This is a genomic window from Pseudomonas sp. NPDC008258, from assembly GCF_042956345.1.
Taxonomy (GTDB): domain Bacteria; phylum Pseudomonadota; class Gammaproteobacteria; order Pseudomonadales; family Pseudomonadaceae; genus Aquipseudomonas.
Window position 1 is genome coordinate 1 of the sequence record NZ_JBIBGE010000040.1, and the last position, 55,469, is coordinate 55,469.

At 62.8% G+C, this 55,469-nt stretch carries 49 protein-coding genes; 24 read left to right on the plus strand and 25 right to left on the minus strand.

Features of this window, described 5'->3' with window-relative positions:
- Nucleotides 1–207 precede the first annotated feature (207 nt).
- On the plus strand, nucleotides 208–1,134 hold the full coding sequence (locus tag ACFY9W_RS25105) for a LysR substrate-binding domain-containing protein (RefSeq protein ID WP_391136249.1): 927 nt from the start codon (nucleotides 208–210) through the stop codon (nucleotides 1,132–1,134).
- 105 nt (nucleotides 1,135–1,239) lie between these two features.
- Entirely contained in the window at nucleotides 1,240–2,313 is a 1,074-nt protein-coding gene (locus ACFY9W_RS25110; protein WP_391136252.1) for an alcohol dehydrogenase catalytic domain-containing protein, read from the plus strand.
- Nucleotides 2,314–2,345: 32 nt separating this feature from the next.
- Here the strand turns inward: ACFY9W_RS25110 and ACFY9W_RS25115 are convergent, their stop codons facing one another.
- Entirely contained in the window at nucleotides 2,346–2,858 is a 513-nt protein-coding gene (locus ACFY9W_RS25115; protein WP_391136255.1) for an SRPBCC domain-containing protein, read from the minus strand.
- Between the two features lie 102 nt (nucleotides 2,859–2,960).
- Here ACFY9W_RS25115 and ACFY9W_RS25120 point away from each other — a divergent pair, with 102 nt between their 5' ends.
- Nucleotides 2,961–3,854: a LysR substrate-binding domain-containing protein gene (locus ACFY9W_RS25120; protein WP_391136258.1), complete on the plus strand. Its 894-nt coding sequence runs from the start codon at nucleotides 2,961–2,963 to the stop codon at nucleotides 3,852–3,854.
- Here ACFY9W_RS25120 and ACFY9W_RS25125 read toward each other — a convergent pair.
- The 6 genes from ACFY9W_RS25125 to lysA form a co-directional block, all read right to left on the minus strand.
- Complete coding sequence (locus ACFY9W_RS25125; protein ID WP_391136261.1) at nucleotides 3,797–4,237, minus strand: NUDIX domain-containing protein; 441 nt, start codon at nucleotides 4,235–4,237, stop codon at nucleotides 3,797–3,799. The two genes, ACFY9W_RS25120 and ACFY9W_RS25125, sit on opposite strands and share 58 nt — an antisense overlap.
- Nucleotides 4,238–4,447: 210 nt before the next feature.
- A complete protein-coding gene (locus ACFY9W_RS25130) occupies nucleotides 4,448–4,951 on the minus strand; it encodes an HIT family protein (protein ID WP_391136264.1) in 504 nt (167 codons plus the stop codon).
- Between the two features lie 107 nt (nucleotides 4,952–5,058).
- Nucleotides 5,059–7,545, minus strand: coding sequence for a TonB-dependent siderophore receptor (locus tag ACFY9W_RS25135; RefSeq protein ID WP_391136267.1), 2,487 nt, complete (start codon nucleotides 7,543–7,545; stop codon nucleotides 5,059–5,061).
- A 112-nt stretch (nucleotides 7,546–7,657) separates the two neighbouring features.
- Nucleotides 7,658–8,593 carry a FecR domain-containing protein gene (locus tag ACFY9W_RS25140; RefSeq protein WP_391136270.1) on the minus strand — a complete coding sequence of 312 codons (936 nt, stop codon included), beginning with the start codon at nucleotides 8,591–8,593 and terminating at the stop codon, nucleotides 7,658–7,660.
- A gap of 5 nt (nucleotides 8,594–8,598) precedes the next feature.
- Entirely contained in the window at nucleotides 8,599–9,099 is a 501-nt protein-coding gene (locus ACFY9W_RS25145; protein ID WP_391136273.1) for a sigma-70 family RNA polymerase sigma factor, read from the minus strand.
- A 186-nt stretch (nucleotides 9,100–9,285) separates the two neighbouring features.
- Nucleotides 9,286–10,518 (minus strand): diaminopimelate decarboxylase, encoded by a 1,233-nt coding sequence (gene lysA, locus ACFY9W_RS25150; RefSeq protein WP_391136275.1) that lies wholly within the window; start codon nucleotides 10,516–10,518, stop codon nucleotides 9,286–9,288.
- Nucleotides 10,519–10,642: 124 nt separating this feature from the next.
- Between lysA and ACFY9W_RS25155 the strand changes: the two genes are divergently transcribed.
- Nucleotides 10,643–11,548 carry a LysR family transcriptional regulator gene (locus ACFY9W_RS25155; RefSeq protein WP_391136278.1) on the plus strand — a complete coding sequence of 302 codons (906 nt, stop codon included), beginning with the start codon at nucleotides 10,643–10,645 and terminating at the stop codon, nucleotides 11,546–11,548.
- Nucleotides 11,549–11,713: 165 nt separating this feature from the next.
- Here ACFY9W_RS25155 and ACFY9W_RS25160 read toward each other — a convergent pair whose 3' ends face one another.
- Nucleotides 11,714–12,067: a hypothetical protein gene (locus tag ACFY9W_RS25160; protein WP_391136281.1), complete on the minus strand. Its 354-nt coding sequence runs from the start codon at nucleotides 12,065–12,067 to the stop codon at nucleotides 11,714–11,716.
- A gap of 78 nt (nucleotides 12,068–12,145) precedes the next feature.
- Here ACFY9W_RS25160 and ACFY9W_RS25165 point away from each other — a divergent pair, with 78 nt between their 5' ends.
- Nucleotides 12,146–12,280, plus strand: coding sequence for a hypothetical protein (locus ACFY9W_RS25165; protein ID WP_391136284.1), 135 nt, complete (start codon nucleotides 12,146–12,148; stop codon nucleotides 12,278–12,280).
- A 61-nt stretch (nucleotides 12,281–12,341) separates the two neighbouring features.
- Nucleotides 12,342–17,207, plus strand: coding sequence for an NAD-glutamate dehydrogenase domain-containing protein (locus ACFY9W_RS25170; protein ID WP_391136287.1), 4,866 nt, complete (start codon nucleotides 12,342–12,344; stop codon nucleotides 17,205–17,207).
- 165 nt (nucleotides 17,208–17,372) lie between these two features.
- On the opposite strand, the gene ACFY9W_RS25175 is transcribed toward ACFY9W_RS25170, so the two are convergent.
- A complete protein-coding gene (locus ACFY9W_RS25175) occupies nucleotides 17,373–18,191 on the minus strand; it encodes a pyruvate, phosphate dikinase/phosphoenolpyruvate synthase regulator (protein ID WP_391136290.1) in 819 nt (272 codons plus the stop codon).
- Between the two features lie 192 nt (nucleotides 18,192–18,383).
- Here ACFY9W_RS25175 and ppsA point away from each other — a divergent pair, with 192 nt between their 5' ends.
- From ppsA to ACFY9W_RS25215, 8 genes are all read left to right on the plus strand, one after another.
- Entirely contained in the window at nucleotides 18,384–20,759 is a 2,376-nt protein-coding gene (gene ppsA, locus ACFY9W_RS25180) for a phosphoenolpyruvate synthase (protein ID WP_391136293.1), read from the plus strand.
- 102 nt (nucleotides 20,760–20,861) lie between these two features.
- Nucleotides 20,862–21,854, plus strand: a complete 993-nt coding sequence (locus ACFY9W_RS25185) for an alpha/beta fold hydrolase (RefSeq protein WP_391136296.1) — start codon at nucleotides 20,862–20,864, stop codon at nucleotides 21,852–21,854.
- A gap of 219 nt (nucleotides 21,855–22,073) precedes the next feature.
- Nucleotides 22,074–22,565, plus strand: a complete 492-nt coding sequence (gene rraA / locus ACFY9W_RS25190; protein WP_003248652.1) for a ribonuclease E activity regulator RraA — start codon at nucleotides 22,074–22,076, stop codon at nucleotides 22,563–22,565.
- Nucleotides 22,566–22,592: 27 nt separating this feature from the next.
- Entirely contained in the window at nucleotides 22,593–23,588 is a 996-nt protein-coding gene (locus tag ACFY9W_RS25195) for a CorA family divalent cation transporter (RefSeq protein ID WP_391136299.1), read from the plus strand.
- Nucleotides 23,589–23,792: 204 nt separating this feature from the next.
- The gene (locus tag ACFY9W_RS25200; RefSeq protein WP_051098885.1) at nucleotides 23,793–24,065 is read left to right on the plus strand and encodes a hypothetical protein; all 273 of its coding nucleotides are present in this window, start codon (nucleotides 23,793–23,795) and stop codon (nucleotides 24,063–24,065) included.
- 2 nt (nucleotides 24,066–24,067) lie between these two features.
- Nucleotides 24,068–24,892: a mechanosensitive ion channel domain-containing protein gene (locus tag ACFY9W_RS25205; protein ID WP_391136304.1), complete on the plus strand. Its 825-nt coding sequence runs from the start codon at nucleotides 24,068–24,070 to the stop codon at nucleotides 24,890–24,892.
- Nucleotides 24,893–25,005: 113 nt separating this feature from the next.
- Nucleotides 25,006–25,572 carry an RNA polymerase sigma factor SigX gene (sigX, locus tag ACFY9W_RS25210; protein WP_346643868.1) on the plus strand — a complete coding sequence of 189 codons (567 nt, stop codon included), beginning with the start codon at nucleotides 25,006–25,008 and terminating at the stop codon, nucleotides 25,570–25,572.
- Nucleotides 25,573–25,683: 111 nt separating this feature from the next.
- The gene (locus ACFY9W_RS25215; protein WP_391136308.1) at nucleotides 25,684–26,718 is read left to right on the plus strand and encodes an OmpA family protein; all 1,035 of its coding nucleotides are present in this window, start codon (nucleotides 25,684–25,686) and stop codon (nucleotides 26,716–26,718) included.
- Between the two features lie 82 nt (nucleotides 26,719–26,800).
- Here the strand turns inward: ACFY9W_RS25215 and cobA are convergent, their stop codons facing one another.
- The 5 genes from cobA to ACFY9W_RS25240 form a co-directional block, all read right to left on the minus strand.
- On the minus strand, nucleotides 26,801–27,541 hold the full coding sequence (gene cobA, locus ACFY9W_RS25220) for a uroporphyrinogen-III C-methyltransferase (protein WP_391136311.1): 741 nt from the start codon (nucleotides 27,539–27,541) through the stop codon (nucleotides 26,801–26,803).
- Nucleotides 27,542–27,568: 27 nt separating this feature from the next.
- Nucleotides 27,569–29,239 carry a protein kinase gene (locus ACFY9W_RS25225; protein ID WP_391136314.1) on the minus strand — a complete coding sequence of 557 codons (1,671 nt, stop codon included), beginning with the start codon at nucleotides 29,237–29,239 and terminating at the stop codon, nucleotides 27,569–27,571.
- A 9-nt stretch (nucleotides 29,240–29,248) separates the two neighbouring features.
- Nucleotides 29,249–30,460, minus strand: coding sequence for a NarK family nitrate/nitrite MFS transporter (locus ACFY9W_RS25230; protein ID WP_391136317.1), 1,212 nt, complete (start codon nucleotides 30,458–30,460; stop codon nucleotides 29,249–29,251).
- A gap of 380 nt (nucleotides 30,461–30,840) precedes the next feature.
- On the minus strand, nucleotides 30,841–31,416 hold the full coding sequence (locus tag ACFY9W_RS25235) for an ANTAR domain-containing protein (protein WP_391136320.1): 576 nt from the start codon (nucleotides 31,414–31,416) through the stop codon (nucleotides 30,841–30,843).
- A gap of 11 nt (nucleotides 31,417–31,427) precedes the next feature.
- The gene (locus ACFY9W_RS25240; protein WP_391136323.1) at nucleotides 31,428–32,642 is read right to left on the minus strand and encodes an ABC transporter substrate-binding protein; all 1,215 of its coding nucleotides are present in this window, start codon (nucleotides 32,640–32,642) and stop codon (nucleotides 31,428–31,430) included.
- 144 nt (nucleotides 32,643–32,786) lie between these two features.
- Here ACFY9W_RS25240 and ACFY9W_RS25245 point away from each other — a divergent pair, with 144 nt between their 5' ends.
- Complete coding sequence (locus tag ACFY9W_RS25245) at nucleotides 32,787–33,812, plus strand: quinone-dependent dihydroorotate dehydrogenase (protein ID WP_391136326.1); 1,026 nt, start codon at nucleotides 32,787–32,789, stop codon at nucleotides 33,810–33,812.
- A 96-nt stretch (nucleotides 33,813–33,908) separates the two neighbouring features.
- Here the strand turns inward: ACFY9W_RS25245 and rmf are convergent, their stop codons facing one another.
- Nucleotides 33,909–34,124, minus strand: a complete 216-nt coding sequence (gene rmf / locus ACFY9W_RS25250; RefSeq protein WP_003248687.1) for a ribosome modulation factor — start codon at nucleotides 34,122–34,124, stop codon at nucleotides 33,909–33,911.
- Between the two features lie 561 nt (nucleotides 34,125–34,685).
- On the opposite strand from rmf, the gene rlmKL reads away from it, so the two are divergent.
- Both rlmKL and ACFY9W_RS25260 read left to right on the plus strand, forming a co-directional pair.
- Complete coding sequence (gene rlmKL, locus ACFY9W_RS25255) at nucleotides 34,686–36,878, plus strand: bifunctional 23S rRNA (guanine(2069)-N(7))-methyltransferase RlmK/23S rRNA (guanine(2445)-N(2))-methyltransferase RlmL (RefSeq protein ID WP_391136329.1); 2,193 nt, start codon at nucleotides 34,686–34,688, stop codon at nucleotides 36,876–36,878.
- A gap of 94 nt (nucleotides 36,879–36,972) precedes the next feature.
- A complete protein-coding gene (locus ACFY9W_RS25260; RefSeq protein WP_391136332.1) occupies nucleotides 36,973–39,363 on the plus strand; it encodes a diguanylate cyclase in 2,391 nt (796 codons plus the stop codon).
- A 156-nt stretch (nucleotides 39,364–39,519) separates the two neighbouring features.
- Here ACFY9W_RS25260 and dacB read toward each other — a convergent pair whose 3' ends face one another.
- The 8 genes from dacB to ACFY9W_RS25300 form a co-directional block, all read right to left on the minus strand.
- A complete protein-coding gene (gene dacB / locus ACFY9W_RS25265) occupies nucleotides 39,520–40,977 on the minus strand; it encodes a D-alanyl-D-alanine carboxypeptidase/D-alanyl-D-alanine-endopeptidase (RefSeq protein ID WP_391136335.1) in 1,458 nt (485 codons plus the stop codon).
- A 185-nt stretch (nucleotides 40,978–41,162) separates the two neighbouring features.
- A complete protein-coding gene (locus ACFY9W_RS25270) occupies nucleotides 41,163–41,507 on the minus strand; it encodes a 50S ribosome-binding protein YggL (RefSeq protein ID WP_391136337.1) in 345 nt (114 codons plus the stop codon).
- A gap of 41 nt (nucleotides 41,508–41,548) precedes the next feature.
- Complete coding sequence (locus tag ACFY9W_RS25275) at nucleotides 41,549–45,181, minus strand: ATP-binding protein (protein WP_391136340.1); 3,633 nt, start codon at nucleotides 45,179–45,181, stop codon at nucleotides 41,549–41,551.
- A gap of 8 nt (nucleotides 45,182–45,189) precedes the next feature.
- Nucleotides 45,190–45,807 (minus strand): response regulator, encoded by a 618-nt coding sequence (locus tag ACFY9W_RS25280; protein ID WP_391136343.1) that lies wholly within the window; start codon nucleotides 45,805–45,807, stop codon nucleotides 45,190–45,192.
- A 284-nt stretch (nucleotides 45,808–46,091) separates the two neighbouring features.
- A complete protein-coding gene (locus tag ACFY9W_RS25285; protein ID WP_391136346.1) occupies nucleotides 46,092–47,423 on the minus strand; it encodes a deoxyguanosinetriphosphate triphosphohydrolase in 1,332 nt (443 codons plus the stop codon).
- 189 nt (nucleotides 47,424–47,612) lie between these two features.
- Nucleotides 47,613–47,942 (minus strand): hypothetical protein, encoded by a 330-nt coding sequence (locus ACFY9W_RS25290; RefSeq protein ID WP_391136349.1) that lies wholly within the window; start codon nucleotides 47,940–47,942, stop codon nucleotides 47,613–47,615.
- Entirely contained in the window at nucleotides 47,939–48,313 is a 375-nt protein-coding gene (locus tag ACFY9W_RS25295) for a phage holin family protein (protein WP_391136352.1), read from the minus strand. Before ACFY9W_RS25295 ends, ACFY9W_RS25290 begins: the two co-directional genes overlap by 4 nt.
- A gap of 9 nt (nucleotides 48,314–48,322) precedes the next feature.
- The gene (locus ACFY9W_RS25300; protein ID WP_391136354.1) at nucleotides 48,323–48,637 is read right to left on the minus strand and encodes a DUF883 family protein; all 315 of its coding nucleotides are present in this window, start codon (nucleotides 48,635–48,637) and stop codon (nucleotides 48,323–48,325) included.
- 312 nt (nucleotides 48,638–48,949) lie between these two features.
- On the opposite strand from ACFY9W_RS25300, the gene ACFY9W_RS25305 reads away from it, so the two are divergent.
- The 5 genes from ACFY9W_RS25305 (at nucleotide 48,950) to ACFY9W_RS25325 (ending at nucleotide 52,299) form a co-directional block, all read left to right on the plus strand.
- Entirely contained in the window at nucleotides 48,950–50,158 is a 1,209-nt protein-coding gene (locus tag ACFY9W_RS25305) for an ammonium transporter (RefSeq protein ID WP_391136357.1), read from the plus strand.
- 71 nt (nucleotides 50,159–50,229) lie between these two features.
- The gene (locus tag ACFY9W_RS25310) at nucleotides 50,230–50,469 is read left to right on the plus strand and encodes a glutaredoxin family protein (RefSeq protein WP_391136360.1); all 240 of its coding nucleotides are present in this window, start codon (nucleotides 50,230–50,232) and stop codon (nucleotides 50,467–50,469) included.
- Between the two features lie 88 nt (nucleotides 50,470–50,557).
- A complete protein-coding gene (locus ACFY9W_RS25315) occupies nucleotides 50,558–50,989 on the plus strand; it encodes a D-Ala-D-Ala carboxypeptidase family metallohydrolase (protein ID WP_391136363.1) in 432 nt (143 codons plus the stop codon).
- 65 nt (nucleotides 50,990–51,054) lie between these two features.
- Complete coding sequence (locus tag ACFY9W_RS25320) at nucleotides 51,055–51,363, plus strand: transcriptional regulator (RefSeq protein ID WP_391136366.1); 309 nt, start codon at nucleotides 51,055–51,057, stop codon at nucleotides 51,361–51,363.
- Between the two features lie 51 nt (nucleotides 51,364–51,414).
- Nucleotides 51,415–52,299 carry a pseudouridine synthase gene (locus ACFY9W_RS25325; RefSeq protein ID WP_391136369.1) on the plus strand — a complete coding sequence of 295 codons (885 nt, stop codon included), beginning with the start codon at nucleotides 51,415–51,417 and terminating at the stop codon, nucleotides 52,297–52,299.
- A gap of 55 nt (nucleotides 52,300–52,354) precedes the next feature.
- Here ACFY9W_RS25325 and ACFY9W_RS25330 read toward each other — a convergent pair whose 3' ends face one another.
- Nucleotides 52,355–52,639, minus strand: a complete 285-nt coding sequence (locus ACFY9W_RS25330; RefSeq protein ID WP_003259920.1) for a pyrimidine/purine nucleoside phosphorylase — start codon at nucleotides 52,637–52,639, stop codon at nucleotides 52,355–52,357.
- A gap of 75 nt (nucleotides 52,640–52,714) precedes the next feature.
- Nucleotides 52,715–53,266: an exonuclease domain-containing protein gene (locus ACFY9W_RS25335; RefSeq protein WP_391136373.1), complete on the minus strand. Its 552-nt coding sequence runs from the start codon at nucleotides 53,264–53,266 to the stop codon at nucleotides 52,715–52,717.
- A 183-nt stretch (nucleotides 53,267–53,449) separates the two neighbouring features.
- Here ACFY9W_RS25335 and ACFY9W_RS25340 point away from each other — a divergent pair, with 183 nt between their 5' ends.
- Entirely contained in the window at nucleotides 53,450–54,250 is an 801-nt protein-coding gene (locus tag ACFY9W_RS25340) for a substrate-binding periplasmic protein (protein ID WP_391136376.1), read from the plus strand.
- Between the two features lie 63 nt (nucleotides 54,251–54,313).
- The gene (locus tag ACFY9W_RS25345) at nucleotides 54,314–55,327 is read left to right on the plus strand and encodes a GNAT family N-acetyltransferase (protein ID WP_391136378.1); all 1,014 of its coding nucleotides are present in this window, start codon (nucleotides 54,314–54,316) and stop codon (nucleotides 55,325–55,327) included.
- Nucleotides 55,328–55,469: the final 142 nt, after the last annotated feature.

Here is a 55,469-nt window from a genome sequence, read left to right on the forward strand (position 1 = left end):
GAGGGGTGATTTCTCCCACGGTCTGTACTGCGCGAACAGTCAGAAGCGAGTTATGACCCTCCTCCTCCCTTCAAGTCCTACCATACAAGCGGGTTCACCCGCGAAACGGCCGACGCCAACGGTACAAGTCCGCACCTTTGACGCGACCAGGATTACTGTCAATGCTGCAACTGTACCCGCAAAACAAGCATGGCCCCGGGAGCGCCAATGAATCGAAACGAACTGCGCAAAGCCGATATCAACCTGATGGTGGTGTTCGAAGCCCTGATGCAAGAGCGCAACCTCACCCGTGCGGCAGAAAAACTGTTCATCGCCCAACCCACGGTCAGCGCCGCGCTGGCCAGGTTGCGGGCGATGTTCAACGACCCGTTGCTGATCCGCGTGGGCAACCGCATGGAACCTTCGGCCAGGGCAGAAGAGGTGATCAGGCACCTCACCCCGGCGCTGGATGCGATGTCCATTGCCCTCAGCCTGTCCCACGATTTTGACCCGGCCACCAGCAACATGACGTTCCGTATCGGTTTGTCCGATGACGTGGAGTCGGGCTTGCTGCCGCCACTGCTGCGGGCCCTGCGGGTTGAGGCGCCGAACGTAGTGGTGGTTGTGCAGCATGTGGATTATTGGCGCATTCCGGACCTGCTGGCAGCGGGCGATGTAACGGTGGGCATCAGCCAGACCAAGGGGCTGCCGGTCAACGCCAAGCGCAAGGTGCTGCGGACCATGCAGGGCAGGGTAGTACGGGCCGACAAGTCAGCAACGCCCTTGACGCTGGATGAGTTCTGTTCCCGCCCGCACGTTCAGGTATCGCCTACTGCCAACACGCACGGCGTGGTCGATGACTGGCTGAAAGAGATCGGCCGTGAACGCAAGGTGGTGTTGTCGGTGCCGCAGTTCAGCTCGTTGCCCGCGATTCTGGCAGGTACCGACCTGCTCGCCTGCTGCCCGGATTACGCCGCGCACGGCATGGAGCGCTGGGGCAACCTTCAGGCCGAGATGCTGCCATTCGAGGCGGCTGCACTGGAGCTGGCCATGGTCTGGTTGAGCACCACCGACAGCGACCCTGCCGAACGCTGGTTGCGCAGTCGCCTGGAGCAGTACATGGGCGGCCAGCGTGAGGTGGCCAGAGGGCTCTAGCCGCGATCATTTGCAGAATCAGGCAAGCATCGCACGGGATCACACTACTGCTCGGCGCATGTCGACCGTGAGAATGGCCCTCACCACATGCAGGAGGGTCGAAACATGCTCGTCAATGCTTACGGCGCACACGCTGGCAACCAGCCGTTGCAACCACTGCGCATCACTCGCCGCGCGCCAGGCGCTCACGATGTTCAGATCGATATCGCGTTCTGCGGCATCTGCCATTCCGACCTGCACCAGGTGCGCTCGGAGTGGGAAGGCACGCAGTACCCGTGTGTGCCCGGCCATGAAATCGTCGGTCGGGTGACGGCGGTAGGGGCGCACGTTGCCACCTTCAAACCAGGTGATCTGGTTGGTATCGGTTGTATCGTCGACAGCTGCAAGCACTGCGCCGACTGTGACGAAGGCCTGGAAAACTACTGCGACGGCATGATCGGCACCTACAACTTCCCGACCGCCGACGCCCCTGGCTGGACGCAGGGTGGCTATTCGCAGGCGATCGTCGTGCATGAACGCTACGTGCTGCGCATCCGCCACCCGCAAGCACAACTGGCCGCTGTCGCCCCGTTGCTGTGCGCGGGCATTACCACCTACTCACCGCTGCGCCACTGGCAGGCCGGCCCGGGCAAGAAAGTGGGCGTGGTCGGCATTGGGGGCCTGGGCCACATGGGCATCAAGCTGGCCCATGCCATGGGCGCCCATGTGGTGGCGTTCACCACCTCGCCCAGCAAGCGTGAAGCGGCGCTGGAACTGGGGGCGGATGAAGTGGTGGTATCGCGCAACGCGGAGGAAATGGCCACTCACCTGAAAAGCTTCGATTTCATACTGAACACCGTCGCCGCACCCCATGACCTGGATGCCTTCATGGTACTGCTCAAACGTGATGGTGCCATGACGCTTGTCGGCGCACCGGCCACACCGCACGCCGCGCCCAACGTGTTCAACCTGATCATGAAGCGCCGCACGCTGGCCGGCTCGATGATCGGCGGCATCCCGCAAACCCAGGAGATGCTCGACTTCTGTGCCGAGCACGGCATCGTTGCCGATATCGAGCTGATACAGGCCGGGGACATCAACGAGGCCTACGAGCGCATGCTACGGGGGGAGGTGAAGTACCGCTTCGTGATCGACAACGCCAGCCTGGATTCGACGGGTTCCCCGATGCCAGTCAGTTGAGTCATTGGGGCTGCAAAGCAGCCTCAGTCAAGTCAGCATTTGGCCTTGAACGCTGCCTGGGCCAAGCCCTCTATCCAGTCCTGGTGGCCATTGATCATGGGGTTGGGCTTGGTGCGGGCCAACTCGGCAGCCGGTTTTCCTTTCTGCGTCTCCTGAGTAAGGATGCGCACCCGGTTGCCGGGCAGGTCTTCGATCAGCCAGGCGTGATGCACATCCAGGCGCGTGTCGGCGCCGCCCTCGACCCAGCCATGCCAGGCCACTCGCGCAGGCTGGCTCGGGGCCGGCGGTACATGCTCGGTAACCTGCGCTTCGACCGGGAAGCCGAATGTGGTGAAGCGAAAGCGTGCGCCGTTGCTCAGGTACGGGCCGGAGCCATCATGAAAGCGGATGTCCGCTGCATTGCTGTAGTACGTCGGCCATGCGAGCGTGTCATTCAGTTGTTGCCAGACTGCTTCGGCAGTGAGGCCTGAGATGATGATCTCGTTCGAAGCAAAGTTTTCGGTGGTGCCGGGCAGATAATCGGCGGGCCATTCGATGGTGTGCATGGTTCATCCTCAGGTAAGGGGCGCCTTGGCGGCTTTGACGAAACCATGGTGCGCGGCAACAATACATAACGCCAATCACATCTCCTGAGCTAACCCATAAGCATGCGTAATATCAGGAACCTTGACCTGAACCTGCTGCGCACGCTCGATGCCTTGCTCGACGAAGGCAGCGTGACCCGTGCCGCCGAGCGCCTGGCGCTGACCCAGCCTGCGGTGAGCGGCATGTTGACCCGCTTGCGCGACAGCTTCGACGACCCGTTGTTCGTCCGTTCGCAGCGCGGGTTGGTGCCCACAGCCCGCGCGCAGGCGCTGGCCCTGCCAATCAAGCGCGTGCTGGGCGAAATTGAAGGCATGCTGCAACCGCCTGGCTTCGACCCCGCCCAGGCCAGCCTCACGCTGGCCGTGGCCGCCACCGACTACGCCCAGCGGACTGTGCTGATGCCTTTGCTTGCCGCGTTGCGCGATCAAGCCCCCGGTATCCGCCTTGCCGTGCGTGCAATCGAAGAGTCGCGGGTCGCGCAGCAGTTGGCATCAGGGGAGCTGGACATGGCCATCCTCACCCCCGACAGCGTCAGCCCGGGTTTGCAGGCCATGCACCTTTACGATGAGCAGTATGTGTGCGCCATGCGCATCGGGCACCCGGCTGCCGGGCATCTGGACCTCGACACGTTCTGTGAACTGGAACACGCGATCGTCTCGCTGGGCAGCGGCGCCTTTCACGGCGTCAGTGATGAAGCGCTGGCGCGTATCGGCAGAGCGCGGCGGGTATGTCTGTCTGTGCCAAGCTTTCTGATGCTGCTGGAGGTGTTGCGCAGCAGCGACCTGATCGGCGTATTGCCCGGCCGCCTGGTGCAGCCGGGGGATGGCCTGCAGGTGGTGGAGCCGCCGCTGGCCATTGCAGGGTTCAGCAAGGTGCTGGCTTGGCATGAGCGCACGCATCATGACCCGGCGCATCGATGGGTGCGCAAGTTGCTTTCGAGCGTTTCGCATAAGTGAGCCAAGGCTCGCTGAAAGACCGGGTGGCAATCGCTGTAGGGGAGGTCGTCGAGGCTGGCCCAGAAGAACGTGAACAAGTGGCCATGGTCATCCTGGGTCTGGTGGGACCACTGCTCGGGCAGGGCACCCTCCACCTGGCACAGGTGAAACGACCACACCTGGTCAAGATGCTCTGCATCCCAGCAGCCCAGGTCTTGAACAACCTGGGCGTTGGCGATGCCGGACTCTTCACTCAGTTCACGCAGGGCGGCCGTGGCGGGTGTTTCACCCTTTTCGATGGTGCCTTTCACCAGTTGCACACCGGCCAGCGGGTGGCGGAACAGCAGGATTTTTCGAGGCAGCGAGGATGAAAGGACTACGGGGCAGGCCTTGTTGGAGCGCATGGGTGATTTCCATATCGGCTAATAGATTCCTGTGGGAGCGGGCGCGCCCGCGAAACAGGCAACGCAGTGGATGGCACCGGCTTTGCCGGTGTTCGCGGGCTCGCCCGCTCCCACAAAGAATGCGCGAGCTTGAAGATTTTGAATAAGGCAGTTGCTCCCATAGGGACAGCGGTGCGCTCACGGGCTTTGTTTTCTGCGCGACAGCGGGGACTACACAGTTTTTTGATTTCCTGCCGGGAATGCCCTGCGCAACAAGGCAATGGCTTCATCCACCGAGCACCCTTGTATCGTCGGTGGCTCAGGGCGCTCACAAAACTCACGCCAGACGAACAGCGTCAACTCGGCACCATCAGTCTGCGGCTGCGCTGCTTCCGTCCAGCCAAACGCTTGTAGCGCCCGGTAACGCTCATCCGCCCAGAACAGCGCTTCGACCCAAGGGTAGACAGGGATGAAATGAAAGTGAATGGCGTACCCCGCGTCGTGGCCATACCGGCCAATGTACAAACGCGCCGGTTGCAACTGCGCCTCCATCACCTGCTGCGTATGCGCCATGAGGATACCCAGTTCGGCCTGGGCCTCCGTAGGCAGGGCTGCCAGTGAGTTGACCGGTGCGCGTGCGCTGAGCATCAGGTAACCGGGCAGCGCGCTGTTCATACGGTGGTTCAGCACCCAGTGCCGGGTCTGGTGGATGATGAAGCGGGAGGGGATGTCCATATGGCTTCCCATGCGTGCCTTCTTCGCATCCTTTCAGGCCCCGAGGGCAAGGCGGTAAGGCTACAGCAATGCTGATGCCTTGCGCGATGCCCCCTGGTTGGTCAGCCTCAGAACGCCCCTTGCAACGTCACCATGAAGTTACGTGGTTCGCCATAGAAGTTGCCCCACGCCGGCGCGCCGATGGTGGAGTAGTACTTCTTGTCGAACAGGTTGTTGCCATTGAGGGCAACCGTCCAGTTCTGGTCCAGGCGGTACTGCACGCGGCCGTTCCACACGGTATAGCCGGCCTGCTCGACACGGGTACCGCGGGTAGTGCGGAAGTTTTCGCTCTGGCTGTTCAGGCCGGCGCCAAGCGTCCAGCGTTCAAGTGCGCCGCCCAGTTGGTAGTCACCCCACACCTTGAGCATGTGCCGCGGGATGAAGCTGGAGGTAAAGGTCAGCTCCGTCGGGTCGGTGTCTTCGATGGTTTTCAGGTATTTGGTCTGGGTGTAGGTGTAGCCCGCCAGCAGTTGCAGGCGCTCGATGGGCGAGCCGCTGATTTCGGCTTCGAAACCCTGCGCGCGGACCTTGCCGCTGTCGGTGTAGCAATAGCCGTCGCCTGACGGGCAGGTTTCGATGTAATCGGTTTCTGCGCGGTGATCCTCGATCGTGCGGAACAGGTTGAACGACGTATTCAATGCACCCTCAAGCAGCTCGCCCTTGATGCCGATCTCGTAGTTGGCACCGGTCTTGGGCTGAAGGGGCTGCCTCTGGGCGTTCACTTTGTCGCTCTGCGGTTGGAATATGTCGGCGTAGCTGGCGTAGGCGGTCCACTGGTCATTCAGGTCGTACAGCACGGCGGCGAACGGCGTGACCTGGCCGTTTTCCTGGCTGCGGTTGTTTACCCAGTATTCATAGCGCTGGGTGTAGGAGTCGCTCTTGTTGCGGTACCAGCTCACCCGTGCACCCAGCACCAGGGTCAGTGGTTCTGCCAGTTTCAGGCGCAGGTTGGCGTAGGTGCCGTACTGGGTGGTGGTGGAGTCGGTTGGAATGCTACCGCCACGCAGGGGGCTGACCAGGTAATCAGCCTTCGCAGGGTGAGGGAAGTCTGCCGAGGGGTCGAGCGGATTCTGGCTGCCGCTCAGCGCCATCAGTGCAAAGTAGTCATGGGTTTTCTGGCGGCTGGCGTTGGCACCGATGATCAGTTCGTGCTGCAAGCCGAAGGCTTCGAACTTGCCGTCGACGTAGCTATCGAAGCCGTAGTCGTCCTGGTCGTAGTCGAAGCGCCCGGCATAGCGGCCCATGCTGGCGCTGGTGGCGCCGACCGGTACCGAACCTTCGGAGTAACCGTATTCGATGTTCTGATTGTTGTGGGTGTAGACCGAGGCAAAATTCAGTGTCCAGTCTTCGTTGAAACGGTGCTTGAGATCGGCAAAGCCGGTAATGCGCTGGCTTTGCAGGTCGTTCCAGCTGGCACCCAGGCAAGTGGAGCGGGACAGCTTCAGGTCGCTGCCATCGGCGTAGCGGGGCAGGCCGTGGTAGCACGGCGTGGCATCCACATCCTCGTACGCCAGGCCAAAGCCCAGGGTCGTGTCGGCGCTGACGTCCCAGTCGATGGCACCGTACAGCACCTGGTCCTGGCGCTTGGCGGTGTCGTAGAAGTACTGGCGGTCTTGCAGTGCTGCCACGGCGCGGCCACGCACGGTGCCCGACTCGTTCAGCGGGCCGCCCACATCCACCTGGCCACGGTAGTTGTCCCAACTGCCGGCAGACAGGGTGACGGTGGTAGCGGCCTTTTCCTGGCCACGCTTGCGCACGAAGTTGACACCGCCGGCCGAGGAGCCGGAGCCCTTCATCATGCCGGCCGCCCCCTTGAGGATTTCGACGCGGTCATAGAAGGCCATGTCGCTGGAAAAGCTGTTGGCCTGCACGTAGTGGCCGCCCACGTCCAGGGGGACGCCGTCATACTGATACTGGCCGTCGAGGTTGAAGCCACGGGAGTAGAAGTACTTGCCGCCCATGGGCGAGTCGTACACGGTGATGCCCGGGGTTTTGTCCAGCACCTGCTCCAGGGTGTTGAGGTTCTGGTCGTCGAGCATCTTGCGGGTCATGACGGTGACCGACTGCGGGGTTTCCTTCAGCGTGTGCACACCCTTGCCAATGGTCACGGCGCGGGCGGTGTAAGACTGAGTACCCTCGCTGGTCGCGTCCAGCCGGTTGGCGTCGATGTTCAGTGGCCCCAGTTCCATCGCTGTGCCGTTATCCGAAGGCACCAGCACGTAACCGCCATTGCCCTGGCGTTGTGCCTGCAAGCCGCTGTTGCCCAGCAAGCGCACCAGCCCTTCCTCGACGCTGTAGCTGCCCTCCAGGCCTGCGCTGTTGAGGTTGCGGGTTTGCTCGGTGTCGAACGAAATGGTTACACCCGCCTGCACGCCAAACTGGGTGATGGCGTTGCCCAGCGGGCCAGCGGCGACGTGGTAGGCAGCCTGGCTCTGGGCCATGGCCTGGGCAGGCGTCAGCAGCAAGGCTGGCGCGCTGGCCAGGGACATGCCGAACAACACCAGGCGCACAGCCTGGCTCAGCTTGGTTGCAGAGGTGAGGTGCAGGTGGGGCATTACGTGATCCTTCCGAGTCATGGCAGAGAGCCGCTGTCGTCGCGGCTTGTGTCAGGGACGGACGAGAATCGAAATCAGCAAGATTTCACTGAAAGTTTTTTTCACCCGTTGCTCAGGCAGGTTCCACGCTGACCCAGTAGCGGCTCAGGTAGCGCACGTTCACGGGCAGGGTTTTCGGCAGGTTGGCCAAGGCGATGTCGGTGTCATCAATGCGGAATGCCCCGGAAATGCTCATGGCCTGGATCGACGGGGCACAACGCAACACGCCTGGCCGATAGCGCCCCAACTCTTCGATGAAGTCGCCCAGGCGCCAGTCGTTCACGCTCAGCATGCCTTGTAGCCAGGCGGTGGAGTCGGCTGGCAGGGCATGGGCGACGGTGAAGTCTTGCGGGTCAAAGCTTGCTTGCTGGCCGGCCTGCACCTGCAGCACGCGGTCCGGGTAGCGCTGTGGACGCACCTCGACGCTGGCTTGCAGCACCCCCACGCGTGTCTGCTGCGCAAGCTTGCGGACGCTGAACTCGGTACTGCGGGCAAGGACGCTGCCGTCCTCGGTGTGCACGATAAGCGGGCGCTGCTGAAGATCGCCGAGCGGGCGCACCAGGATTTCACCCTGGTACAGCTGGATCGTCCGCACTTTCGCATCAAAGCGCACATCCAGCGCGGTATCCACGTTCATTTCCAGTTGCGAGCCATCCTCCAGTTGCACGGCGCGCCGCTCGCCGGTACCGGTACGTTGTTGCGCCATAAGGGCGCGATAGGGCACCTGCTCGGCTGCCAGCCAGCCACCGCCGCCCATGGCCAGCAGCAGGCCCAGCACTTTCAGCACATCGCGCCGCTGCGCCTGAGCCGCGCCCAGGCTGGACAGCGCCGCCTGGGGCGGCACCATGGCCCATTGTTGCTGGAGCTTTTCAACGCGGGCCCAGGCCGCGGCATGCTGTGGGCTGGCCTGCAACCATTGCCGCCAGGCGTGGGTACGGGCTGCGTTGCTGTCGCCATCGTTGAGCTGCACGTACCAGGTGGCAGCGGCTTCCAGCGTCTTGATGTCCATGCCGTTCAGCCTTCGACTGCCAGCAGGCAGCGGGTCATGGCCTTGATCAGGTGGTTCTTCACCGTGGTGACCGACACGCCGAAGCGCTCGGCCGCGGCACCGTAGGTCAGGCCTTCCAGCTGCACGGCAAGAAAGATGGCGCGGGTCTTGGTGCCGAGTTCGTCCAGCAGGTTGTCCACGGCCACCAGCATTTCGATGATCGACAGGCGTATTTCCGGCGATACCTCCACCGGCTCCGGGCGCAGGGCCAGGGCTTGCAGGTAGGCCTGTTCGATGGTGCGGCGGCGGACCTTGTCGATCAGCAGCGAGCGGGCGATGGCGCTGAGGTAGCTGCGTGGCTCGCGGATGGGCAGCTGGTTGCGTGCGGTCATCACCCGCAGGAAGGTGTCGTGTGCCAGGTCGGAGGCATCGGCGGCATTGCCCAGGCGGGCGCGCAGCCAGCCCTTCAGCCAGCTGTTGTTTTCGCTGTACAGCTGGTGCAGGGCCTGGGGATCGAGCGTCGACATGGCGTCAAGACCGCAATATTAATGGGAATTGATCGCATTTTCTCTACAAAGCCAGGCCGAATGCAAGGCTTGTGTGGGAGCGGGCGTGCCCGCGAAGAAACCACCGCGGAGTGTGGCACCGGCTCTGCCGGTGTTCGCGGGCGCGCCCGCTCCCACAGGGGCTTGTGCGCGCCTTGAAAAATGAGTTTAGAAACCTGCCTCCAGGCCCAGCAGATCCTGCACCGTCTGGCGTCGACGGATCATGCGCAGGGCACCGTTCTCGATCAGGAACTCCGGCAGCAACGGCCGGCTGTTGTAGTTCGACGACATCGACGCGCCATAGGCCCCGGCATCGTGAATCACCAGTAAATCGCCCACCTGAGCCTGAGGCAGGTCTTGCGGCGTCAGCTCCTGGTCGTCCTGGGTGAACACGTCACCCGACTCACACAACGGCCCGGCCACCACGGTCGGCTGCCGTGGGCGGTCCACCGGCTGGCCGTTGGCATCGAGCAGGGTCATGCCGTGGTAGGCGCCGTACATGGCCGGGCGCATCAGGTCGTTGAAACCGGCGTCGATCATCACGAAGGTATTGCGCCCCACCTGCTTCACAGCGCGCACTTCGGCCACCAGGTAGCCCGACTCGGCCACCAGGAAGCGCCCGGGCTCGATTTCCATGCGCACGGGGTGGCCGAGCATTGCTTCGATTTCCTTGCGCGCCACCGCCCAGGTCTGGGCGTAACGTTGCAGGTCGACTGGTTTATCGGTGCTGCGGTACGGGGTGGACAGCCCGCCGCCGATGGAGAAGGCTTCGATATCCACGCCCAGGCGGCCGATCAGCTCGATCATCGAGCGGGCCACCTGCTCCAGGTGCTGGTAATCCACCCCGGAGCCGATGTGCATGTGCACGCCCACCAGGTGCAGGCCATGGGCCTTGATCACCGCCAGCGCTTCGTCCAGCTCTTCGTGCCAGATGCCGTGCTTGCTGTTTTCGCCGCCGGTATTGGTCTTGCGGCTGTGGCCATGGCCGAAGCCCGGGTTGATGCGAATCCACACGCGGTGGCCGGGCGAGCGTTCACCCAGTTGGCGCAGCATGTCGATGGAGCCGGCGTTGACTTCGATCTTTTCTGCCACCACCCGCTCCAGGGTTGGCCGGTCCAGCGCGTCGCAGGTCAGCACCACGCCGGCAGGGTCACCGTCCACGCTTGCACCTGCTGCAAAGGCCCGCTCCATCTCGCCCAGCGACACCGCGTCCAGCACCAGGCCGTGGGCGCGCATCAGGCGCAGCACATGCAGGTTGGGGTTGGCTTTCTGGGCGAAGCGCACGGTGTCGAACACCTTCAATTGCTCGACACGTTCGGCGATGGTGCTGGCGTCATACGCCCACAGTGGCGAGCCGTGCTGGCGTACAGCCTCGGCCAGGAGGGTGAAGGGTGCAGTCATGGTGGCACTACTCATTTAAAGAAGACCACGAGAATGCGCTAACACAGGAATTCATAAAAATAGCTATTTTTCTGTCAGCCATTCATATCTGATATACCCATTACCGACTCATCAGGTACCCCCCGTGAAACTGTCCGCCCGCCATATCGAAGTGTTCCGCGCCATCATGGCCGCTGGCAGCGTCACCGGTGCGGCACGCCTGTTGTTCACCTCGCAGCCCACGGTCAGCCGCGAACTGGCGCGGCTGGAACAGGTAACCGGGTTGAACCTGTTCGAGCGCGAGGGCGGGCGCCTGGTGGCAACGGCCCAGGCGTTGCTGTTGATCGAAGAGGTCGAGCGCGCCTACGTGGGGCTGGAGCGGATCGACCGCTTTGCCCAGGCCATTCGCAATTTCGAGCAGGGCCGGCTGGCCATCACCTGCCTGCCGTTGTTTTCCCAAACCCTGCTGCCCAAGGCCTGCCAGCGCTTCCATCAACAGCACCGCGGCGTGAGCGTGAGCATCCTGGCGCAGGAGTCGCCGTTGCTGGAGGAGTCACTGGTGGCCCAGCAGCATGACCTTGGCCTGACCGAGGTCGAACAGATACCGCGCGGCGCCTATGGCGAACTGTTGTTCAGCGCCAACATGGTGTGCGTGTTGCCCGAGCACCACCCGTTGCAGGCCAGGGCCGAACTGGAACTGAGCGACTTTCACGAGGTGGACTTCATCAACCTGGCCAGCCTGGACACCTACCGCCAGCGCCTGGACCAACACTTTCGCGCGGCGGGGGTGAACCGCCGCACGGTGATCGAAACCACCAGTGCCGCCTCGGTGTGCGCCATGGTCAGGCAGGGGTTGGGGGTGGCGATCATCAACCCGCTGAGCGGGCTGGAGGCGGCGCAGGGCGGGCTGCCGATTCGCAGGTTGCGGGTGTCGGTGCCGTACCAGGTGATGCTGATCAGGCCGGATCACAGGCCTGCTTCGGCGGCGGTGGAGCCGTTTTGTGAGGCGTTGCGGGTGCAGGCCCAGGCTATGCAGGCAGCGTTGATCTAGCACCAGGCTTTTTGCACTGCCTGTACCGGCCTCATCGCCGGCAAGCCAGCTCCCACATTGACCGCGTTGGTCTGAGGCCTTGCGCGGTACCTGTGGGAGCTGGCTTGCCGGCGATGAGGCCAGCGCAGGCAACACAAGAGTAATGTCATATGTGAAACCTGCGGTTCAAAGCTCGCAGACGAAGGTGCCAGTCCCGGCCAGGATGTTCTCCAGGGTTTCCTTTACTTCATCCAGGTCACTCAGGTCGCTGGTCAGGTTGATCTCCAGCACCTCGTCGCCTTTCAGCGCATCGCGGTCGCCGGCCGCCACTTCGATCAGCAGGCGCCTGGCGCTCAGGGTCACTTTCAGCCCGTCCAGGGTCGATGGCTCGTCATCCAGGGTCAGGTCGACGGTGTCTTCGTCCGGGTAGCGGGTAAGCAGAAACATCTGACCCTTGTCGCTGTGGCAGCACAGGGTCGCCATGTTGTCTTCCTCGTCATCGCAAGGGGTGGCGAAGAGCAGGGCGGTGTTGATTTGCATGAGCAGGCTCGGATCAAAGGAAACGGAAGGGAATTCTGACAGTCTTGGCTACATGCATAAACGTAAAGTTACCGCCCCTTGACCGAAATTGTCGCAGCGCTGCAAGCCTTGATGACCGATCAGTCGTTAAGCTTCGCCCAGCCCTGGGCGTGCCTGCGCACGTTCAACGTCTGGTTTTTACCGTCCGCCTTGCCACGGGTTGGCTATCGTTGATCCGTACACGGCGCACGCAGCGACGCTTCAACTATTACAAAGCCCAAGCGGAGTACCACAGATGGCGTTCTTCACCGCAGCCAGCAAAGCCGACTTCCAGCATCAACTGCAAGCGGCCCTGGCGCAGCACATCAGCGAACAGTCCCTGCCACAAGTGACGCTGTTCGCCGAGCAGTTCTTCGGCATCATCTCTCTGGACGAACTCACCCAGCGCAGGCTTTCCGACCTGGCCGGCTGCACCCTGTCAGCCTGGCGCATCATCGAACGTTTCGACCCTGAATACCCGCAAGTACGGGTGTACAACCCCGATTACGAACGCAATGGCTGGCAGTCGACCCATACGGTGGTCGAAGTGCTGCACCACGACCTGCCGTTCCTGGTCGACTCGGTGCGCACCGAGCTCAACCGCCGCGGCTACAGCATCCACACCCTGCAAACCACCGTGCTCAGCGTACGCCGTGGCGCCAAGGGCGAGTTGCTGGAGCTGCTGCCCAAGGGGACCCAGGGCGAGGGTGTGCGCCACGAGTCGCTGATGTACCTGGAGATCGACCGTTGCGCCAATGCCGCCGAGCTGACCGTGCTGGCCCGCGAGATCGAGCAGGTGCTGGCCGAGGTGCGGGTAGCCGTCGCCGACTTCGAACCGATGAAAGCCAAGCTGCGCGAAGTGGTGGGGCAGGTGGAGCAGACCGCCTTCGGCCCTGCCCAGAACGAAAAGGGCGAGGTCAAGGCCTTCCTCGAATGGCTGCTGGACAACCACTTCACCTTCCTGGGCTATGAAGAGTTCACCGTCAAGGGCGACGCCGATGGCGGCCAGATGGTCTACGACGAGCAGTCGTTCCTCGGCCTGCCGCGCCGCCTGCGCGTGGGCCTTACGGCCGAAGAGCTGCGCATCGAAGACTACGCCGTGGCCTACCTCAACGAGCCGCTGCTGCTGTCGTTCGCCAAGGCCGCGCTGCCCAGCCGCGTACACCGCCCGGCCTACCCGGACTACGTGTCGATCCGCCAGCTTGACGCCGACGGCAAGGTCATCAAGGAACACCGCTTCATGGGCCTGTACACCTCGTCGGTGTATGGCGAAAGCGTGCATGCCATCCCCTATATCCGCGTGAAAGTGGCCGAAGTCGAGCGCCGCTCGGGCTTCGACCCCAAGGCTCACCTGGGCAAGGAACTGGCCCAGGTGCTGGAAGTGCTGCCCCGCGACGACCTGTTCCAGACGCCAATCGACGAGCTGTTCACCACCGTCATGGCAATCGTGCAGATCCAGGAGCGCAACAAGATTCGCGTGTTCCTGCGTAAGGATCCGTACGGCCGCTTCTGCTACTGCCTGGCCTACGTACCGCGGGAAATCTACTCCACCGAAGTGCGGCAGAAGATCCAGCAGGTACTCATGGAGCGCCTGAAGGCCAGCGATTGCGAGTTCTGGACCTTCTTCTCCGAATCGGTGCTGGCCCGTGTACAACTGATTCTGCGGGTAGACCCGAAAAACCGCATCGACATCGACCCGCAGCAGCTGGAGCGCGAAGTCATCCAGGCGTGCCGTTCGTGGCATGACGACTACTCGGCGCTGGTGGTGGAGAACTTCGGCGAAGCCCAGGGCACCAACATCCTTGCCGACTTCCCCAAAGGCTTCCCGGCCGGCTACCGTGAGCGCTTCGCTGCGCACTCGGCAGTGGTTGACCTGCAACATGTGCTGAACCTGTCGGAAAGCAAGCCGCTGGCGATGAGCTTCTACCAGCCGCTGACCCAGGTGGGCGAGCGCATCCTGCACTGCAAGCTGTACCACGCCGACACCCCTCTGGCGCTGTCCGATGTACTGCCGATCCTGGAAAACCTCGGCCTGCGCGTGCTGGGCGAGTTCCCCTACCGCCTGCGCCATGCCAGCGGCCGGGAGTACTGGATTCACGACTTCGCCTTTACCTACAGCGAAGGCCTGAGCCTGGATATCCAGCAGCTCAACGACACGCTGCAGGATGCTTTCATTCACATCGTGCGTGGCGATGCCGAGAACGACGCTTTCAACCGCCTGGTGCTCACCGCCGGCCTGCCATGGCGTGACGTGGCGCTGCTGCGCGCCTACGCCCGTTACCTGAAGCAGATCCGCCTGGGCTTCGACCTGGGTTACATCGCCAGCACCCTGAACAACCACACCGACATCGCCCGCGAGCTGACCCGGTTGTTCAAGACCCGCTTCTACCTGGCGCGCAAGCTCACCCAGGACGACCTGGATGACAAGCAGCTGCGCCTGGAACAAGCGATCCTGACCGCATTGGACGACGTGCAGGTACTCAACGAAGACCGCATCCTGCGGCGCTACCTGGACCTGATCAAGGCCACCCTGCGCACCAACTTCTACCAGCCGGACGCCAACGGCCAGAACAAGTCGTACTTCAGCTTCAAGTTCAACCCCAAGCTGATCCCCGAACTGCCCAAACCGGTGCCCAAGTTCGAAATCTTCGTCTATTCGCCGCGCGTCGAGGGCGTGCACCTGCGCTTTGGCAACGTTGCCCGTGGCGGCCTGCGCTGGTCTGATCGTGAAGAAGACTTCCGCACCGAAGTGCTGGGCCTGGTAAAAGCCCAGCAGGTGAAGAACTCGGTCATCGTACCGGTCGGCGCCAAGGGCGGTTTCCTGCCGCGCCGTCTGCCACTGGGCGGCAGCCGTGACGAGATCGCCGCCGAAGGCGTGGCGTGCTACCGCATCTTCATTTCCGGCCTGCTCGACATCACCGACAACCTGAAGGACGGTGGCGTGGTGCCGCCGGCCAACGTGGTGCGTCACGACGATGACGACCCGTACCTGGTAGTGGCGGCCGACAAGGGCACCGCAACCTTCTCCGACATCGCCAACGGCATTGCCATCGACTACGGCTTCTGGCTGGGCGACGCCTTTGCCTCGGGCGGCTCGGCCGGCTACGACCACAAGAAGATGGGCATTACCGCACGCGGCGCCTGGGTGGGCGTGCAGCGCCACTTCCGTGAGCGCGGCATCAACGTGCAGGAAGACCCGATTACCGTCATCGGCGTGGGCGACATGGCCGGCGACGTGTTCGGCAACGGCCTGCTGATGTCCGACAAGCTGCAACTGGTGGCGGCGTTCAACCACCTGCACATCTTCATCGACCCCAACCCGGAGCCTGCGTCCAGCTTTGCCGAGCGCAAGCGCCTGTTCGACCTGCCGCGTTCGGCCTGGAGCGATTACGACACCAGCATCATGTCTGAAGGCGGCGGCATCTTCCCCCGCAGTGCCAAAAGCATCGCCATCAGCCCGCAGATGAAAGAACGCTTCGCCATCGAAGCCGACCGGCTGACCCCCACCGAGCTGCTCAACGCGCTGCTCAAGGCCCCGGTGGACCTGCTGTGGAACGGCGGCATCGGTACCTACGTGAAGGCCAGCACGGAAAGCCACGCGGATGTCGGCGACAAGGCCAACGATGCGCTGCGGGTAAACGGCAACGAACTGCGCTGCAAGGTGGTGGGCGAGGGCGGCAACCTGGGCATGACCCAGCTCGGTCGGGTCGAGTTCGGCCTGAACGGCGGCGCCACCAACACCGACTTCATCGACAACGCCGGCGGCGTGGACTGTTCCGACCACGAGGTCAACATCAAGATCCTGCTCAATGAAGTGGTGCAGGGTGGCGACATGACCGAGAAGCAGCGCAACCAGCTGCTGGGCAGCATGACCGACGAAGTAGGCAACCTGGTGCTGGGCAACAACTACAAGCAGACCCAGGCGCTGTCGCTGGCAGCCCGCCGGGCCCGCGAGCGGATTGCCGAGTACAAGCGCCTGATGGCCGACCTGGAAGCCCGTGGCAAGCTGGACCGCGCCATCGAGTTCCTGCCTTCCGAAGAGCAACTGGTGGAACGCCTGGCCGCCGGCCAGGGCCTGACCCGCGCCGAGCTGTCGGTGCTGATCTCGTACAGCAAGATCGACCTCAAGGAGCAACTGCTCAAGTCGCTGGTGCCGGACGACGACTACCTGACCCGCGACATGGAAACTGCGTTCCCGCCGTCGCTGGTTAGCAAGTTCGCCGAGGCCATGCGCCGTCACCGTCTGAAACGCGAAATCGTCAGCACCCAGATCGCCAACGACCTGGTCAACAACATGGGCATCACCTTCGTCCAGCGCCTGAAGGAGTCGACTGGCATGAGCCCTGCCAACGTGGCCGGGGCCTATGTGATTGTGCGCGACATCTTCCACCTGCCGCACTGGTTCCGCCAGATCGAGGCCCTGGACTACCAGGTGCCGGCAGAAATCCAGCTCACCCTGATGGACGAGCTGATGCGCCTGGGCCGCCGTGCCACGCGCTGGTTCCTGCGTAGCCGCCGCAACGAGCAGGACGCCGGGCGTGACACCGCGCATTTCGGGCCGAAGATCGCGCAGCTGGGGCTCAAGCTCGATGAGCTGCTGGAAGGGCCGACCCGCGAACGCTGGATGGTGCGTTACCAAGGCTTCGTCGAAGCCGGTGTGCCAGAGCTGCTGGCGCGCATGGTGGCCGGTACCAGCCACCTGTACACCTTGCTGCCGATCATTGAAGCGGCCGACGTTACTGGCCATGACCCGGCGCAGGTGGCCAAGGCGTTCTTCGCCGTGGGCAGCTCGCTGGACCTGACCTGGTACTTGCAGGAAATCAGCAACCTGCCGGTGGAAAACAACTGGCAGGCGCTGGCCCGCGAAGCCTTCCGCGACGACATCGACCTGCAGCAGCGGGCAATCACCATTTCGGTACTGCAGATGGCCGATGCACCGGAAGACATGGACGCCCGCGTGGCGCTGTGGGCCGAGCAGCACCGGGTGATGGTGGAACGCTGGCGCGCCATGCTGGACGACCTGCGCAATGCCACAGGGACCGACTATGCGATGTACGCGGTGGCCAACCGCGAGCTAGTCGACCTGGCCATGAGCGGGCAGGCGGCGGTGGTGCCGTCCTGAGGCTCAAGTTGAAATGAAAAAGCCCCGGCAGCGATGCCGGGGCTTTTTTGTACTCCTGTGCTGGCCCCTTCGCGGGCATGCCCGCTCCCACAGGTATTGCGCAGGCCTCAAGGCTTGTGGAGTACCTGTGGGAGCGGGCGTGCCCGCGAAGAGGCCGGCGCAGGCTTACTTGAACCGCCGCTCCACCCCTTTCTCCACCAGGATCTTCGCCGAAATCTCTTCCACCGAAAAATGCGTGGAATTGATGTTGGGAATGTTCTCCCGGCGGAACAGGTTCTCCACCTCGCGCACTTCGAACTCGCACTGGGCAAAGCTGGCATAGCGGCTGTTGGGCTTGCGCTCATGGCGGATGGCGGTGAGGCGGTCGGGGTCGATGGTCAGGCCGAACAGCTTGCTGTGGTGCTTTTTCAGCACTGCCGGCAGTTGCAGGCGCTCCATGTCGTCTTCGGTCAGCGGATAGTTGGCAGCGCGGATGCCGAACTGCATCGCCATGTACAGGCAGGTAGGGGTCTTGCCGCAGCGTGATACACCCACCAGGATCAAGTCGGCCTTGTCGTAGTAATGGGTGCGTGCGCCGTCGTCGTTGTCCAGGGCGAAATTCACCGCCTCGATGCGTTCCATGTAGTTGGAATTGCCGCCAATCGAGTGCGATTTACCCACGGAATACGACGAATGGGCGGTCAATTCCTGCTCGAGCGGGGATAAAAACGAAGAAAAGATGTCGATCATGAAGCCGTTCGACGTTGCCAGGATCTCGCGAATGTCCTGGTTGACGATGGTGTCGAAGATGATCGGGCGTACCCCGTCACGCTCGGCCGCAGCGTTGATTTGCAGGACCATGGTCCGCGCTTTTTCCGGCGAATCGATGTACGGACGGGTGAATTTGTTGAACGGAATGCTCTCGAATTGCGCGAGCAAACTCTGGCCCAGGGTTTCGGCAGTGATACCGGTGCCGTCGGAGATGAAGAACGCGGTTCGTTTCATTTGCGATCTGGGCCTTAAGCTGATGAAGATTCTTGGATATGATAAGTTCGGTTTGCCGAATGCGGCTGTCGTCATTCTGCCACATTTGCAGAGCCTATTTTCCAGGTACAGGCCACAAACGCCCGGCCAAGTCACAGAAGACAGGCGGGCGCCTTTTTGAGCTTTTCCAACACAGTTAGTGGAGAGATCACCTTGGTAGAGTACGTAGTTTCCCTCGATAAGCTCGGCGTCCATGATGTGGAGCATGTGGGGGGCAAGAACGCATCCCTGGGCGAGATGATCAGTAACCTCGCAGGTGCCGGGGTGTCCGTGCCGGGCGGCTTTGCCACCACGGCGCAGGCGTACCGTGACTTCCTCGAGCAGAGTGGCCTGAACGACAAGATTCACGCCGCGCTCGACGCGCTGGACGTGGATGACATCAACGCCCTGACCAAGACCGGCGCGCAGATCCGCCAGTGGGTCATGGAAGCCGAATTCCCGGCACGTCTGGATTCGGAAATCCGAACCGCCTTTGCCGCCATGGCTGCCGGCAACGACAACATGGCCGTTGCCGTGCGCTCCTCGGCCACCGCCGAAGACCTGCCGGACGCCTCGTTCGCCGGCCAGCAGGAAACCTTCCTCAACATCCGTGGCGTCGACAACGTGATCCGCGCGGCCAAGGAAGTGTTCGCCTCGCTGTTCAACGACCGCGCCATCGCTTACCGCGTGCACCAGGGCTTCGACCACAAGCTGGTCGCCCTGTCTGCCGGTGTGCAGCGCATGGTCCGCTCCGAAACCGGCACCGCCGGCGTCATGTTCACCCTCGACACCGAGTCGGGCTTCCGCGACGTGGTGTTCATCACTGGCGCCTACGGCCTGGGCGAAACCGTGGTGCAGGGTGCGGTCAACCCTGACGAATTCTACGTGCACAAGAACACCCTGCAGGCCGGCCGCCCGGCCATCCTGCGCCGCAACCTGGGCAGCAAGGCCATCAAGATGGTCTACGGCGACGAAGCCAAGGCCGGCCGTTCGGTCAAGACCGTGGAAGTCGACCGTGCCGAGCGCGCGCGCTTCTGCCTGAGCGATGCCGAAGTCAGCGAGCTGGCCAAGCAGGCCATGATCATCGAGCAGCACTACCAGCGCCCGATGGACATCGAGTGGGCCAAAGACGGTGACGACGGCAAGCTGTACATCGTCCAGGCCCGCCCTGAAACGGTGAAAAGCCGCTCCAGCGCCAATGTCATGGAACGCTACCTGCTGAAGGAAAAGGGCACCGTGCTGGTCGAAGGCCGTGCCATCGGCCAGCGCATCGGCGCCGGCAAGGTCCGCGTGATCAATGACGTGTCCGAGATGGAGAAGGTGCAGCCGGGCGACGTGCTGGTCTCCGACATGACCGACCCAGACTGGGAGCCGGTGATGAAGCGCGCCAGCGCCATTGTCACCAACCGCGGCGGGCGTACCTGCCACGCGGCGATCATTGCCCGTGAGCTGGGCATCCCGGCCGTGGTCGGTTGCGGCAACGCCACCCAGGTGCTCAAGGACGGCCAGGGTGTGACGGTTTCCTGTGCCGAAGGCGACACTGGCTTCATCTTCGAAGGTGAGCTGGGCTTCGACATCAAGCAGAACTCGGTCGATGCCATGCCGGAACTGCCGTTCAAGATCATGATGAACGTCGGCAACCCGGACCGCGCCTTCGACTTCGCCCAGCTGCCCAACGCCGGTGTCGGCCTTGCGCGCCTGGAGTTCATCATCAACCGCATGATCGGCGTGCACCCCAAGGCGCTGCTGAACTACGCAGGCCTGCCACCGGAGCTCAAAGAGAGCGTCGACAAGCGCATCGCCGGCTACAACGACCCGGTCGGCTTCTACGTCGAGAAACTGGTCGAAGGTATCAGCACCCTGGCGGCGGCCTTCTACCCGAAAAAGGTCATCGTGCGCCTGTCGGACTTCAAGTCCAACGAGTACGCCAACCTGATCGGCGGCAAGCTGTACGAGCCGGAAGAAGAAAACCCGATGCTGGGCTTCCGCGGGGCTTCGCGCTACATCAGCGAATCGTTCCGTGACTGCTTCGAGCTCGAATGCCGTGCGCTGAAGCGCGTGCGCAACGAGATGGGCCTGACCAACGTCGAGATCATGGTGCCGTTCGTGCGCACCCTGGGCGAAGCCAGCCAGGTCGTCGACCTGCTTGCTGAAAACGGCCTGGCCCGCGGCGACAACGGCCTGCGCGTGATCATGATGTGCGAGCTGCCGTCCAACGCCATTCTGGCCGAAGAGTTCCTGGAGTACTTCGACGGCTTCTCGATCGGCTCCAACGACCTGACCCAGCTGACCCTGGGCCTGGACCGCGACTCGGGCATCATTGCCCACCTGTTCGACGAGCGTAACCCTGCGGTGAAAAAGCTGCTGGCCAACGCCATTGCCGCGTGCAACAAGGCCGGCAAGTACATCGGCATTTGCGGCCAGGGCCCATCGGACCACCCGGACCTGGCCAAGTGGCTGATGGAGCAAGGCATCGAAAGCGTGTCGCTGAACCCGGACTCGGTACTCGAAACCTGGTTCTTCCTGGCCGAGGGCCAGGGCGCAGCCTGACGCAGTAAAACGCGGGGGTACGTCTGGCGTACCCCCGCCTGGTTTTTTCCAGGGCGTGTTCCAGTGATGGTTCCCGCCCTTTTTTGTGCACCAAGCAACCTTATGCAAAGCAGCAGCATTCTATTCCCCGTGGCCTTGCTCAGTGCCGAGCGCCGCGGTGACCTCAGCGAAGACGTGTACCGGATCAAGGCTGGCAACGGCCCTGACCCCAGCGTCGAGCTGGCCATCACCCGTCTGGGGATGGCCGATCAGGGCCGTGCCCATGGTGTGCCGGTCATTCTTCTGCACGGCAGTTTTTCCAACCGGCGTTTCTGGTATTCGCCCAAAGGGGTAGGCCTGGGTGCCTACCTCGCCCGTGCCGGTTTTGACGTGTGGATCCCGGAAATGCGCGGCCACGGCCTGTCGCCGCGCAACCACGCCTGGCAGCACAACAGTGTGGCCGCGTATGCCCGTGATGACCTGCCGCTGATTGCTGCGTTCGTGCGCGAACAGTCGGGCCAGGCGCCGCACTGGATTGGCCATTCGCTGGGCGGCACCACGCTGGCGGCGGCGCTGGGGGGTGGTTTTCTGGCTGCCGACCAGGTGGCCAGTGTGGCGCTGTTCGGCACCCAGATCAGCCGCGTCTACTGGCCGTTGAAGGTACCCCCGCTGGTGTGGGGCGCAAAGCTGGTGCTCAAGCGCTGGGGGCAGATATCCGGGCCGCGCTTCAAGCGTGGCCCTGAGGATGAGCCGATTGGCCTGGCGCTGGAGAGCATGCGCTGGCATGGCTTGTTCGGGCGTTTTGGCGACAAGAAGAGCGACTGGTGGGCGGGGTTGGCAGAGGTGGATGTGCCGCTGCTGGCGGTGGCCGGCGCGGGCGACTTCCAGGACCCGGTGTGGGCCTGCCGCAAGCTGTTCGAGCAGTTGGGCGGCGAGCGCAAGCAGTTCCTGCGGCTGGGGCGTGAAGAAGGTTTCGATGCCTTCGGCCATGTTGACATGCTGGTGAGCAAGGCTGCGCAGGCGCAGGTGTGGCCGTTGGTGGAACGCTGGTTGCGTGACCCGTTGCTGCCGGTGCATGAATCTACGGTGGCGGTAGAGCCTTTGCCAGCCAGCTGACTTTGTTTTGGCAGTACCGGCCCTTTCGCGGGCGCGCCCGCTCCCACAGGGATTTCACAGCACTCGAGTCTTGCGATATCCCTGTGGGAGCGGGCATGCCCGCGAAAGGGCCGCAACAGGCTAAACACAAATGACTGCCCGGTCCCGGATGACTGCGACAGCCTCCAAGGTGTAGCCTTGGCCGATACCCGCTTTCGTTGTGACTGACAGGAGCTTCCCATGCAGCATTACGTAACGCCCGACCTGTGTGACGCCTACCCGGACCTGGTCCAGGTGCTGGAACCGATGTTCAGCAATTTCGGCGGCCGTGATTCGTTCGGCGGCCAGATCGTCACCATCAAGTGCTTCGAGGACAACTCGCTGGTCAAGGAGCAGGTCGAGCTCGATGGCAAGGGCAAGGTGCTGGTGGTCGATGGCGGTGGTTCGCTACGCCGTGCGCTGCTGGGCGACATGCTTGCCGAAAAGGCCGCTAAAAACGGCTGGGAAGGCCTGGTGATCTACGGCTGCGTGCGTGATGTCGACGTACTGATCCAGACCGACGTCGGCGTGCAGGCCCTGGCCAGCCATCCGATGAAGACCGACAAGCGCGGCATCGGCGACCTCAACGTGGTGGTGACCTTCGCCGGGGTGACCTTCCGCCCGGGTGAGTACGTGTATGCCGACAACAATGGCGTGCTGGTCTCGCCAAGCCCGCTGAAAATGCCGGAGTGATGCGCCGCACGCGCTGATGGAGCTTTGATGTTCGAGGAAGACAACGCGCAGTGGGGGCTGGTGCATGCCCTGGTGCTCGATGGTAAAGGCGGCGCACGCCCGATTGCCCGTACCGAACTGGACGACCTGCAGTTGCAACCGCAGCAAAGCCTTTGGCTGCACTGGGATCGAAGCCATCCGCAAACCCGCACCTGGCTGCTGCGTGACAGTGGCCTGAGCGAGTTCGCCTGCGAGTTGCTGCTGGAGGAGAACACCCGGCCCCGCCTGCTGCCCATGGCAGACGAACAGCTGTTGCTGTTCCTGCGCGGGGTCAACCTCAACCCGGGCGCAGAACCGGAAGACATGGTCTCGGTGCGCATCTTCGCCCAGGCGCAACGGGTGATCTCGTTGCGCCTGCGGCCGTTGCGCGCCAGTGACGAGATTCTCCAGCAGCTGGAACAGGGCAGGGGGCCTAAATCAGCCTCCGAGCTGTTGCTGCTGATGGGCGAGCTGTTGACCGAGAAGGTGCAGGGCCTGGTCAGCGACCTGTCTGAACTGGTCGACCTGGAAGAAGAAAAGGTCGAATCCGACGAGCGGTACACCCCGGAGAACGGCTGCCTGCAGCAGATCCGCCGTCGTGCCGCCGGCCTGCGCCGTTTCCTGGCCCCACAGCGGGAAATCTACGCCCAGCTTTCACGCAGTAAATGGAGCTGGTTTGCCGATGCCGATGCCGATTACTGGAACGAGCTGAACAACAGCCTGATTCGCTACCTCGAAGAGCTGGAACTGACCCGCGAGCGGGCAGCACTGGTGCTGGAAAGCGAAGACCGCCGGCGTAGCGAGCGGATGAACCGTACCATGTACCGCTTTGGCATCATCACCTGCATCTTTCTGCCCATGAGCTTCATCACCGGGCTGCTGGGCATCAATGTCGGCGGCATTCCGGGGGCGGATAACCCGTTGGGCTTCCTGTTCGCCTGCATCGTCGTGCTGGGGCTGGCTGTGGGGCAGTGGTGGTTGTTCCGTCGGTTGCGGTGGGTATAGGGATGTATTGCCTGCACTGGCCTCTTCGCGGGCTTGCCCGCTCCCACAGGTACGCCACAGCTTTCAGGGTGTGTGCAATTGCTGTGGGAGCGGGCAAGCCCGCGAAGAATCCAGTGAGCATGCATTTTGAAACATTCGTCCCAACAGGATGTGTGACCCGTTGCCCGGCCATCTCGTCTCTTGCTGACACTGCGCGAGGTGCCCATGCACGATCCGTTTGAAGAATCCCTGCGCGACCTGCTCAAGGCATCACCCTCCGGCAATGACCGGGACGACCGGGATGACGCTGCCTGCCTGGGTCGCGTGCTGAAAACCGCCAACCGTCAGGTGGGCGCGGGTGATCTGTTCAGCCTGCTTGGCCGCTGGAGCCAGGCGCTGCTGATCGCCGTCAACAATGGCTCGGCGCATGTCGCGCCGGTGCGTCGACACTCTTCCCGCAACGCTGCCAGTGGCAGCAAAGCAGATAAGGCCGATTGATTATGGAACTCGATCTCTGGACCCAGAGCCTGGTCACCGCGATGACCGCGCTCTGGACCAAGGTAGCGAACTTCATCCCCAACCTGTTCGGCGCGCTGGTCGTGGTGCTGCTCGGTTTCGTGGTGGCGAAGCTGCTCGATACGCTGCTGTCCAAGGTGCTGGCCAAGTTTGGCCTGGACCGCCTGATGGCCGGCACAGGTCTCACCAAGATGCTTGCCCGGGTCGGCATCCAGGTGCCGATCTCGACCTTGATCGGCAAGATTGTCTACTGGTTCGTGCTACTCATCTTCCTTGTCTCGGCAGCTGAGTCGCTGGGCCTGGAGCGGGTTTCGGCTACCCTCGACATGCTCGCCCTCTACCTGCCAAAGGTGTTTGGCGCGGCCTTGGTGCTGCTGGCCGGTGTGCTGCTGGCACAGGTGGCCAACGGCCTTGTGCGCGGCGCCGCCGAAGGCATCGGGCTGGAGTACTCGGCAGGCCTCGGGCGGATTACCCAAGGGCTGGTGATCATCATCAGCATTTCGGTGGCCATCAGCCAGCTCGAGGTGAAAACCGACCTGCTGAACCACGTGATCGTCATCGGGCTGATTACCGTTGGTCTGGCTGTTGCCTTGGCCATGGGCCTTGGCAGTCGTGAAATTGCCGGGCAGATCCTGGCCGGCATTTACGTGCGCGAGCTTTACCAGGTGGGCCAGCACGTGCGGATTGGAGAGGTCGAAGGCCAAATCGAGGAAATCGGCACGGTCAAGACAACGCTGCTGACCGATGATGGCGAACTGGTGTCGCTGTCCAATCGCGAACTGCTTGAGCAGCGTGTCAATAGCCGCTAACCGCACAAAAGCTGTTAATGTATGCCGCCGCGAAATTCGACCCACGGGGTCGCGCGGCGACATTGACCTGACTGTCGGCCAGATCCGTTTTGAATAAAGTTCATTCGCCGCCCATGCGTTATGACCCCCGCGAGCTCACCGACGAAGAGTTGGTGGCGCGTTCGCATGAGGAGCTGTACCACGTTACCCGCGCCTATGAGGAGCTCATGCGGCGCTACCAGCGGACCCTGTTCAACGTCTGTGCGCGTTATCTGGGGAACGACCGGGACGCGGACGATGTCTGTCAGGAAGTGATGCTGAAAGTGCTGTACGGCCTGAAGAACTTCGAGGGTAAATCCAAGTTCAAGACCTGGCTCTACAGCATCACCTACAACGAGTGCATTACCCAGTACCGCAAGGAGCGCCGTAAACGCCGGTTGATGGATGCCTTGAGTCTGGACCCTGTTGAAGAGGCGTCCGAAGACAAGACACCGAAGCCGGAAGAAAAAGGCGGGCTGGACAAATGGCTGGTGCATGTGAACCCGATAGACCGGGAAATCCTGGTGCTGCGTTTTGTCGCAGAGCTGGAATTTCAGGAAATTGCCGACATCATGCACATGGGCCTGAGCGCAACGAAAATGCGCTACAAGCGTGCGCTAGACAAGCTTCGTGAGAAATTTGCCGGCCTTGATGAAACTTAGTGGCGAGCAAATATCTCTAACGAATCGGCGAGTTCTGCTAGACTTGCCGTCGAGTTGTCCCCCGTGTTTGTGGTGGGACTGCTTAACTATCACCAGATGGGGATTTAACGGATGAAATTGAAAAACACCTTGGGCTTGGCCATTGGTTCGCTCGTAGCCGCCACTTCGATTGGCGCTATGGCACAAGGTCAAGGCGCCGTCGAGACCGAAGTTTTCTACAAGAAAGAATTCTTCGACAGCCAGCGCGACTTCAAGAACGACGGCAACCTGTTCGGCGGCTCGATCGGTTACTTCCTGACCGACGACGTTGAACTGCGTCTGGGCTACGACGAAGTGCACAACGCTCGTGGCGAAGACGGCAAGAACATCAAGGGCTCGAACACCGCCCTGGACGCCGTTTACCACTTCAACAACCCGTACGACGCTATCCGTCCGTACGTTTCCGCTGGTTTCTCGCACCAGTCGCTGGGCCAGACCGGCCGTGGCGGTCGTGACCACTCCACCTTCGCCAACGTTGGCGCTGGCGCCAAGTGGTACATCACCGACATGTTCTACGCCCGTGCCGGCGTTGAAGCTCAGTACAACATCGACCAGGGCGACACCGAGTGGGCTCCAAGCGTTGGTGTTGGCCTGAACTTCGGCGGTAGCCCGAAGCAAGCCGAAGCCGCTCCAGCTCCAGTTGCTGAAGTCTGCTCCGACTCCGACAACGACGGCGTGTGCGACAACGTCGACAAGTGCCCTGACACCCCGGCCAACGTTACCGTTGACGCCGATGGCTGCCCGGCTGTTGCCGAAGTCGTTCGCGTTGAGCTGGACGTCAAGTTCGACTTCGACAAGTCGGTCGTCAAGCCAAACAGCTACGGCGACATCAAGAACCTGGCTGACTTCATGAAGCAGTACCCACAAACCACCACCGTGGTTGAAGGTCACACTGACTCCGTGGGTCCGGACGCTTACAACCAGAAGCTGTCCGAGCGTCGTGCCAATGCCGTCAAGCAAGTGCTGACCAACCAGTACGGCGTAGAATCCAGCCGTGTTGAATCGGTTGGCTACGGCGAAACCCGTCCGGTTGCCGACAACGCCACCGAAGAAGGCCGTGCTGTCAACCGTCGCGTTGAAGCTCAGGTTGAAGCTCAGTCCAAGTAATTGGCCTGATGTTTCATGAAAAACCCGGCCTCGGCCGGGTTTTTCTTTGCCTGAAATCTGTGTTGCCAGAACAGGAAACAAATCATCCGGCAACGGCCACCAGGTCCTGAACAACCTGCTCCCCAACCACTTCTCCAATCACCAGCACTGCCGGGCTACGCAAGCTAAACGCCTGCGCATCTTCCACCATCCTCCCCACATCGCTCCTGCACTCTCGCTGCTGCGCCAACGAGGCATTCTCGATCATTGCCACCGGCATTCCCGCTGCCATACCGCCCTCCAGCAACCCCTGGCGAATCTGCTCCAGTCGCGCAACACCCATGTACACCACCAACGTCGTGCCTCCCTGGGCCAATGCCTCCCAGTTCAGCTCGCTGTCGTCCTGGGTGTGTGCCGTCACCAGGGTCACCCCTCGGCTCACCCCGCGAGATGTCAGCGAAATGCCGCATTGCGTGGCACCTGCCAGGCCCGCCGTGATGCCGTTGACCAGCTCCACCTCGATACCATGCCCCTGCAGCCACAACGCTTCTTCACCGCCGCGACCGAAAATGCACGGGTCGCCACCTTTGAGGCGTACCACGCAACGCCCTTGCCGGGCATGGCGCAACATCAGGCGCTGGATGAACGCCTGTGGCGTGGAGCGGCAGCCGCCACGCTTGCCCACGGCAATCACCCGGGCCTGCGGGCAATGCTCCAGCACCGCCGGGTTGACCAGGTCGTCGATCATCACCACTTCCGCTTGCTGCAAAGCACGCACGGCCTTGAGGGTGAGCAGTTCGGGGTCGCCAGGGCCTGCACCTACCAGCCACACTTTTGCATTCATCAGGTATTCCTCATTGGCAGGGTGCGCTCAGCCCTTGAGCAGGCTGAACAGGAGAATAAGGTTGAGCAGCAAGGACAGCAGGGCCAGGGTGCGCCACACCTTCAGCGGCTCGCGTTCCAGCAAGGGGCGGGGCCGGCCGGGCAGTTCCTGGCGGTCGCCGCGTTCGAGCAGCAGTAGCCAGTGCTCTGCGGTTTCGAAGCGTTGTGCCGGGTCGGCGGCCACCGCTTGCTGCAGGTTGTGTTGCAGCCATTCCGGCAGGTCGGGGCGGTAGCGGGCGGCGTTGACTGGCTGGCCGAAGCGCGGGCGCTGGAAGGCTTCCACCTCGCCATACGGGTAGTGCCCGGTCAGCAAGTGGTATAGCGTCACGCCCACGGCGTACAGGTCCTGGCGCGGGCTGGGCACTTGGCCATCGAACGCTTCCGGGGCAATGTATGAGGGCGTGCCGGGCACCTCGTGCAGCGGGTCTTCGGAAAGGCCGGGGCAGTAAGCCAGGCCGAAATCCAGCAGGCGCAGTTGGCCATCGCTGCCCAGGTGCAGGTTTTCTGGCTTGATGTCGCGGTGCAGCAGGTTGCGCCGGTGCAGCACGCCGACCGCCTGCAGTAGCTGCCGTGCCATTTCCAGCCACTGCGGCAGGGGCAACGGCCCCTGTTCGGCCAGCAGCGCCGCAAGGTTTTGCCCGGCGTATTCGCGCATCACGTAGTACAAGTGTTGCCGCTGGCTGGCCGCATGCAGCTCGGGGAAGTGCCGGCCCGCAACCCGGCGCAGGAACCACTCTTCGAGCAACAGCGCTTGCGCAGCCCCGGGTGTTTGCCCGCGTTCGGCAGGCAAGGTCTTGAGCAGCCAGGGTTGGCCCTGGCTGTCGCGCACCCGGTACAGCAGTGACTGGCGGCTTTGTGAAAGCAGGCTTTCGGCCCGCCAGTCATCAATCAGTTGCCCGTCGCGCAGCGCGCCGGGCACCGGCCACTGCTGCAATTGCGCCAGGGTATCGCCCAGGTTGGCGGTGCCCAGTTGTTCGACTTGCACCAGCAAGGCACTGGCGTTGTCCTGGCTGCCATTGAGGTGCGCGCTGGCAACCAGCGTGTCGACGGCCTGTTGCAAGTCGGTGTGCTCGCGCAGCACTGCCTGGATGTGCTGGTCGCCCAGGCTGGCCCAGACACCGTCGCTGAGCAGCAGGTAGCACTCGCCCGGCTTCAGTTCGCCCTCCAGGTAATCCACCAGCAGGTGCTGGTCCAGGCCCAATGCGCGTTTCAGCACATGCTGCATGCCCGGTTGATCCCATACATGGTCTTCGCTCAGGCACTGCAGCTGCCCGGCGTGCCAGCGGTACACCCGACAGTCACCGACATGCGCCAGGGTGAAGCGCTTGCCCCGCAGCACCAATGCGCTGAGGGTGGTCAACAACGGCTGGCCGCTGCCCTGGGCGCGCAGCCAGCGGTTCTGTGCCAGCAGCAGGCGGTCGAGGGCCTGGGCCACGCTCCAGGTGGCGGGGGTGGCGTAGTAGTCCAGGGCCAGTGCCTGCAAGCTGGCCCGTGCGGCCAGGCCACCATCGGCGCATTGGCTGACGCCATCGGCAAGGGCGAACAGGTAGCCCTTGCTGGCGGCGAGCTCCGGCGCTGGGGTAACCAGGCGCAGGGCATCCTGGTTTTCCTCGCGTGGCCCGGTGGCGCTGGCCTGGGCAAAGCTCAGTTGCAGGCTCATGGGTGTGCCTCAGACCCGTGCAGCGGTAACCGCTGCCGAGCCCCAGGTGGTGCGCCAGCGCTGCTTCACGCCATGCAGGCCGAACCAGGCCAGCAGGCCCAGGCTGGCGAACAACCACAGCCCCAGCTGGTAGTCACCGGTGTGCTGCTTGATGGTGCCAAGCCCGGCCGCCAGCAGGAAGCCACCGATGCCGCCGGCCATGCCGATCAGGCCGGTCATCACGCCGATCTCCTGGCGGAAGCGTTGTGGTACCAGCTGGAAGACCGCGCCATTGCCGGCGCCCAGCCCCAGCATGGCACTGACGAACAGCGCCAGTGCGGCAGCGGCAGATGGCAGGTTGAAGCCCACCGCAGCGATGCAGATGGCGGCCACGCTGTACATGCCCAGCAGGGTGCGGATGCCGCCGAAGCGGTCGGCCAGGGCGCCACCGATCGGGCGCATCAGGCTGCCGGCGAACACGCAGGCGGCTGTGTAGTAGCCGGCGGTGACCGGGTTCAGGCCGTATTGGTCACTGAAGTAGCCGGGCAGGGCGCTGGCCAGGCCGATAAAGCCGCCGAAGGTGACGCTGTAGAAGAACATGAACCACCAGCTGTCGCGGTCACCGAGGGCCTTGAGGTAATCGGCCATGGCTTTCGCTTTGGGGCGCTGCGGGGCATTGCGCGCCAGCAGGGCGAATACCACCAAAGCCAGTGACAGCGGAATCAGCGCGAAACCGAACACGTTGTTCCAGCCAAAGCCGGCGGCCAGTGCCGGGGCCAGCAGGGCGGCGAACACGGTGCCGGAATTGCCGGCACCGGCGATGCCCATGGCCTTGCCCTGGTGCTGCGGCGGGTACCACTGCGAAGCCAGCGGCAGCGATACGGCAAACGAAGCACCGGCAAAGCCGAGGAACACACCCAGCAGCAGCGCCTGTTCATAGCTGTGCACGCCCAGGTGCCAGGCGGCGGCCAGGGCGACAATCACGATGACCTGGCCAATCAGGCCAGCGGTCTTGGGTGACAGGCGGTCGACCAGCACGCCCATGGCAAAGCGCAGGATCGCCCCGGCCAGGATCGGCATGGCCACCATCAAGCCCCGTTGTTGTGCACTCAGTTGCAGGTCGGCGGCAATCTGCACCGCCAGCGGGCCCAGCAGGTACCAGACCATGAAGCTGAGGTCGAAGTACAGGAACGCGGCGAACAGCGTGGGCACATGCCCGGATTTCCAGAAGCTGGTACTCATCGAACACCTCACTTGGCAATGCAACGGAACGAAAAAGACGCCGCTACCCACCCCACGGTTGTGGAGGGGAGAGCGACGTCTTTGTCGGGATTTAAGTGGGGCAACCGCCGTTGGCTACCAGTGCAAATACATCAGCAAGAGCCGGGCCAATTCGGAATATCGAGCAGCGCTCCCGTATAACAGCACATCACTTACTGATGTAGCAGGGACCCTGTGGGAGCGGGCATGCCCGCGAACACCGGCGCAGCCGGTGCCATGCACCGCGTTGGATTCTTCGCGGGCACGCCCGCTCCCACAGGGACGCGGTGCTCCCGGCATCAGTTCTCTGCGCGCCAGCGCAGCCCAGAGGGGCTGGGGATCTCCCTCATGGGTCTGCGCTGCTATCCGAGCATCTCGTGCATGGCGATGATCTGTTCGGCCACCTGGATCAGCTTTTGCTGCCGGCTCATGGCCTGGCGGCGCATCAGGGTGTAGGCCTGTTCCTCGTTGCAGTCCTTCATCTTCATCAGCAAACCCTTGGCCTGTTCAATACGCTTGCGCTCGGCCAGTTGCTGGTCGCGCGCCAGCAGTTGCGCCTTCAGCGCCTGGTCACTTTCGAAGCGGGCCATGGCGACGTCCAGGATCGGCTGCAGCCGGGCGGCGTGGATGCCTTCGACGATATAGGCGCTAACACCCGCCTGGATCGCCTGGCGCATCACCCCGGGGTCGTGTTCGTCGGTGAACAGCACGATTGGCCGCGGCTGGTCACGGCTGACCAGTACTACCTGCTCCATCACATCGCGGTCTGGTGAGTCAGTGTCGATCAGCACCACGTCCGGGTGCACCGTTTCGACGCAGGCCGGCAGGTCGATGGTCAGGCCTGGGGCTTCGGTGACCTCGAAGCCGGCCTCGATCAAGGCAGCCTTCAGGCGGCCGAGTTTGTGCTGGGTATCGTCGATCAGCAGGATGCGCAACATGGTCGTCCCCCTCACGCGCCGACACGGGCATCGGGCAAATCGCCCAGGGCATGCAGGCTGAAGCTGCGGGCATAGCCGTAGGGATCGCTGCCGTCCCAGCGGGTGCCGTCGATCAACAGGCTGCTGCGCATCGGCAGTGCAGGGCACGCTACGCCAAGGCTCTGCGCCGCTTCGCTGTACAACGCCAGCTGTTGCACCTGGCGGGCAACGCCGAGGTAGTCGGGGTCTTCGCGCAGCAGGCCCCAGCGGCGGAACTGGGTCATGAACCACATGCCGTCGGAGAGGTACGGCAGGTTGGCCCGGCCCATGTCGAACAAGCGCAGGGCGTGCGGGTCTTGCCAGTGGTTGCCCAGGCCATCCTGGTAGTTGCCGACCAGGCGTGGCTCGATGCTTTCCAGCGGCGCGTCCAGGTAGGCGCTGCCGCTGAGCAGTTGCGCGGTGCTGCGGCGGTTTTCCGGGTTCTGCTCGATGAACCGGCTGGCGGCGAGGATTGCCTTGATCAGGGCGCGGGCGCTGTTGGGGTATTGCTCGGCGAAGGCTCGGGCACAGGCCAGGACCTTTTCCGGGTGGTCCGGCCAGATCGACTGGCTGGTGGCCAGGGTGAAGCCTTGGCCATTGGCCACGGCATCCGCAGCCCATGGCTCACCTACGCAAAAGCCGTCGATACGCCCGGCCTGGATATGTGCGGCCATCTGGGCCGGCGGTACCACCACGCTGTCCACGTCGCGCAGCGGGTGGATGCCCTGGCTGGCAAGCCAGTAATACAGCCACATGGCGTGGGTGCCGGTTGGAAAGGTCTGGGCGAAGGTCAGCCGTGCGCCGTGCTGGTGCACCAGCCGCGCCAACGCCTCAGGGTTGGTCACGCCTTTGCGCTGCAAGGCTGGGGAAAGGTTGATGGCCTGGGCGTTCTGGTTCAGGCCCATGAGTACCGCCATGTCGCTGGCCGGTACGCCACCGATGCCCAGGTGCACGGCGTAGACCAGGCCATACAGGCAGTGCGCGGCATCCAGCTCGCCGCTGACCAGCTTGTCGCGCAGCCCGGCCCACGAGCCTTGGCGCTTGAGGTTGAGGGTAAGGCCGTGTTGCTGGGCGAAGCCCTGGGTGGCGGCCACCACCACCGAGGCGCAGTCGGTCAGGGCCATATAGCCGATGTTCAGGCTTGGCTTTTCTGGCGCGTCGCTGCCATTGACCCAGGCCAGGGGGGTTGCTCGGGGTACAGTGTTCACAAGGTTCCTCGCCGGTACTGATAAGGCTGTGAGCCAAACCGGTGCAACCGATGTGCCAGGGCAGCAGTGGCCCATGATTTGCTGTCCTGCCAGCGCCACGGTGGCTATAATCGCCCCCTCACTCACCCCGAGCCTTGCCCGCCCATGTATACCCTGGCCCGCCAGCTGCTGTTCAAGCTTTCTCCGGAAACCTCCCATGACCTGTCCCTGGACCTGATCGGTGCCGGTGGCCGCCTTGGCCTCAACGGCGTGCTGTGCAAGCAGCCGGCGGCATTGCCGGTTTCGGTCATGGGCTTGAACTTCGCCAACCCGGTAGGCCTGGCCGCTGGCCTGGACAAGAACGGCGCGGCCATCGACGGCTTCGCCCAGCTGGGCTTCGGTTTTGTCGAAATCGGCACCGTCACCCCGCGCCCGCAGCCGGGCAACCCCAAGCCACGGCTGTTCCGCCTGCCGCAAGCCTCGGCCATCATCAACCGCATGGGCTTCAACAACCTGGGCGTCGATCACCTGCTCGGCCGTGTGCGTGCTGCGCGCTACAACGGCGTGCTGGGCATCAATATCGGCAAGAACTTCGATACCCCGGTGGAGCGCGCCGTCGATGATTACCTGATCTGCCTGGACAAGGTCTACACCGCCGCCAGCTACATCACCGTCAACGTCAGCTCGCCGAATACCCCCGGCCTGCGCAGCCTGCAGTTCGGCGATTCGCTCAAGCAGTTGCTCGACGCCCTGGCCGTGCGCCGTGAGCAGTTGGCAAGCACCCATGGCAAGCGCGTACCGCTGGCGATCAAGATCGCCCCGGACATGAGCGATGAAGAAACCGCCCTGGTAGCCGCTGCACTGATGGAATCGGGCATGGATGCAGTCATCGCTACCAACACCACACTGGGCCGTGAAGGTGTCGAAGGGCTGCCGTATGGCGGTGAGGCGGGCGGGTTGTCGGGTGCGCCGGTGCTGGAGAAGAGCACCCACATCGTCAAGGTGCTGGCGGGTGAGCTGGGTGGCAAATTGCCGATCATTGCCGCCGGTGGCATTACCGAAGGCCGCCATGCTGCCGAAAAGATCGCTGCCGGTGCGAGCCTGGTACAGATCTATTCGGGCTTCATCTACAAGGGGCCGGCGTTGATCCGCGAAGCGGTGGACGCTATCGCTGCAATGCCACGGGTATAATCGGCAGGCAAAAAAAGGGCCCCATCAAGGGGCCCCTGGGCCTTCGCCCGCCGCCCGGATGGGGCGTGCATGGTAAATCGAATTCAGTGTCCTCGATCAGCCAACGGCGTGATTTTCGTTGAGTCTATGGATGCCAGCGGTGCCAGTCATTCCGTCCCAGTTATCACCGCGACCTTCGCGCCAGCCGTTGATCCAGGCTTGGCGAACAGAAGGAAGATTGAAGGGGCAAAGTTCGCGGGATTTGCCGGTGACCCCGTATTGGTAGCCACGTGAATATGCTCTTTCCAACGGATCACGCTTAAGTCTTCTCATAGGGTGTTGCCCTCACTTGTTGACTGTAATGTCCCGTCGGCCTCTCCGAGGCCGGGCAGAGTCTTTCTGCCGGTTTGCGCCCGCTGCCGGCGTGGCGGGCTGAAGGTGCCGCCTCGTTGCGAAGCGGCCTGAGACCAGTTCTAACGAATGCGAGTCACGCTGTGAATGATCGATTTGTCATAAGCACGTAACCTTTCCTAGGGTGAGGGGATAAGTAAATAAATGCGACTCAACCTTGTTTGAGGTTTGGCCCGCTATGATCGGGGTTTGCTGATCATTGACGTCATTTCGCCAGCGTTGCTCGCGCATGACAGAAATAAGTTGAAATGCGACGAAGGGTCACATCGCCCCGGGCATCGCCAGAATTTTTTGTACTGCCTGATGATCTAAGCTGTCTTTGCCACTTGGCCAGGCATGGATCGGTCAGGCGGCCTGGCTTTTCACGGCACGCTCATGTGCTTTGAACGGCCACCTGCATGCCTGCTGGAAAGGCATGCGGGCAAACATCGCGGGGTGATGCGTCGCCCCGTCAGTCAAATAGCCAAAGGCTCTGGAATACTCATGTCGGACCGTTTCGAACTCTACCTCACCTGCCCCAAAGGCCTTGAAGGCCTGCTTGCCGAAGAGGCCAAGGGCCTTGGCCTTGAGGAAGTGCGTGAGCACACCTCGGCCCTTCGCGGCGTTGCTGACATGGAAACCGCCTACCGCCTGTGCGTATGGTCCCGCTTGGCCAACCGGGTGCTGCTGGTGCTCAAGCGTTTCTCCATGAAGAACGCTGACGACCTCTACGACGGTGTGAACGCAGTCGATTGGGCCGACCACCTGGCTGCCGATGGCACCCTGGCGGTGGAGTTCAGTGGCCATGGCTCGGGTATCGACAACACCCACTTTGGTGCGCTGAAGGTCAAGGATGCGATCGTCGACAAGCTGCGCAACCGCGAAGGCCTGCGCCCGTCGGTGGAAAAAATCGACCCTGACGTGCGTGTGCACCTGCGCCTGGACCGTGGCGAGGCCATTCTTTCGCTCGATCTTTCCGGGCATAGCCTGCACCAGCGTGGCTACCGCCTGCAGCAAGGTGCTGCGCCCCTGAAGGAAAACCTGGCAGCAGCGGTGCTGATCCGCTCGGGCTGGCCGCGCATTGCTGCCGAAGGTGGGGCACTGGCCGACCCGATGTGCGGTGTGGGTACCTTCCTGGTCGAAGCCGCAATGATCGCTGCCGATATCGCGCCCAACCTCAAGCGTGAGCGTTGGGGGTTCACTGCCTGGCTCGGCCATGTGCCGGCGCTGTGGCGCAAGGTGCACGACGAGGCGCAGGCGCGGGCACAAGCCGGCCTGGCCAAGCCACCACTGTGGATCCGCGGCTACGAAGCCGACCCGCGGCTGATCCAGCCGGGCCGCAACAACGTCGAGCGTGCTGGCCTGAGCGAGTGGGTGAAGATCTATCAGGGTGAAGTCAGCACCTTCGAGCCTCGCCCGGACCAGAACCAGAAAGGCCTGGTCATCAGTAACCCGCCGTATGGCGAGCGCCTGGGTGACGAAGCCAGCCTGCTGTACCTCTACCAGAACCTCGGCGAACGCCTGCGTCAGGCCTGCATGGGCTGGGAGGCAGCGGTGTTCACCGGCGCGCCGCAGCTGGGCAAGCGCATGGGCATCCGTAGCCACAAGCAGTACGCGTTCTGGAACGGCGCCTTGCCGTGCAAGCTGCTGTTGTTCAAGGTGCAGCCTGACCAGTTCGTCACTGGCGAGCGCCGCGAAGCGCAAGCTGACAACGCCGAAGTCCGCGAGCAGGCGCCCGTAGCCATTGAACAGGCGCGCCTGTCGGAAGGGGCGCAGATGTTTGCCAACCGCCTGCAGAAAAACCTCAAGCAACTGGGCAAGTGGGCCCGCCGCGAGCACGTTGATTGCTACCGCCTGTACGACGCTGACATGCCCGAGTACGCGTTGGCGGTCGACCTGTACCACGATTGGGTGCATGTGCAGGAGTACGCCGCGCCACGTTCGATCGACCCGGACAAGGCCCAATCGCGCCTGCTCGATGCGCTGGCGGCCATCCCTCAGGCACTGGGCATTTCGTCGCAGCGCGTGGTGCTCAAGCGCCGCGAGCGCCAGAGTGGCACGCGCCAGTACGAGCGCCAGGCTACCGAGGGCCGTTTCCAGGAGGTGAACGAAGGTGGCGTCAAGCTGCTGGTCAACCTTACCGACTACCTCGACACTGGGCTGTTCCTCGACCATCGCCCGATGCGCATGCGTATCCAGCGTGAAGCTGCCGGCAAACGCTTCCTCAACCTGTTCTGCTACACAGCCACGGCTTCGGTGCATGCGGCCAAGGGTGGCGCGCGCAGCACTACCAGTGTCGACCTGTCGAAAACCTACCTGGACTGGGCGCGGCGTAACCTGGCGCTCAATGGTTTCTCCGAGCGCAACCGCCTGGAGCAGGGCGATGTGATGGCTTGGCTGGAAGGCAACCGCGACAGCTATGACCTGATCTTCATCGACCCGCCAACCTTCTCCAACTCCAAGCGCATGGAAGGTGTGTTTGACGTGCAGCGTGACCATGTACAGTTGCTGGACCTGGCCATGGCCCGCCTGGCGCCAGGTGGTGTGCTGTACTTCTCCAACAACTTCCGCAAGTTCCAGCTGGATGAGCACCTGGCGGCGCGTTACGCGGTAGAGGAAATCACTGCCCAGACGTTGGACCCGGACTTTGCACGTAACAACCGCATTCACCGGGCCTGGCGCCTGCAACTGCGTTGAGCCGACGAGGTACGTTGCGCGGCTAATGGCCAATAGCTATAAATGAGGACAGGGCAAGATAATCCGCAGGACGCTGACGTGACGAGATGGGTGTATGTCAAAGTGTGGCGTGCGTGCGCGGTTACTTGGCCTGTGCACAGAAGCGGTGTCCGCCTGGGCGGTGGCGCTGGTGGCGTTGGTGTTGGGCGGCCTGTTGACGGCCGCCCTGGCCCTTGCCGCGCAGACGCTGTACAAGCAGCAATTGCGCCAACGTTTCGAGTTACTGGCCGGCGAGCGTTTCAGCCGTATTGCCGAGCGCTTTGATGAACAGCAGCAGCGGCTGGACGGGCTGCGGCGGTTCTTCAGTTTTTCCAATGAAGTGACCCCGCACGAGTTTGACGGTTACGCCCGGCCGTTGCTGCAACGCACCCTGGCCTACGCTTGGGCGCCGCGTGTCGAAGCCGCGCAACGCGCCGAGTTCGAGCGGCATGCCCGTGAGCATTCCGGCCCGGGCTATGTAATCCGTGACCAGGATGCACAAGGCCAGTGGCGCGCTGCGCCGCTGCGCGACCATTATTTCCCCGTGCTGTATACCCAGTCCGGTGAAATGCCGGGGCTGCCCTATGGGCTGGACCTTGCCGGCCAGGGTGAGCCCCAGGCCGCCCTGGCCCGGGCACTCGGGCCTGGCAGCATGGCGGTGTCCGAACCCTTGCCCCTGTACGACATTCCTTCGTATGCACGTGGCCTGCTGCTGGTTGCCCCCGTGTTTGCCGATGCCAACCCGCATGGCGCAGCGGCGGGCTATGTCGTGGCCTTGTTGAGCATGCGCGAACTGGTCAGCGATGGGCGGCCAGTGGCGGCGGATGACAACCTGGTAGTGCGGATTGTCGATCCATCCGGGTCGCAAGGGCCGCAAGTGTTGTTCGACTCGCAGAACCAGGTCGCCCCCTTGTCGCTGTCCAGCAACCAGCTGTTGCACCTGGCTGACCATCACTTCCAGTTGAGCATCCTGCCGAGCCTGGCCTTCGTGCAGGCCAACCGCTCTTCGGCAGTGCTGGCGGTCGGCCTGCTGGGCGGCTTGCTCAGCCTGCTGCTCAGTGCCCTGCTTTACAACCTGTTCAGCCAGCGCCAGCGCGCACTGGCCCTGGTCGAGCAGCGTACCGCCGAGTTGCGGGTCAGCGAGCAGTCGCTGCGAGGCACTCACAACCAGCTGCGCAGCGTACTGGATGCCGCGACTCAGGTTGCCATCATCGCCACCAACCTCAAGGGTGTGGTCAGCACCTTCAATGCCGGCGCCGAGCGCATGCTCGGTTACCCGGCCAGCGAGGCCATCGACCGGCTGCGCCTGGAAGACCTGGTGCTGCCCGAGGAACTGAGCCTGCGCGCCCATGCACTGAGCCTGCGTTACGGTCGGCCGATTGCCGGTGGCCAGGCCATGTTCGCCGAAACCGTGCAGGAGCATGGCGCGGAGCCGGGGGAGTGGACCTTGTTGCGCGCCGATGGCAGCCAGTTGGTAGCCAACATGCTGGTCACTGCCATGCTCGACGAACAGGGCTTGTGGGTCGGCTACCTGGCGATTTGCATCGATGTCACCGAGCGGCGACGGGTGCACGAGGCGCTGGCAGCGCGCGACCGGCTGCTGGAAAAGCTCAGTGCCGAAGTGCCCGGTGGTATCTACCAGTACCGTCTGGATGGCAATGGCCATTCGTGCTTCCCCTATGCCAGCAAAGGCCTGTACGACATCTACGAAGTCGACCTGCAGCAGCTGCGCGAAGATGCCACGCTGGTGTTCGAGCGTATCCACCCCGATGATCTGGAGCGCGTACGCCGGTCGGTGCGTTACTCGGCCGAGCACCTGGCACCCTGGCGTGAGGAGTACCGGGTGTGCCTGCCACGTGCTGGCCTGCGCTGGGTGCGTGGCGAAGCGACGCCGGAGGTGGGGGAGCAGGGCTGTACCTTGTGGCATGGCTACCTGACAGATATTTCCGACCTCAAGGGCGTGGAGGAGGAGTTGCGGGCGCTGTCGGTGACCGACGCGCTGACCGGTATCCATAACCGTCGCTACTTCCAGGATCGGCTCAAGGCCGAACTGGAACGGGCCCAGCGCGACGGCATGGCGTTGGCCGTGATCATGCTCGATATTGACCACTTCAAAGGTATCAACGACCGCTTTGGCCATGCCGTGGGCGACCGGGTGCTGCGCAGCCTGTGCCAGCGCATTGGCCAGCGCTTGCGGCGTACCGATGTGTTCTGCAGGCTGGGCGGGGAGGAGTTCATGGTGCTGTGCCCGGGCAGCGATGCCGAGCAGGCACGGTTGCTGGCGCTGGAACTGTGGCAAGGGGTGCGCAATGTGCCGGTGGAGGGCGTGGGCAGGGTGACTGCAAGCTTTGGTGTGGCGGGGTGGCGGCCGGGAGAGGGGGCCGATGCCTTGCTGTTGCGGGCGGATGCGGGGGTGTATGCAGCCAAGCAGGCCGGGCGCGACCGGGTGGAAGGGGAGTCTCCCTGATAGTTGGCGCGGTCGTTGTGGGAGCGGCCTTGCGTCGCGAAAGGGCTGCACAGCAGCCCCAAGGATTTGGCATCAACGCTGAAAGTAATGGGGCTGCTGTGCAGCCCTTTCGCGACGCAAGGCCGCTCCCACAGTGACGGTGTATGGCTGGTAAACTCAGTTGGCCGCTGTGCTACCGGCCAGCTTCGGCTGGCGATACAGGTCCAGCAGCACTTGGTCGAGTACCTGCGAAGCGCCCCACGGTTTCGGGTCGTTGAGGATTGCCGCCACCGCCCAGGTATGGCCGTTGCTGTCACGGCTGAAACCGGCAATTGCCCGCACGGTGTTCAGTGTGCCGGTCTTGATGTGCCCCTCACCGGCCATGGCCGTGCGCTTCAGGCGCTTGCGCATGGTGCCGTCCATGCCCACCAGCGGCATCGAGCTCATGAACTCGGCTGCATAGGGGCTCTTCCAGGCGGCCTGCAGCATCTCGGCCATTTCGCGGGTGCTGACCCGCTCGGCACGCGACAGACCAGAGCCGTTTTCCATCACCAGGTGCGGTGCAGTAATGCCTTTCTTCGCCAGCCACTGGCGCACTACACGCTGCGCGGCACGGGCGTCGTCACCGTCGGCATCGGTGCGGAACTGCGCACCCAGGCTCAGGAACAGCTGCTGTGCCATGGTGTTGTTGCTGTATTTGTTGATGTCGCGGATCACTTCAACCAGGTCTGGCGAGAAGGCGCGGGCCAGCAGGCGAGCACTCTTGGGTACGTTCTCGATGCGATCGCCACCCTGGATGCTGCCACCCAGTTCGTTCCAGATGGCGCGCACAGCACCGGCGGCGTAGGTCGGGTGGTCTAGCAGCGACAGGTAGGTTTGCGAGTTGCAGCCGTCGCCCAGCTGACCGCTGACGGTTACGCTAATGCCATCGGCCTGAGGCACCGGGTTGTAGCGCACGTCGCCTGTGCACTGCTTGGAGGCCACGGCCTTGACCTGGTTGTCGATGCGAATGCTGGCAATCGGTGGCTCGACCGCGATGGTGACCTTGCCGCCATCGTTGCGGGCCACGAAGCGCAGGGCCTTGAGGTTGACCAGCAGCGAGTCGGGCTTGACCAGGAACGGCTTGTTTTCGTCGCCCCCATCATCGTTGAACTGTGGCAGGTTGGGCTGCACGAAGTGACTGCGGTCCAGCATCAGGTCGCCGGTGATGGTGCGCACGCCATTGGCACGCAGGTCACGCATCAGCAGCCAGAGCTTTTCCATGTTCAGTTTCGGGTCGCCACCACCTTTGAGGTACAGGTTGCCATTGAGCACACCGTTGCTCAGGGTGCCGTCGGTGTAGAACTCGGTCTTCCACTGGAAGGTCGGGCCGAGCAGTTCGAGGGCGGCGTAGGTGGTGACCAGTTTCATGGTCGAGGCCGGGTTTACCGAAACATCGGCATTGAACACGGTCGGCGTGCCGGGGCCGTCCAGCGGCAGCATCACCAGCGACAGCGCTGTGTCCTGCAGCTTGTTGGCCTTGAGGGCCTGCTGCACTTTGGCCGGCAGGGTGGTATTGACGGCGGCGGCGTGGCTGGGCAAGGCAAGTGGCAACAGCAGGCCGGCAAGAACGAAGGGACGAAGCGTTTTGATCATAATCAAAAAATACCCTGCAGCGAGGGAAAAGGGCATTGGGGCTGTAAGAGATGGTGGCCCCAGGACGAAAGAATACGCATTATGCCCCAAGCGTAGCGACGATGCGCCACGTTCGACGGAAAAGCACCGCCAATAAAAAAGGCCACCCGCAAGGGCAGCCTTTCAGCGATCAAACCGGGCAGGTATTACTCTGCCTTGTTGATCGGCTTTTCCGGGTACCAGGCGTCCAGCAGCGGGCTGACTTCGATTTTTGTCAGTTCGCTGCGGCCCTTGAGCCAGGCTTCAACGGCAGCACGTTGTTCTTCGCTGACCGAGCCGCGCTTGACCGAGCACACCAGGCCGTAATCGTCACCGCCTACATAGTCCAGGCCGTTGGCGTCCATGGCATCTTCCAGGAACGCATCGAGGAAAGCATCGATTGCCTGGTCATCCAGATCTTCCTTGAATTCCAGGTTCAGCTCGAAGCCCAATTCCTGAAACTCGTCGACACACAGCTTCTTGCGCAGACGACGGGAGCGGTTTGTGGCCATGAAACAATCCTCTTAGGTAATAACGCCGCGCAGTCTACCAGCTAACACGCCTTGCTGCCTGACTGTGTGCATGTGCCGGTAGCCAGTTCCCTGGCCAAGGCCCGCTCCACACGGCACATGTGCCGCGCCAGTGCCTGACGCCGCAAGCGTACCTGGGCTGGGGGCAAGCTGCTGGTCTCCAGGGCTTCGCAGGCTGCCATCAGTGCGGGGGCTTGCAGCATGCGTGCGGCGCTGAGCACTTTGTGGGCCTGGTCGACAATGGCATCGCGGTCATGCTCCGGGTGCAGCGCCATCAGGCTGGCGAAGTCGGCTTGCAGGCTTTGCTGCAAGGCCAGCAGGAAGCGCTGGCGGTCGGCCGGGTCAGGCCCGACGACTGCGGCCAGGCCGTCCAGATGGTAAAGCTTGCGCCGGGGTATTTGCCGGTGTTGGGGGACAATGCCAGCCAGACGTTGACTGAGGGTGCCCAGGCTGATCGGCTTGAGCAGGCAATCGTCCATCCCGGCACTCAGGCACTTGCGTCGCACCTCTGGTTGCGCGTTTGCGGTGTAGCCAAGGATGATGCAACGTTGCCGTTTGCCATGCCGTTCTTCGGTGCGCACGGCAGTTGCCAGTTGGTAACCGCTCATGTGCGGCATGTTGCAATCAAGCACCAGCACATCGAATTCACCGGCCCGCCAGGTGGCCAGGCCCTCTTTGCCGTCGCGTGCGCTGGCGTGTTCCAGGCCCAGGTAGGCAAGCTGTTGCGCCATCAGTTGCAGGTTGGCCGGATGGTCGTCGATTACCAGCACCTTCAGCCGCGGGTCGGGCACATGGAGCTTTTCGATCAGCGCAGCTGGCTGCACGGAGGCATCACACTGTTGCAGCGGCATTATCAGGCGTACCCGGGTGCCGACGCCTTCGAGGCTCTTGATGGTCAGCTTGCCGCCCATCATCTCACACAGGTTGCGGCAGATGGTCAGGCCCAGCCCGGTACCTGCACGCGCGTTCTGGCTGTGCGGGTTGGCCTGAATGAACGGGTTGAACAGGCGCTGCAGGTCGTCGGCGTGGATGCCGATGCCACTGTCACGCACTTCCAGTTGCAGCACCATGGGTGTGTTGGCGCCGTTATCCAGGAGGGCGGCGCTGATACGCACCTGGCCATGTTCAGTGAACTTGATCGCGTTGCTGATAAGGTTGGACAGCACCTGTTTGAAGCGCAGGGGGTCGAGCAAAACGGTGCAGTGCGCGGCCGGCTCGATGACCACCTCCAGTGCCAGGCCTTTCTGTCGCGCCTGGCCCTCGAAGATCCGCCCTGCGGACTCTACCAGTTGCGCCAGGTCGACGGCCTCCGGGGCGAGCGTCAAGTGCCCGGACTCGATACGCACGATGTCGAGGATATCGCCGATCAGCCCCAGCAGGTCTTTGGCGGAATGGTGCGCCAGCTCCAGTGCGCTGCGGTCCAACCGGCCCTGGTCAGCGCGCTTGACCGCCAGTTCGAGCATGCCGATGACGGCATTCATCGGGGTGCGGATTTCATGGCTGATGGTGGCCAGGAACGTGCTTTTGGCACGGTTGGCATCGTCAGCCTGCTGCTTGGCCTGGCGCAGGTCCATGACCAGCTGGCGGCGATCACTGATATCGATCCAGCCACCGATGATGCCCTGTACCTCGCCCAGCGAGTCGCGGTACGGCAGGATCCAGTGATAGATGGTCAATTCGCGGCCCTTGATCCGCAGTGGTCGGTCCATGATCAGCGGCGAACCTGCGGCCATTACCTTCACGTAGTCGGCCTGGATCTGGCGAGTTTGCTCGGCATTGGTGAACAGGCTGTTTTCGAGTTGCTTGCCCAGCACGTCCTCGGACCGGGCCTGCACGGCTTCCAGGTAGCTGTAGTTGCAGCTTTTCAGGCAGCCCTCACGATCACGTACGTACATAGGGTGGGGGGTGCCGTTGAGCAAGGCGCGCATGAACGCCAGTTGGTCGTTCAATGCACGTTCGGCACGTTGGCGTTGGCGAATTTGCAGGCGCAGGCGGGCGTTCCAGAGTAAAACCAGCAGCAGAAGCCCGGCGGTGGCCAGCAGCACCTGCAGGGCGAGCCGGCGGTAGCCTTGGTAGCTGCCGTCGTCGTGCTGGGCGTATTCTCGCCAACGGTGGTTGATCACCCCCAACTCTTCCGGCGAAATGCTCAGCAGTGCTTTGTCGAGGATCGAGACCAGCGCGGGTGATGAATCACGGGTGGCCATGGCGAAATGGGCAGGTTCGCTGCCAACCGTGGTACGGATGACCAGCTCGGGATTACCGGCCAGCGCATGGATGGCGTCGATCAGGGGGGTGATGACTGCATCGACGGCACCGCTTTTGAGCAATGCCATGGCGTAGAAGGCGCTTTCGGTTTCGACCCAGCCAACTTGTGGATAGTGCAACGACAACATGGCATCCATGTCGCTGTAGCGGGTAATGGCGATGCGATGACCCTGCAGTTGCTCCAGGGAGGTCAGTGTCTTCTGGTCCTTGTGGTTGACCAGCACGTAGGCACTTTCCAGGTAAGGCCTGCTGATTTGCAGGTTGTCCTCGGTCGCCCCGCCAGTGGCGAGTGCTGCGATGACATCTGCGCGACCTTCCTTGAGGCGGGTGATCATGTCCGCGATGCCGCTGGCACGCTGTATTTCAAAACGCAAGCCAGTACGCAGGCGAATGACGTCCAGCAGGTCGGCGGTGATGCCACGAAACTGCCCCGAGCCATCGAAGTAGGAGAGCGGCGCAGCCGTGTCATCGATTGCCACGCGCATCACCGGGTGGTCCTGCAGCCATTGTTCCTCGGCGTTTGTCAGTTGCAGCTTGCGGTCGGACAGCAGCAGGTCGCTGCCAGCGCTCCAGCGTTTGAAGATATTGGTGCGTATGGCAGGTGTCTGGCTGTCCAGGACAGTATTTACCAACTCCATCAGCAGCGTGTCCTGCTGGCGCAGGGCAAAGCTGAAACCGATGGCCTCATGCTTGGCGAAATTGGCCATGCGCAGTCGCGGCAGGTGGCCACGGTTGAGCTGGTAGTGGGTGGAGATGGTGTCGCCGATGTACACATCGGCTTGGCCAAAGGCCACGGCATTCAAGCCTTCACTGGAGGAGCCGAAGGCCACAAGCTCGGCCTCGGGGTAGGCGTTGAGCACCTCCTGCCTGGGCAGGTAGTGGTAGAGCATGCCCAGGCGCACCCCCCGCATGCCCGTGTCCAGCGGCCGGCTTTCGTCCTCGCGCGTGACCAGCACAGGTTGATCGATGGCGTAGGGGTGCGACAGTGCCAGCCCATCGCTGACGGCCTCATAGCCATTGGCGCTGCCGAGCAAGTCGATGTCTCCTTGCCGCAGCGCCTCCACTGCCGCATGCCGGGTGGAAAAACGCAGCACCCGCACCGGAAGTTGCAGGGCGCTGCCGATCAGGCTTGCATATTCGGCGGTAAGGCCCTGATAGTCGCGCCCGCCACTGGTGATGTCGAAGGGCGGGTAATCCGGTGCCGACGTACCCAGCACCAGTTCCTGGCGGCTTTGCAGCCATTGCCGCTGTTCGTCCGTGAACGCAGGCTGGGCCAGCCTGGCCGATGAACGAGCCAGTAACGTGTAGGAAGAGGCCTCGTGATGGGTGGCCTGCGACACGCCGCTGAACATCAGCAGAGCGAGCAGCAGGCGAGCGATAGGGCGCGCCATGATCACCCTCAGGCCAGCGCGTTGCGTTTGGCCATGTCGATCAGGTCGACCAGTGTAGTGACCTGAAGTTTGTGCATGAGGCGCTTCTTGTAGGTGCTCACGGTCTTGCTGCTGAGGAACATGCCCTTGGCAATTTCCTTGTTGCTGCGGCCTTGGGCAAATAGTTGCAGCACCATCAGCTCACGGTCATTTACCAGGCGGAAGAGTTTAAGGTCGCTGTCGGCTGACTGGTTGTGCTTGATTGCCTGGCTGGGGAAGTAGTTGTAACCGGCCAATACCGCCTTGATTGCGCTGAGCAGTTCGCTCAGGTCTTCCTGCTTGCACACATAGCCTGCGGCGCCCGAGTGCATGCATCGCACGGCAAACAATGCAGGGGATTGCGCAGTCAATACCAGCACCTTCAATGGCAGGGCCATGGCCTGGAAACGGGAAAGTACCTCCAGCCCGTCCAGCTTGGGGATGCTGATGTCGAGGATGACCAGGTCGGGAGCGGTTTCGCGAATCATCTGCATGGCGTCCACGCCATTGTCCGATTCGCCGACAATCTTGTAATTCTGGTTTTCCAGCAACATACGGACGGCCAGGCGGATGACAGGATGGTCGTCAACAATAAATATGGAATGCATGTTCAATTTCCCTGCGGGCGTTGAGGGGGACGAACGGCACCATATCGCAGTTGGAAGTCATCAGGCATACGAACAAGGGCTATTCGCCCTTTATGGGAAATGGCTTACAAGATAAAACAAAACGGGCTACGAAAATTGCGTGCTTGACGCGATGTCAAAGCGTGATTGGTAACTTTTTGTGGGTGTTTATTCGTTCTGTTTAACTTGCCGCCTATATATGTAGGAAGTTTCCTGCAATATCGGGTGCAGCACCGGCTCAAGTCAGCGGGGCTGCACCGGTGCACTCAGGTCGGGCTGGAGCGCCCGGTCATTTCCCGGGCCATTTCGCTGGCATAGCTGTCGGTCATTCCGGCGATGAAGTCGATCATGCGCAGGAAGGCACTGTGCAGCGAGGCATGCGGGTCCGGCGCATTGTTGCCGATAAGGTCCAGTACCCGGCGGCTCTTGAACGATGGCGTGCGCCCACCATGCTGTTCGAGGGCAGCACCACAGAAGGTGTTGAGCAGAATCTCCAGGGTCGTGTAGGCACCGATTTCGTGCAGGGTCTTGCGCTTGTCCTGGAAGATCTTGTTACGCGCCATGTCTTTGGCCTGCAGCACGCAGCGTTGGGCCGGGCCGTGCATGTGCTCGACCAGGTCGCCCGTCAGTTGCCCGGCCAGCAAGGCCTGTTGCTGTTCGACGAACGCATGGGCGGCGGCGTTGGTCAGGTGTTCGATGGCCTTGCCACGCAGGATTGCCAGCTTGCGCCGGCGGGAATCGCGTGGGCCGAGCTGGCGGTAGGTTTCCGGCAGGTCCTCGCCGACCAGGTCGAGCAGCAGCGCTTCGACTTCGGCGTACTCCAGCAACTCCATTTCCAAGCCGTCTTCAAGGTCGATCAGCGCGTAACAGATATCATCGGCGGCCTCCATCAGGTACACCAGCGGGTGGCGTGCCCAGCGTTGGTCTTCCAGCAGCGGCAGGCCAAGCTTGCGGGCGATCTGTTCGAGCAGGGGGAGTTCGCTCTGGTAGCTGCCGAACTTGTGCTTCTTGTAGCCCAGTGCGTCGGCGTGCCGCGCGCTCCAGGGGTACTTCAGGTAAGTGCCGAGGGTGGCGTACGTTAGCCGCGTACCGCCGTCGAACTGGTGGTACTCCAGCTGGGTGAGCACACGAAAGCCCTGGGCATTGCCTTCGAAGTTGAGGAAGTCGGCGCGCTCGTCGTCACTCATGTCGTCCAGCCAGCCACGGCCTGCGGCCTGCTGGAACCAGTGGCGGATAGCGTCTTCGCCGGAGTGGCCGAAGGGCGGGTTGCCGATGTCGTGGGCCAGGCACGCTGACTGCACGATCATCCCCAGGTCGCTGGGGGCGCACCAGTCTGGCAGGCTGTCACGCAGCGTTTCGCCCACGCGCATGCCCAGCGAGCGGCCCACGCAGCTGACTTCCAGCGAGTGGGTCAGGCGCGTGTGGATATGGTCGTTGCTGGATACCGGGTGCACCTGGGTCTTGCGCCCGAGGCGGCGGAAGGCGCCGGAGAAGATGATGCGGTCGTGGTCTTTGTGGAAGGGGCTGCGCCCGAGTTCATCGGCGCTATAGAGGGCTTTGCCAAGGCGTTCGCGGGTGAGCAGGGTGTGCCAGTCCAAGGCGCGGTCTCCTGTGGATCGAAGGTTATAGCTTCCGGTGTCCGGTAAGGCAGTGCAAGGGGTAAACCTGCAATGGCCCAATCACCGGCAAGCCAGCTCCCACAGGTACTGCGTGGGCCTTGAGCCGTGCCGGGTACCTGTGGGAGCTGGCTTGCCGGCGATTGGGCCGCTGCAGTTGGCAGGAAATGTTCAGGGGCGGCGGTTGCCTTGCAGGTACAGGCGAACCAGCGGCAGCAGGCTGCTGCCCAGGCGTACCAGGCGTGCCAGATTGCCACTGCGCACGCCTTTGCCAGTCAGGAAGCCCAGCGCCACCACGGCACCAATCCCCCACAGCGGCGCATGCTTGATCCCCAGCCCTTCGTGCAACGAGCTGCCCATGCCTTGCACGCGGCGCAAAGGCTCCATCAGTTGGCCCGACTCGTGGCGGATTTCCTGGCGGTGCATCTCCATGCGCAGGCGTAGCAATGCCTTGCGCAGTTCCCGCGGGTTACGGGTGTTTGGCAATTCTGGCAGGCTCATGGCAACAGGCGCTCCCGGTCCTTGGCGAGTTCTTCAAGGGTGGCCCCGAATGGCGACGATTCGTCGAACACCGCTGCCTTCAGGCGCAACCCGCAGTACAGCGCAGCAATGGCATAGAACACGCACAAGCCAATGATACCGGCCAAACGATAGGTGTCCCACAGCAGCACCAGCAGCAGCCCGGACAGCGCCGTCAGCAGTAGCAGGGCAAACACCAGGGCCAGGCCGGCGAACAGCAGCAAGCTGAGGGTGCGGCCCTTCTGTTCCTGCAACTCGATGCCGAACAGTTCGATATGGCTGTGCAGCAGCCCCAGCGCAGCCGCCCCCAGGCGCTTGCCCGAAGCGCTGGCACCGTTGGCGTCATTCTCCATGGGAACCCCTTAGCGCCGGTTGGCCAGCAGGCCGATCAACAGGCCCACGCCAGCCGCGATGCCAATCGCCTGCCACGGGTTTTCCTGCACGTACTGCTCGGCGCTACCCAGCGCCGCCTGGCCGCGGTCGCGCACGGAGTCGTGGGTCAATTGCAGGGTTTCGCGGGCCTGGGCAAGGCGGTCATGAATCTGTTCGCGCAATTCGTCGGCCTGGTCGCCTGCCAGGTTGGCAGTGTCGGCCAGCAGTCGCTCGGTGTCACGCACCAAGGCCTGGAAGTCAGCCATCAATATCTCTTGTGCAGTCTTTGCCGATTTGCTGGCCATGGGTCTCTCCCTGTCGATGTGTGTTGGTGGTTTGAGTGATAGCACGCGCGGAAGGTTCAAGTGGTGGTGCTGGTATGGGCCTTGCTAAGTCTTTGCCACGTTGCGGGGCGCCACCGTCGTGCCTTGCGCCGATTCAGGGCGCCAATGCAGCGAATACCGATAAACCTTAACCTAATCCACGACAAACCCAAGAAAAAACCACGCAGGCCCCGCCCGGCTCACCGAAACAGGGCAGGGGGCTGGCACCGATTCGGTGCAGGGATGCAGGTTCTTGAACTGTCCTGGTGCCTTTTCAGCAGGTCTGCCTATTTCATGGAAAACATGCACAGCGCTATGGACTCCCTGGTCCACGGTTCCAACACCCTGTTCATTCTCATGGGCGCCATCCTGGTGCTGGCGATGCACGCCGGCTTCGCGTTCCTCGAAGTGGGCACGGTGCGCCACAAGAACCAGGTCAACGCCTTGTCGAAGATCCTCAGCGACTTTGCCATCTCGGCGCTGGTGTATTTCTTCATCGGTTACTGGATAGCCTATGGCGTCACTTTCTTCCAGCCGGCAGCAGCGTTGGCGGCAGACCATGGCTATGCACTGGTCAAATGTTTCTTCCTGCTGACGTTCGCTGCGGCGATCCCGGCGATTATCTCGGGGGGCATTGCCGAGCGCGCGCGCTTCGTGCCGCAACTGTGTGCCACGGCGTTGATCGTGGCGTTCATCTACCCGTTCTTCGAGGGCGTGGTGTGGAATGGCAACCTTGGCCTGCAAGCCTGGTTGCAGGCCCGCTTCGGCGCACCTTTCCACGATTTTGCCGGGTCCGTGGTGGTGCATGCCATGGGCGGTTGGCTGGCGTTGGCGGCGGTGCTGCTGCTGGGCGCGCGCCGTGGGCGCTACCGAGATGGCCGTCTGGTGGCGTTTGCGCCGTCGAGCATTCCCTTCCTGGCGTTGGGGTCGTGGATCCTCATTATCGGCTGGTTCGGCTTCAACGTGATGAGCGCCCAGACGCTGCAGGGCGTCAGCGGCCTGGTGGCGATCAACTCGCTGATGGCCATGGTCGGCGGTACCCTGTCGGCCTTGCTGGCTGGGCGTAACGACCCGGGCTTCCTGCACAACGGGCCGCTGGCCGGCCTGGTGGCCATATGCGCGGGCTCTGACCTGATGCATCCGATTGGTGCACTGGCTACAGGCCTGGTGGCGGGTGCGCTGTTTGTCTGGACCTTCACCGCCGCACAGAACCGCTGGAAGATCGATGACGTATTGGGCGTGTGGCCCTTGCATGGCCTGTGCGGCGTGTGGGGTGGCATTGCCTGCGGCGTGTTCGGCCAGGTTGCCCTGGGCGGCGTGGGCGGCGTCAGTCTGGTCAGCCAGCTGCTGGGCAGCCTGATGGGCGTGGCGGTGGCATTGGCCGGCGGTTTTGCCGTGTATGGCACGATCCGGGCGTTGCATGGCCTGCGCTTGAGCCATGAGCAGGAGTTCCAGGGCGCGGACTTGTCGCTGCACCGTATTGGCGCCACCAGCCAGGATTGAGCCAGGTCAGGTGCGCGGACGGCAGGACGGACCTAGAATAGGGTTCTCCCTGCCAAACCGGAACGTACCCCATGCTGCCTGAATGCCAACTGTTCGGCACCCTCGGCTGCCACTTGTGCGAAGTGGCCGAGGCGGTGCTGATGCCCTTCGTCGAACATGGCCTGTTGGTGGAGCTGGTCGACATTGCCGAGGACGAGGCCCTGTTCGAATGTTATGGCCTGATCATTCCTGTGCTGCGGCGCCGTGATAATGGCGGCGAGTTGTACTGGCCGTTCGATGCCGAACAGGTAGTGGCGTTTCTCGCGCAATAGTGCCTCCAGGGGAGCTGCAACCCGGCGCCATGGTGAAGCAGGCAAGCTGATCATCCGGTGACCACATTCCGTCACCGGGAGCCTCACCATGTTGATCACCCCGCATTTCACCCTTGATGAAATGACCGTTTCGCAGCTTGCTGCCAGGGACGGGTTCGATAACACACCACCACCTGAAGCCCGGGCCAACCTGCAGTTGCTGTGCGGTGCGCTCGAACAGGTACGCGCGCTGTTCGGCTTGCCCATCATTGTCAGCAGCGGCTATCGCAGCGAGAAGGTCAACCGACTGATCGGCGGCGCCCCGAAAAGCCAGCATGTTCAAGGACTGGCGGCAGACTTCACGGTGATCGAAATCAGCCCCCGCGATACTGCGCGCAAGATCATCGACAGCTCAATCGTCTTTGATCAGTTGATCCTCGAATTCGACAACTGGGTACACCTGTCCGTTACACGCGGCACACCGCGGCGCCAGGTGCTGACCGTTCGCCAAGGCACCGGCTACCTGCCGGGGCTGCAATGAATCGCATTGACGGCAGCAAGGGGATGTTCGTATGCTGTATATAAATACAGTATCGAGGTGAACTCATGCTCAACGTCGAGCAACTCAAGTACAGCGTCAACCGCATGCCCGTCGAGCGGGTGGCTGATGCCGTGCTGGAACTGCGCCTCGAAGGCCTGGTCACCGATGACCTTACCCCGTTCGGCAAGGTCCACTTCAATACCTGTTTCGCCGAGATCGAGGCCCTGTTCCAGCGTGCCGGTTACCACCGCGGGCTGGATGTGGTGGGTTACCAGGGGTTGCTGTACGCCCTTTATGACCCTGGTCGCTGGGAGCCGGTGCAGGTGCTGCGTTGGCTGAAGGAACGCAGCGAGGCCATCGGTAAGGCTGGTTGAGGGCGTGGGCTTGGGCGATAATGCGCGGCCGTGAACGTTTCGAGCTTTGCCATGACCGCGCCTTTCGACCCCGCCCGCCAGCAAGCCAGTACGGTGTGCCTGCCCCCCGGTAACTGGGCGACAGTGCTCGATTGCCTGTGTGACCATTTCAAGGCCATCGACCGCGCCCAATGGCTGGACCGCTTCGCCCGTGGCCGGGTGCTGGACGCCGAAGGGCGGGTGGTTTCTGCCCAACTGCCGTATAAGCGTGGCATGCGCTTGCACTACTTCCGTGAAGTGCTGAACGAGCGCCCCATCCCGGTGCAAGAGACGATACTGCATGTGGATGAGCACCTGGTGGTGGCTGACAAGCCGCATTTCCTGCCGGTGACGCCAACCGGTGAATACGTCGAACACACCTTGCTGCGCCGTCTGATCCGTCGTCTGGACAATCCGCATCTGGTGCCGTTGCACCGCATCGACCGGCACACCGCCGGGCTTGTGCTGTTTTCCGCCAACCCGCATACCCGAAGTGCCTACCAGCGGCTGTTCCCGGAAAGGCGTATCGACAAGCGTTACCAGGCCATTGCCGCAGCCATGGTGCAGCATGCGTTTCCGCTGGTTCACAAAAGCCGCCTGGTGCATGGCGAGCCGTTCTTTCGCATGCACGAAGTGGAAGGCGAGGCCAACAGTGAAACCCTGGCCGAGGTGCTGGAGAAGAATGGTGAGCTGTGGCGCTATGGGCTGTCGCCAGTGACTGGCAAGACCCATCAGTTGCGCGTGCACATGGCGGCGTTAGGGGCGGGGATCTGCAATGACCCGTTCTACCCGCAACTGCTCAACGAAGAAGATGACTACCAGCGCCCATTGAAGTTGCTGGCGCAGAGCCTGCGCTTCCAGGACCCGCTGTCCGGGCAAGAGCGGTATTTCGAAAGCCGCTTGCAACTGGACTGGTAGTTGAACGGTGTTGGTGCGCCCAAGGGTTGGACCTTGGGGGCACCCAGCCTGACGCTTAGTCGCGATACTCGCACAGGTAGGCGGTATCGACCTTCACCTGCAGCTGGAACTTGCTGTCAGCCGGCACATTGAACTTGTCGCCTGCCTTGAAGGTTTCCCAGTTGTCGCTACCCGGCAGCTTCACGGTCAGCGCGCCCGATACCACGTGCATGATCTCGCGCTTGGCCGTGCCGAATTCGTATTCGCCCGGGGCCATCACGCCGACAGTGGCCGGGCCTTCTTCGCCCGCGAATGCGATCGACTTGACGGTGCCGTTGAAGTACTCGTTGACCTGGAACATGGGCGACTCCTGAAAAGAGGGGATGAAAAAAGGGCTGGCCAGTATGCCCAAGCCCACAGGCCTCGTCATCTGCTTTCAGGTGCCATTGGCGGGGAGCGTCAACGGCAGCAGCCGCGCGGTGTTGCGCGCGTCTTCCAGGGCCCTGTGCTGCTGCCCGCAAAAGTGCATGCCGGCCAGTTGCAAGGCACCGTTCAGGCCGGTGGGGCGTTGCAGGTGGCGGGCTTTGGCAAAGCGCTGCTTGAGGTTGATGTGCGGCAGCGTGCGCAGCAGGCTGTCGAGCCCATGTTGCCGCCATTCCTGGTGCAGTTGCTGGCGGTCGTAATCGCCCCAGCTGACCCAGGCCTGAAGTTGCCCACTGTGGTGGCCGAGCCAGCGCTCGAAGCCTGCCCACACCTCGTTGAAGGCTGCAGCACCGTCCACGCTGGCCTGGCTGATGTGCGTCAGCTCGCGGCAGAACGGCGTCAGCTGTGGCCGCCGCCGTGGCCGCACAAACCGCTGGAAATGGTCAACCTCGCGGCCTTCGCGGGTAACCAGGCTTGCGCCGATTTCAATGACTTCCATCTCTGTGACCGGCCACCCACCCTCGTCGGTGGTGGCTTCAAGGTCGATCACCAACCAATGGCCCATACCAGGCTCCCTTGCAGATCCTGCTAGAGCGTAGCCAAACTCCGTGCTTACGACACCCCCTGGCATTTTGCCCTCTGCTTTGGCATAAAGAGTGGCATAAAGATCAGGCCTCAACAGTTGTGCCGCCCCCTGAAAACGCCTAGCTTAAGCGGACCCAGGCATGAACCGTGATGAGTGTCCGTCTTGACTCCAGCACCCGGCCTCAAGGCCCTGTCCACCCTGATGCTGCTGGCCGTGTATTGGCTGGCGGTGCCGGCATGGGCTGCCGATGCCATCGAGGTCAAGATCGGAGCAGCGCATTTCCCGCCCTATACGGTGCGCCCCGAGCAGGGGGCCGACACCGGTCTGCTGCCACAGTTGGTCGACGCGCTCAACCGCTTGCAGCAGGGTTATCACTTTGTTCTGGTGCCCACGTCCATCCAGCGGCGTTTCGGTGACTTTCAGCAAGGCCGCACCGACCTGGCAATTTTCGAGAACCCGCAATGGGGTTGGGAGCAGATTGCCCATCAGACCGTGGACATGGGCCTGGAGGATGCCGAAGTGTTCGTCGCCCGTCAGGCCAATGGTAGCGACCCGCATTACTTCGATGATCTGCGTGGCAAGCGCCTGGCATTGTTCAACGGCTACCACTACGCGTTCGCCCGCTTCAACCCCGACCCGGACTACCTGCGCAAAACCTACAACGCCACATTGACCTACTCCCATGACAGCAACCTGCTGATGGTGCAGGCTGGCCGCGCCGATATCGCCTTGGTCACGCGTTCCTACCTCAGCGATTTCATGAAGCGCAACCCGGCCAGCAGGGCGCAGCTGACACCTTCGAACCGCATTGACCAGGTCTACCACCACTACGCCTTGCTGCGCCCGGGCGCGCCGATTGGCGAGCAGTCGTTCGCCGGCCTGCTGCAGAGCCTGCGTGACAGCGGTGAGCTGGCGCGCATCTTCGAGCCATACCGCATCACCGTCAGCGCGCCAGAGGACTAAATTCGCGCACCGTGGCAACGTTCTTTGGAGTGAGCCTTTTCTTCATTTTCGTGAGTCAAGCCCATGCCGTTCGATGCCGCATCGCAGCCCCAGTCACCGCCACGCTGGCGCAGCCTTAGTGCCGAGGAGGGGGGCGGCTGGTTAAGCCTTACCCTTGAAGGCCGCCCGTTGATCCAGGTGCGCCTGGAGGCGGGCGCCACCCTGCACGTTCACCCTGATCGCCTTTGCCCCGAGCGGCCTTATCAGGCGTTGTGGGCTGCCTGCTACTGGTTGCTGTCCCGCGACACGGCCTGTCAGCGCCTGGTCTGGCACTTTCCTGAGGTACAGCCCCAGGTGTTGGCCAGTGGTTTGCTGCGGGTGGGGGAGCAGCCCGGCCAGTATGTGTGTGAAAGGGCGCTGTTCTGGCAATTGCCCCAGCCCTGGCTGGGTGAGGCGACGGCGACGGTTTACCCGCAGCAGATGCAGATCAGCAACGGCAAGCGCCACCCGCGTCGCGCACCCAAGCCTCGTGGCGAAGTGTATCGGCGCTTCGATGCGCGCCTGGGTAGCTGGGTCTCATTGCGCACGTTGGAGATCGAGCACGACCTGGAGCGGTTCAACCACTGGCAGAACAACCCGCGGGTGGAAGCGTTCTGGCAGGAAGGTGGCACGTTGGCGCAGCATCGCGAGTACCTGGGCAAGCTGGAAGCCGACCCGCATACCCTGACGTTGATCGGCTGCTTTGATGATGAGCCGTTTGCCTACTTCGAGGCGTACTGGGCCAAGGAAGACCGCATTGCGCCGTTCTACCCGGCCGACGACTACGACCGTGGCATCCACATGCTGGTGGGGGAGGAGCATCATCGCGGGCCGCACAAGGTGGCCAGCTGGCTGTCGGCGCTGGTGCACTACCTGTTCCTGGATGACCCGCGCACCCAGCGGGTAGTGGCCGAGCCGCGCGCCGACAATGGCAAGATGATCGGCTACATGCAGGACCAGTGCTTCCATTGCGACAAGGAGTTCGACTTCCCGCACAAGCGGGCGGCGCTGATGATTCTGGGGCGGGAACGGTTCTTCGATCGGTGCAAACTGGCTTGAAACCACGGGGCCGCTTTGCGGCCCATCGCAGCGGTTCGTCGCCACGACAAGCCAGCTTGTATGGTTAGACTTGAAGGGAGGAGGAGGGACAAAGCCAGCTTCTGACTGTTAGCGCAGTACAGACCGTGGGAGACCTCGCCCC

What these genes read in the sequence shown, in the direction of transcription:
- ACFY9W_RS25330 (WP_003259920.1), bottom strand. Translation starts at nt 52,639, where the DNA reads ATGTTCCAGGTCAACGAGTACTTCAACGGCACCGTCAAGTCGATCGCA.
- ACFY9W_RS25295 (WP_391136352.1), bottom strand. Translation starts at nt 48,313, where the DNA reads ATGGAGAATGACGCCAACGGTGCCAGCGCTTCGGGCAAGCGCCTGGGG.
- ACFY9W_RS25335 (WP_391136373.1), bottom strand. Translation starts at nt 53,266, where the DNA reads ATGGGCCATTGGTTGGTGATCGACCTTGAAGCCACCACCGACGAGGGT.
- rlmKL (WP_391136329.1), top strand. Translation starts at nt 34,686, where the DNA reads ATGTCGGACCGTTTCGAACTCTACCTCACCTGCCCCAAAGGCCTTGAA.
- ACFY9W_RS25260 (WP_391136332.1), top strand. Translation starts at nt 36,973, where the DNA reads ATGTCAAAGTGTGGCGTGCGTGCGCGGTTACTTGGCCTGTGCACAGAA.
- ACFY9W_RS25270 (WP_391136337.1), bottom strand. Translation starts at nt 41,507, where the DNA reads ATGGCCACAAACCGCTCCCGTCGTCTGCGCAAGAAGCTGTGTGTCGAC.
- ACFY9W_RS25105 (WP_391136249.1), top strand. Translation starts at nt 208, where the DNA reads ATGAATCGAAACGAACTGCGCAAAGCCGATATCAACCTGATGGTGGTG.
- rraA (WP_003248652.1), top strand. Translation starts at nt 22,074, where the DNA reads ATGCAGCATTACGTAACGCCCGACCTGTGTGACGCCTACCCGGACCTG.
- ACFY9W_RS25225 (WP_391136314.1), bottom strand. Translation starts at nt 29,239, where the DNA reads ATGAGCCTGCAACTGAGCTTTGCCCAGGCCAGCGCCACCGGGCCACGC.
- ACFY9W_RS25215 (WP_391136308.1), top strand. Translation starts at nt 25,684, where the DNA reads ATGAAATTGAAAAACACCTTGGGCTTGGCCATTGGTTCGCTCGTAGCC.
- ACFY9W_RS25345 (WP_391136378.1), top strand. Translation starts at nt 54,314, where the DNA reads ATGCCGTTCGATGCCGCATCGCAGCCCCAGTCACCGCCACGCTGGCGC.
- lysA (WP_391136275.1), bottom strand. Translation starts at nt 10,518, where the DNA reads ATGACTGCACCCTTCACCCTCCTGGCCGAGGCTGTACGCCAGCACGGC.
- ACFY9W_RS25310 (WP_391136360.1), top strand. Translation starts at nt 50,230, where the DNA reads ATGCTGCCTGAATGCCAACTGTTCGGCACCCTCGGCTGCCACTTGTGC.
- ACFY9W_RS25325 (WP_391136369.1), top strand. Translation starts at nt 51,415, where the DNA reads ATGACCGCGCCTTTCGACCCCGCCCGCCAGCAAGCCAGTACGGTGTGC.
- ACFY9W_RS25125 (WP_391136261.1), bottom strand. Translation starts at nt 4,237, where the DNA reads ATGCGCTCCAACAAGGCCTGCCCCGTAGTCCTTTCATCCTCGCTGCCT.
- sigX (WP_346643868.1), top strand. Translation starts at nt 25,006, where the DNA reads ATGCGTTATGACCCCCGCGAGCTCACCGACGAAGAGTTGGTGGCGCGT.
- ACFY9W_RS25300 (WP_391136354.1), bottom strand. Translation starts at nt 48,637, where the DNA reads ATGGCCAGCAAATCGGCAAAGACTGCACAAGAGATATTGATGGCTGAC.
- dacB (WP_391136335.1), bottom strand. Translation starts at nt 40,977, where the DNA reads ATGATCAAAACGCTTCGTCCCTTCGTTCTTGCCGGCCTGCTGTTGCCA.
- ACFY9W_RS25205 (WP_391136304.1), top strand. Translation starts at nt 24,068, where the DNA reads ATGGAACTCGATCTCTGGACCCAGAGCCTGGTCACCGCGATGACCGCG.
- ACFY9W_RS25115 (WP_391136255.1), bottom strand. Translation starts at nt 2,858, where the DNA reads ATGCACACCATCGAATGGCCCGCCGATTATCTGCCCGGCACCACCGAA.
- ACFY9W_RS25280 (WP_391136343.1), bottom strand. Translation starts at nt 45,807, where the DNA reads ATGCATTCCATATTTATTGTTGACGACCATCCTGTCATCCGCCTGGCC.
- ACFY9W_RS25130 (WP_391136264.1), bottom strand. Translation starts at nt 4,951, where the DNA reads ATGGACATCCCCTCCCGCTTCATCATCCACCAGACCCGGCACTGGGTG.
- ACFY9W_RS25235 (WP_391136320.1), bottom strand. Translation starts at nt 31,416, where the DNA reads ATGTTGCGCATCCTGCTGATCGACGATACCCAGCACAAACTCGGCCGC.
- ACFY9W_RS25245 (WP_391136326.1), top strand. Translation starts at nt 32,787, where the DNA reads ATGTATACCCTGGCCCGCCAGCTGCTGTTCAAGCTTTCTCCGGAAACC.
- ACFY9W_RS25200 (WP_051098885.1), top strand. Translation starts at nt 23,793, where the DNA reads ATGCACGATCCGTTTGAAGAATCCCTGCGCGACCTGCTCAAGGCATCA.
- ACFY9W_RS25110 (WP_391136252.1), top strand. Translation starts at nt 1,240, where the DNA reads ATGCTCGTCAATGCTTACGGCGCACACGCTGGCAACCAGCCGTTGCAA.
- ACFY9W_RS25305 (WP_391136357.1), top strand. Translation starts at nt 48,950, where the DNA reads ATGGAAAACATGCACAGCGCTATGGACTCCCTGGTCCACGGTTCCAAC.
- ACFY9W_RS25120 (WP_391136258.1), top strand. Translation starts at nt 2,961, where the DNA reads ATGCGTAATATCAGGAACCTTGACCTGAACCTGCTGCGCACGCTCGAT.
- ACFY9W_RS25275 (WP_391136340.1), bottom strand. Translation starts at nt 45,181, where the DNA reads ATGGCGCGCCCTATCGCTCGCCTGCTGCTCGCTCTGCTGATGTTCAGC.
- ACFY9W_RS25135 (WP_391136267.1), bottom strand. Translation starts at nt 7,545, where the DNA reads ATGCCCCACCTGCACCTCACCTCTGCAACCAAGCTGAGCCAGGCTGTG.
- ACFY9W_RS25290 (WP_391136349.1), bottom strand. Translation starts at nt 47,942, where the DNA reads ATGAGCCTGCCAGAATTGCCAAACACCCGTAACCCGCGGGAACTGCGC.
- ACFY9W_RS25195 (WP_391136299.1), top strand. Translation starts at nt 22,593, where the DNA reads ATGTTCGAGGAAGACAACGCGCAGTGGGGGCTGGTGCATGCCCTGGTG.
- ACFY9W_RS25145 (WP_391136273.1), bottom strand. Translation starts at nt 9,099, where the DNA reads ATGTCGACGCTCGATCCCCAGGCCCTGCACCAGCTGTACAGCGAAAAC.
- ACFY9W_RS25175 (WP_391136290.1), bottom strand. Translation starts at nt 18,191, where the DNA reads ATGAAACGAACCGCGTTCTTCATCTCCGACGGCACCGGTATCACTGCC.
- ACFY9W_RS25315 (WP_391136363.1), top strand. Translation starts at nt 50,558, where the DNA reads ATGTTGATCACCCCGCATTTCACCCTTGATGAAATGACCGTTTCGCAG.
- ACFY9W_RS25140 (WP_391136270.1), bottom strand. Translation starts at nt 8,593, where the DNA reads ATGGACATCAAGACGCTGGAAGCCGCTGCCACCTGGTACGTGCAGCTC.
- ACFY9W_RS25160 (WP_391136281.1), bottom strand. Translation starts at nt 12,067, where the DNA reads ATGCAAATCAACACCGCCCTGCTCTTCGCCACCCCTTGCGATGACGAG.
- ACFY9W_RS25320 (WP_391136366.1), top strand. Translation starts at nt 51,055, where the DNA reads ATGCTCAACGTCGAGCAACTCAAGTACAGCGTCAACCGCATGCCCGTC.
- ACFY9W_RS25230 (WP_391136317.1), bottom strand. Translation starts at nt 30,460, where the DNA reads ATGAGTACCAGCTTCTGGAAATCCGGGCATGTGCCCACGCTGTTCGCC.
- cobA (WP_391136311.1), bottom strand. Translation starts at nt 27,541, where the DNA reads ATGAATGCAAAAGTGTGGCTGGTAGGTGCAGGCCCTGGCGACCCCGAA.
- rmf (WP_003248687.1), bottom strand. Translation starts at nt 34,124, where the DNA reads ATGAGAAGACTTAAGCGTGATCCGTTGGAAAGAGCATATTCACGTGGC.
- ACFY9W_RS25185 (WP_391136296.1), top strand. Translation starts at nt 20,862, where the DNA reads ATGCAAAGCAGCAGCATTCTATTCCCCGTGGCCTTGCTCAGTGCCGAG.
- ACFY9W_RS25170 (WP_391136287.1), top strand. Translation starts at nt 12,342, where the DNA reads ATGGCGTTCTTCACCGCAGCCAGCAAAGCCGACTTCCAGCATCAACTG.